Origin of the sequence: Cupriavidus sp. H39 (assembly GCF_050271075.1) — a bacterium.
Classification (GTDB): Bacteria; Pseudomonadota; Gammaproteobacteria; order Burkholderiales; family Burkholderiaceae; genus Cupriavidus; species Cupriavidus necator_B.
On sequence record NZ_CP189848.1, the window covers coordinates 395647 to 450190 of the forward strand.

Below are 54544 nucleotides of genomic sequence, written 5' to 3' on the forward strand. Positions count from 1 at the left end.
GCGGATCTGGTGGCTGACCGCGCCGTGCGTGACGAACAGCTCCGTCGCGGCGCGCGAAAAGCTCTCGTGCCGCGCCGCGGCTTCGAACGCGCGCAGCGCGGTCAGCGCCGGCAGGCGCGGCAACTCGCGGTGCCAGCCACGCGGCAGGTCTTTTTCCCAGGCGCTTTTCCAGGCCATGGCCGCCTCCAGGCAATCGGGGTTATGTGAGATTGGCTAACAAGAACAAAGAAAATATATCGTTTTGATAGTGGCCAGGCAATCACTAATATTCCATCACCGGCCCCCGCAGTTGCCCCCTTCTTTACCACGATATTCGCAGGATTTAACTGGCCTGGTCCCCTTGCCGGGCCAGTTCCGGCGACCCGCGGCGAATCCGTACTGTGTCTGGCGTATCCCCGCCAGGGCCGGCTGAACGGAGAACCACCATGAAAACCGTGCTCACAACGACCGAGTTCACCCTGAATCCTGGCGAAGTCACCACGCTGTCGGTGCATGCGCCCCAGCGCCTGCACATTGCAGAGGCCCGTGGCACCGATGTGTGGCTGACTCGCGAGAATGATTCGGAGGACTACTGGCTGCGTTGTGGCGGCAGCCTGTTGCTGCGCAGCGGCGACGAGGTGGTGCTCAGCATAGATCCGCGTGCCTTGCATCCGGTGCGGCTGGCGCTGATTGCCGAGGCGCGCCGCCCGGCGCTGGCGCTGGCCGACCTGCCCCACCTGGTGTATCGCAGCCTGCGCCGGCTGGTTCGAGGCACCGAGTGGACGCCGAACCAGGAGCGGGTCACCGCCTCCTGAAGTTGGAGAGGGCGGAGCAACGTCCGCGTCGCATCGGGGCCGGGGCCATCTGCGCCTGGTCTGGTCGCGTGACGCAGCGGACGATTCCGCTCCCTGAACGGGGCAGGCAGGGCCGGCGCAAGCCGGCCCTTTTCGTTACACTCTCGCCATGCATCCGATTCAAGTCATCGAACGCGGCCGCGAGGACTATCAGCCGTGTTTCGACGCGATGCGCGCCTTCACCGCCGCGCGCACCTCTGATACGCCCGACCAGGTCTGGCTGGTCGAGCATCCGCCGGTCTACACGCTGGGCCAGGCGGGCGACCCCGCGCACCTGCTGGCGCCGGACGAGCGCATTCCGGTGGTGCAGATCGATCGTGGCGGGCAGATCACTTACCACGGGCCGGGACAGGTCGTGGCTTATCTGCTGCTTGACCTGCGCCGCCGCCGCCTGATGGTGCGCGAGCTGGTGCACGGCATCGAGCAGGCCGTGCTGGACACGCTCGCGGCGTATAATCTCGCAGCCGAACGCAAGCCCGGCGCCCCCGGCATCTACCTGTCCGGCGGGCCCCGCCAGGGCGCCAAGATTGCCGCGCTCGGCCTCAAGATCCGCAACGGCTGCAGCTACCACGGCGTCAGCCTCAACGTGCAGATGGACCTGTCGCCGTTCCTGCGCATCAATCCCTGCGGCTATGCCGGACTGGAAACGGTCGACATGGCCACCGCGGGAGCCACCTGTCCGGTGGCGGATGCCGATGGCGCGCCGGTGCCCGTGACCGCGGCAAGACAACCCGAAATCGCACAGCGCCTGGCGGCTGCATTGTGCGAGGTGCTGGCAGCGCACGAAGCTCGCGTGCTGGCAGCTGAAGAACCTGCCGCCCCGGCCCTGGCCTCCTAGTCAAAAGCGAAATGCACGCCGAGCGCGTGCGGAGAAATGTATGAGCGACGCCCTGATCGCCACTTCCAGCGAAGCCCCGCAGTCCCCCGCGGAGCAGTACGACCCGACCCGCAAGCAGAAGTCGGCCGACAAGACCGCACGCATCCCCATCAAGATCGTGCCGGCCGAAAAGCTCAAGAAGCCGGACTGGATCCGCGTGAAGGCCGCCACCGGCAATTCGCGTTTCTATGAGATCAAGGACATCCTGCGCGCCAACAACCTGGTGACGGTGTGCGAGGAAGCGAGTTGCCCGAATATCGGCGAATGCTTCGGCAAGGGCACCGCCACCTTCATGATCATGGGCGACAAGTGCACGCGCCGCTGCCCGTTCTGCGACGTCGGCCACGGCCGACCCGATCCGCTCGACGTGAACGAGCCCGGCAACCTGGCGCGCACCATCGCCCAGCTCAAGCTGAACTACGTGGTCATCACCAGCGTCGACCGCGACGACCTGCGCGATGGCGGCGCCCAGCACTATGTCGACTGCATCTCGCAGACGCGCGAGCTGTCGCCCGGCACCCGCATCGAAGTGCTGGTGCCCGACTTCCGCGGCCGCCTGGACAAGGCGCTGGACATCCTGCAGGCCTGCCCGCCGGATGTGATGAACCACAACATGGAAACCGTGCCGCGCCTGTACAAGCAGGCCCGCCCGGGCGCTGACTACGCGCACTCGCTCAAGCTGCTGCAGGAGTTCAAGCGCCGCAATCCCAATGTGCCGACCAAGTCCGGCCTGATGGTCGGCCTGGGCGAGACCGACGAGGAAATCCTGGAAGTCATGCGCGACATGCGCGCCCACGACATCGACATGCTGACCATCGGCCAGTACCTGGCGCCGTCGAACCATCACCTGCCGGTGCTGCGCTACGTGCATCCGGACACGTTCAAGATGTTCGAGGAGGAGGCTTACAAGATGGGCTTCACCCACGCCGCCGTGGGGGCGATGGTGCGCAGCTCTTACCATGCCGACCAGCAGGCGCATCAGGCGGGGTTTGCCTGAGAGAGCTGGTCAGTTGGATGGAATAGAAAACGGCCGGGAATTTTCCCGGCCGTTTTGCTTTGGTGCCCCCGGCCCATCCTAGGGTCAACCCCGACTGTCCCGTCGCCGGCAATGTCGATATGATGAATTCATCGATAAATTATCGATGAAATACAAAGACGTCACATTCCGGCTTGTCTGCCTACACTGGTTAGCAAGTGCGCTAACGGGAATCTCATGAACTGCACCGTCCACCGACTCGCCGAGCAGGCGCTGCTGTACAGCGTCGCGCCGCCTGCATCGCTGGCCGTCCAGCGCCGGATCTGGGCCATGGCCGCGCGGGCGGCCGACTGGCGCGGCGTGGTGGACGTGGTGCCAGGCATGAACAACCTCACCGTCATCTTCGACGGCAGCGCCGACGTGGACGCGCTGGAGCGCAACCTGAAGCTGGCGTGGGCCTCGGGGGAGGCGCGCAATGCGACCGGCAAGCTGGTCGAGATCCCGGTGCGCTACGGCGGCGAGCATGGGCCCGACCTGGGCGACGTCGCCGCGCATACCGGCCTGTCGCCGCAGGAAGTGGTGCGCCGCCATGCCGCGGGCGAGTACGTGGTCTACTTCCTCGGCTTCCAGCCGGGCTTCGCCTATATGGGCGGGCTGGCGCCGGAACTGGCGACGCCGCGCCGGCGCGAGCCGCGGCTGGCGGTGCCGGCCGGGTCGGTGGGCATCGGCGGCGAGCAGACCGGGATCTATCCGGCGGTGTTGCCGGGCGGCTGGCAGCTGATCGGGCGCACCGACGCCGAACTCTTCGTGGCGGACCGCGATCCGCCGTCCCTGTTTGCGCCCGGCGATACCGTGCGCTTTGTCGCCGAGGAAATCATCGCGTGATCGAGATCATTCGTCCCGGCGCGCTCGCCTCGGTGCAGGACCTGGGCCGTACCGGCTTCCGCCGTTTTGGCGTGGGCCGCTGCGGGGCCATGGACATGCTGGCGGTGGAAGTCGGCAACCGCCTGCTCGGCAACGCGCCGGAGTGCGCCGCCATTGAATTCACGCTGGGCCGCGCCGCGGTGCGCTTCCATGCCGATATGCGGGTAGCGCTCGCAGGCGCCGAATGCGGCGCCAACCTCGACGGCGTGCCGGTGTGGTCGTGGCACGCGTTCGACGCGCACAAGGGCGAGACCCTGACGCTGCCGTCGACCCGGGGTGGCACGCGCGTGTACCTGTGCGTGGCGGGCGGCATTGCGGTCGATCCGGTGATGGGCTCGCGCAGCACCGACCTGAAGTCCGGTTTCGGCGGGCTGGGCGGCCGCGCGCTGCAGGAGGGCGACCGCCTGCCCGCGGGACGCCCGGGGCTGGAAGCCGAGACCGACTGGATCGGCGTGCAGGCGCCGGCGTGGGCGCTGCCGGCCGCAGTCGAAGGCAAGGCCACGACGATCCGCATGCTGCCCGGTCCGGAATACGATGACTTTGACGCGGCCTCGCAGGCCGCGCTGTGGCAGGCGGACTGGACCGTCACGCCCAACAGCAACCGCATGGGCCTGCGCCTGAACGGGCCGGCGCTGGCGCGGCGCGCCGGGCGCAGCGCCGACCTGCTGTCGCACGGCGTGGTGCCGGGCGTGATGCAGGTGCCGCCGGCCGGGCAGCCGATCGCGCTGATGGCCGATGCGCAGACCACCGGCGGCTATCCCAAGATCGGCGTGGTGATCGGCGCCGACCTGTGGCGCCTGGCGCAGGTGCCGCTGGGCGCGCCGGTGCGCTTCGCCCAGGTCACGCTGGCGCAGGCCGAGGCGGCGCAGGCCGAGCTGGCACGCTACCTGCGCCAGATCGAGCAGGCGCTGCGGTGGCAGGGCGATGGCATGCCGATTGCCGCGCGCCGGCGCACACGCACGCGGGTGGCCGCATAAGGGCGCAAGGCGCCGCACTGGAGAAGGGCAATGCAGATCGATTTGAACGCGGATCTTGGCGAAGGCTGTGGCAATGACGAGGCGCTGCTGGCGCTGATCAGCTCGGCCAATATCGCCTGCGGCTGGCACGCGGGCGACGCCGCCACCATGGTGCAGACGGTGAAGTGGGCGCTCGAGCGCGGCGTGGCGATCGGGGCGCACCCGAGCTACCCCGACCGCGAGAACTTCGGCCGCACCGAGATGCAGCGCGACCCCGAGCACGTCTACGCCGACGTGCTGTACCAGATCGGCGCGCTCGCCGCGATCGTGCGCGCGCAGGGCGGCCAGCTGCACCACGTCAAGCCGCATGGCGCGCTGTACAACCAGGCCGTGCGCGATCCGGTGCTGGCGCGCGCGATTGTGCGCGCGGTGCGCGACTTCGACGCCGACCTGGTGTTCTTCGGCCTGGCCGGCAGCCAGATGATTGACGTGGCGAAGGAGGCCGGCCTGCGCGTCAAGCAGGAGGTCTTTGCCGACCGCGGCTACAACCCCGACGGCACGCTGGTCAGGCGCGGCACGCCGGGCGCGCTGCACGAGGACGAGGAAGTCGCCCTGGGCCAGACCCTGACCATGGTGCGCGAGCGGCGCGTGCGCGCCATCGACGGCACCTGGGTACCGATTCAGGCCGAAACCGTGTGTCTGCACGGCGACGGCGCCCACGCGCTGGCCTTTGCGCGCCGCATCCGGGAACGGCTGGGCGCAGAGGGCATCGCGATCCGCGCCGGCGACTGAGCGCGTTCACCCGCCTTCACGCCGGCATTTCTCTCACGCGGCCCGCCCCGTCACGCGTCACGGCGGCTGCTGTCCGCGCGCCTTCGTTATCTTCGTTTGGTGTTTCCATGGAACAGGCAGTCAATCTCTGGCCCCTTGTCGGGGTCGGCGTCATCATCGTCGGCTTCGTGCTGCGCTTCAATCCCATGCTGGTGGTGGTGCTCGCCGCGCTGGCAACGGGGCTGGCCGCGCCCATGCCGCTGATGCAGATCTTCGCGGCGATCGGCACCGCTTTCGTCAAGGCGCGCAACCTGCCGCTGATCATCCTGCTGCCGCTGGCCGTGATCGGCCTGCTGGAGCGGCACGGGCTGCGCGAGCATGCGCAGGCGTGGATCGCGCGCATCGCCTCGGCCACGGTCGGGCGCCTGCTGATCGTCTACCTCGGCGTGCGCGAGCTGACCGCGGCGATCGGGCTGACCAGCCTCGGCGGCCACCCGCAGATGGTGCGTCCGCTGCTGGCGCCGATGGCCGAGGGCGCGGCCGAAAACCGCTTCGGCCACCTGCCCGAGCCGGTGCGCCAGCGCGTACTGGCCTTCTGCGCCGCCACCGACAACGTGGGCCTGTTTTTCGGCGAGGATATCTTCGTGGCATTCGGCGCGATCGCGCTGATGCATACCTTCCTGCTGTCGTCGAACATCGATGTGGAGCCGCTGCATATCGCCGTGTGGGGCATTCCCACCGCGATCTGCGCGTTCCTGATCCATGCGGTGCGCCTCAAGCGCCTGGATGGCTGGCTCGAGCGCGAGCTGGGCGGCAAGGCGGTGCCGGCCATGCCTGCCAAGAGCGCGGAATAAGGAGCGCGCCATGATTATCTCCATCGAATACCTCTACTGGCTCGCCGGCCTGGTGCTGGCCATTACCGCGCTGATGACCTTCGCCGACCGCGCGCATCCGCGCCGTCTCAGCACCGGCCTGTTCTGGCTGCTGTACGCGATCGTGTTCCTGATTGGCGACCGGCTGCCGCCGGCCGCGGTCGGCATCGGCGCGGTGGTGATGGCGCTGATCGCCGGCTTCGGCGGCGTCGGCCACGGCAAGCATGAGAGCCTGCCCGAGGCAGAACGCCGCGCCAGCGCGAGCCGCCTCGGCAACAAGCTGTTCATCCCGGCGCTGCTGATCCCGCTGGTGACCGTGATCGGCACCATGCTGTTCAAGGACGTCAAGATCGCCGGCGTGCCGCTGCTCGATCCGAAGAACGTGACCTTCGTCTCGCTGGGCATCGGCTGCCTGGTCTCGCTGGCGGTGGTGTGCTGGCTCACGCGCGACACCGTGGCGCAGGGCCTGCGCGAATCGCGCCGGCTGACCGAATCGCTGGGCTGGGCGCTGGTGCTGCCGCAGATGCTGGCGATGCTGGGGCTGGTGTTTGCCGACGCCGGCGTGGGCAAGGCCGTGGCGCACCTGACCACCGCCTATATCAACCTGGACTACAAGCTGGTGGCGGTGGCGGTCTATTGCGTGGGCATGGCGCTGTTCACCGTGATCATGGGCAATGGCTTCGCGGCCTTCCCGGTGATGACCGGCGGCGTAGGCGTGCCCATCCTGGTCGGCATGTTCGGCGGCAATCCGGCGGTGATGGCGGCGATCGGCATGTTCTCGGGCTATTGCGGTACGCTGATGACGCCGATGGCGGCCAACTTCAATATCGTGCCGGCGGCGCTGTTGGAGCTCGACGACAAGAACGCCGTGATCCGCGCGCAGGTGCCGACCGCGCTGGCGATCCTGGCGGCCAATATCGCGCTGCTGTATTTCCTGATGTAACCGAGGGAGCCCCGCCATGCCTACCGTGCTGCTGACCGGCTTCGAGCCGTTCGAGGACGAACCGATCAATCCATCCTGGGAAGCCGTGCGCGCGCTCGACGGCGAACGCGTCGGCGACGCGGTGATCGTCGCGCGCCAGCTGCCTTGCGTGTTCGGCGCGGCGATCGACGCGATCGGTGAACTGGTCGACACGCTGCGGCCGGTGCTGGTGATCGCGGTGGGCCAGGCCGGCGGGCGCGCCGAGATGTCGGTGGAGCGCGTGGCGATCAATGTCGACGACGCGCGCATCGCCGACAACGCCGGCGCCCAGCCGATCGACACCGCCATCGCCGCGGATGGCCCGGCGGCCTACTTTGCCACGCTGCCGATCAAGGCGATGGTGCGCGACATGCGCGCGGCGGGCGTGCCGGCGTCGGTGTCGCAGACCGCCGGCACCTTCGTCTGCAACCATGTCTTCTACGGGCTGATGCACCGGTTGGCGCGGGCGCAGGACGGCGCGGTGCGCGGCGGCTTTATCCACATTCCGTACCTGCCCGAGCAGGCGGCGCGCCATCCGGGCCAGCCCAGCCTGGCGCACGAAACGCTGGTGAGGGGCCTGCGCACCGCGGTGGCCACGGCGCTGTCGACCCGCGCCGATGTGCGCGAGCAGGGCGGGCAGCTGCACTAGGCCTGACGCCGCCGGGCCTGTTCCCGCCTCTTGCTTATTCCTGCATGTTGGCCGCGGCCGCCTCACGGCGTGCCGCGGCTTTTTTCATCGCATGGCGGCGCAGGCTGACCTGTTCGAAGCGCCAGATCACATAGCAGAACGCCAGGAACGGCCACAGCCAGCCCAGCCACTGCGCCAGGCTGTTGAAGTGGATGAAGCGGCCCATGCGCCAGCCCTGTTCCGAGATCCACGCGTACGGGTTGGACGGCAGCACGTTGGTCAGCGCCACCAGCACGATCAGCGCCGCCATGGCAAGGATCGCGCGCAGCCAGCGCGGCAGGTACAGCAGCAGCGCCAGCACCAGCGAGCTGGTTAGCAGCGCAAAGCGGCCGCCTTCGGACAGCCAGACGAAGGCGCTTTCGGTGGGAAACTGCAGCTCGGCCGCGGTCGCCTTGAGCAGCAGCGCCGCCGCCAGCAGCCCCGCCAGGATGCGCAGCATCGGCGCGCTGCGGCGCATCGCGATCGAGGCGAACAGGCCGGTGCCGATCCAGCTGCTGGCGGTCACCAGCGATTCCAGCAATTGCTGGCTCTGCATGTCCTCGGGCCGCAGGCCGATATGGTCCTGCCACGCCTCCAGCTGCGGGAACACCATCTGCAGCACCTGCATTGGCCAGGATTCCGGGTCGGTCAGCCATTCGCGCACGATGCCGCCCATGCCGAACAGGTGCTCTTGCGGAAACACCTGCGCGAACGGCCACAGCAGCAGCAGGATGATGGCAAAGCTGGCATGCGGCTCGAACCACGCGTGGCGCAGCCGCGTCAGGCGGCCGTCGTCGATCAGCGCGCGCGTGAACGGCGCCACCACCGCGCCACCGAGCAACGCGCCCAGCGCATTGGTGATCAGGTCGATGTTGGACGAGATGCGGCTGGGCAGCCAGGTCTGGAACGCTTCCATGCACGCCGACAGCAAGGCGCCGGCCACCATCGCCACCAGCGTGGCGCGCGCGCCCGACACGCGCGGATGCAGCGACAGCACCACCAGCGCGCCGAACGGAAAATATCCCAGCACGTTGGTGAGCAGGTCGAAGTCGGTGATGTAGCGCGGCTTGGGCGCGCTGACAAAGGCAAAGGGCGAGACGCCGTTGTCGATCCAGCCCGAAAACGGGTACAGGCTCGCATACACCACCAGCAGCGTGAAGCAGAGCAGCCCGACGCGCGCCAGCGGCGAGTGCTGCGGGCCCGGGGTGGCGGACGTTGGCTGAGCCGCCGGCGGCGGCGCCGAGAGCGGCGGGGGAGCCGGCTCCATGGCAAGTCTCCTGTGGCTTTACTTTAGCTGCAGCGTGCCGATCCAGTCGAGCAGCGCGGCAATCGCGGCATCGCTGGCGTCGGCCAGCGCCTTGACGCCGCCGGCGCCGTCGGCGCTGGGCGCGGGCCGGCGCACCTCGAAGGTCTGCTGGCCGAGCATGGCGTGCCGGTACACCGTGGCGCGCAGCCGCACCACGCCCGCGCTGGTGGTGGCGCTGTCGAATACCTGGTCGAACTCGAGCAGGTCCACCTTCAGCGCCGGCACGCTGCCGTCGCCGGACCAGCCCAGCGTGCCGCGCGCGGCCACGGCCTCGCGCAGGCGCTCGTCGAACAAGCGCGTGGGCGACATCACCCAGCGCTGCGTGGCGTAGGGCTGCAGGCGCTGCGCCTGGGCGTATTGCAGCCGGTAGAACAAGGCGTTGCCTTCCAGCCAGTTGGGCCCGTCGGTCTGTGCCACGCGCAGTTTGGGCAGCGGTGCGGGCGCGGGGTTCCCGTTGCCGTTGCCGGAGCTGGCGGACCCAGCCGGCCCGAGGTCATAGGTGATGGTGGGATCGCCGCGCGTCAGCGCGCAGCCCGACAGCGCCACCGCGGCGGCGGCGAGCAGCAGGGCCGCGCGCAGGCGGACGCGCGCGGAGCGCAGGAAGCGTGGCATCTCGGTCGCAGGGTTCACGGCGGATTCTCGCGGTTGGCGTTTGGCGTTATCGACGGGCAGGGCGGTGGTGCATGCCGGCTGCGCTACGGTGCGGCGCTGAAGCCGGGCTCGCCCGGACCTGGCGACGGCGCGGGCGCGCCGAACAGCACGCTGCTCGGGCTCTCGTTGAACTGGCCGGCGGCGCGCTCGAAACTGCGCGCGGTCTGGCGCGCGTCGCGGGCGAGGCCGTTGAGCTGCGGCAGGGTCTCTTCGCTGAAGGTGCCCGCCGCCGACTGCACCGACGCGGACGCGGCCTGCATGTCGCGCCCGACGCTGTCGACGGTGCGCATCACGGTGCCGTTGGGGTTGGCCAGCTCCTGGGTCAGGCGCCGGGTCGACTCCAGCGTCGCGTTCAGGTTCTCGGCCACCCGGGGCAGGCGCTGCGCCGCGGGCGCCAGCGAATCCGACAGGCGCGAATAGTCGTCGGCAGTCTTGTGCACCGAGCGGATCGCCGCCATCAGCTCGTCCCGGTTGGCGCCCCGGAACATGTCGTTGAGCGAGCCCATCAGGGTCTCGGCCTGGGTCAGCAGCGAATCGCCGCGCTTTTCCAGCTCCTCGAAGAAGCCGGGTCGCATGGCGATGCGGGCCACCGCCCGGGGCGAGGTGGGCAGCGGCGGCGAGCCGGCGGCGCCGTCGCGCGCGGCGGAGTCGTCAAGCTGCACGTAGGCGATCCCGGTCACGCCTTGGAAGCCCAGCGTGGCGTAGGTGGTGCGCGTGATCGGCGTGTTCTGGTCGACGCTGACGCGCACGATGATCTGGCCCGGCACCTGCGGATCGAACTTGATCGACTCGACCTTGCCCACCGCCAGCCCGCGGTACTTGACGTCGGCCTGCGGGCCCAGGCCGTTGACGGTGGAGCGGGTGATCAGGTCATACGGCACCCGCACCGCGTGGTCGCTGCTGAACCAGAAGATCGCGAACAGCACCAGCACGGCCAGGCCGATAGTGAACACGCCGGCGAGGAATGCGTGTGACTTGTTTTCCATCATGCTTCTCCAGGGGGCGGCGCCGGCGGCTGCCCGGGCTGCGGCAGCGCCTGCAGGGCGCGCTGGGCGCGCTCGCCCAGGAAATACTCGCGGATGAAGGGGTGGTCCACCTTCACCACCTCCGCAATCGGCGCGGCCGCGATCAATTTGTGGTCGGCCAGCACCGCGACGCGGTCGGACAGCGCCACCAGGGTGTCGAGGTCATGCGTAATCATGACCACGGTCAGGCCCAGTTCGCGGCGCAGCTCGCGGATCAGCGCCACGTAATCGTCGGACGCCATCGGGTCCAGCCCGGCAGTGGGTTCGTCCAGGAACAGCAGCTCGGGTTCCAGCGACAGCGCGCGCGCCAGCGCCACGCGCTTGATCATGCCGCCGGACAGGTCCGACGGCATCTTGTCGGCATCGCGCGCCGACAGTCCCACCAGCTGCAGCTTGAGCAGCGCCGCCTGGCAGATCAGGTTGTCGGGCAGCGCGCGCAGCTCGCGCAAGGGCAGCGCGATATTGTCGAGCACCGACAGCGCCGAGAACAGCGCGCCGCGCTGGAACTGCAGCCCCCAGCGGCTGCGCAGCGCCTGCAGCTGCGCCGGGCGCAGCCGCGTGGGGTCTTCGCCGAACACCTTGATGCTGCCCGAGGTCGGGCGCTCCAGCCCCACGATCTGGCGCAGCAGCACGGTCTTGCCGCTGCCCGAGCCGCCGACGATCGACAGCACCTCGCCGCGGTAGACGTCCAGGTCGACATGGTCATGCACCACCGCCTTGCCGAAGCGCTTGACCAGGTCGCGCACCTCGATCACCGGGGTGCGGTCCGGCGTGCCTCGCGGGGCAGCGTTTGCTTGCGCCGCGCTCACAGGCCCACGTCCTTGAACAGGACGGCAAAGATGGCGTCGGCCAGGATCACGATGGTGATCGCGGTCACCACCGAGGCAGTGGTGCCTGCGCCCAGGCTCTGGGTGTTGGGCTTGATGCGCAGCCCGAAGTGGCACGCGGTCAGCGCGATCAGGATGCCGAACACCACGCCCTTGCCCAGCCCCAGCCACAGGTTGGCCACCGGCACCGCGTCGGGCAGTTCGCGCAGGAAGAAGGCGGCACTGATGCCCAGCTGCATGCGCGCGGCCAGCATGCCGCCAGCCAGCGCCATCACGTCGGTCCACGCCACCAGCAACGGCATGGCGATGGCCAGTGCGATCACGCGCGGCATGATCAGCCGGAAGCCGTGCGAGATGCCCATCACGCGCATCGCGTCGAGCTCTTCGGTCACCCGCATCACGCCGATCTGCGCGGTAATGGCCGAGCCCGAACGCCCCGCGATCAGGATCGCGGCGAGCACCGGCCCCAGTTCGCGGATCACCGCCATGCCCAGGATATTGACGATGAAGGTGCTGGCGCCGAAGGTGCGCAGCTGATTGGCCGACAGGTACGACAGCACGATGCCGATCAGGAAGCCGACCAGCGCGGTGATGCCCAGGGCCTTGTAGCCCACGTTGTAGATATTGGCCGAGATCTCGCGCCACGGCCCGCGCTGCGGCATGCGCGCGAAGCGCAGCAGGTCGAACGCCAGCTGGCCCAGCATGGTGATGCCGATGCCCACCTGCACGCCGAACGAGAGCACGTTGGCGCCGAACAGCGTGACCGGGTTGAAGCGGTCCACCATGTGCTTCTTCCAGCCCTCGTCCTGCACCGCGGCGATGCGCTCGAACACGCGGCGCTGGCCCTCGCTGGCCTCGAGCCGCTGCGGCAGCGCGCCGTTCCAGGCCTGCCACAGCAGCTGCCCGCCGATATGGTCGAGCCGCTCGACGCCGGCCAGCGACCATTGCGCGCCGTCCGGCGCCTGCGCCAGCTCATGCAGCTGCGTGCGCAGTTGCCGCGCCTGGCGGCACCCGGCCAGGGCGAGCGCGGTCCAGTCGCCACGCAGCTGTACGCTGACGGTTCCGTCCCCGCGCGTGATCTGGAAGTCTGGCGTCGTCTGGCGTTCCAAGGGCAAGCGATGTGATGGCCGAGTCTCGATTCTAAGCCACGCGCCCCGCTGGCGCGACCGCGGCGTGCCCGAGGCCATGCCCGGGCGCGCGGCACGGCTACAATGCGGCATCTGCCGCAGGTCCGGGATCCCAACCCCGATCCTGCCCGTGCTGACCGCGATCGCCCGCGATCCCCCGCCCATCCCAGTCCTTTGCCGCGCATGTCCGCCGTTCCTCCGCCTCCGCCCGATTCCTCCCCTGTCGCGCCGTGGCGCATCGATGCCGCGGCGTTGCGCGCCATGCTGCCGCCCGCGCTGCGCGACTGGACCCTGGAGCTGGTCGAAGAAACCGGCTCCACCAATGCCGACCTCACCGCGCTGTGCCGCCAGGCGCCGTGGTCCGACGCCGGCATGCTGCGCCTGGCCTATCGCCAGACCGCCGGGCGCGGGCGCCAGGGCCGGCCGTGGCAGGGGCAGGCCGGCATGACGTTCTCGGTGGCGCTGCCGCTGCCGCTGGCGCCGGCGCAGCTGAGCGGCCTGAGCCTGGCGGTGGGCCTGGCGCTGGCCGAGGCCCTGGGCGACGTCGCGCCGGCGCTGGGCGCGCGGGTTGGCCTGAAATGGCCCAATGACCTGCAGATCGATGGCCGCAAGCTGGCCGGCATCCTGATCGAGTCGGTGCCGGCGGGGCCGCGGCGAGTCTGGGCGGTGATCGGCATCGGCCTGAACCTGGTGCGCGATGCGCAGATGGAAGCGGCGCTGGGCCGCGAACTGGCGGGTGTGGCCGAGGCCATGCCCGGCTTCGATGCCGGACGCGATGCGCCGCGCTTGCTGGCCGCGCTGCTGGCGCGGCTGGCGGCGATGCGCGCGGACTTCCTCGCGCATGGCTTCGGCCCGATGGCGCGGCGCTGGTCCGCCGCCGATGCCTACCGTGACCAGCCGGTGCGGCTGCTGCACGACGGCCAGGTGATCGCCGAAGGCATGGCGCGCGGCGTCGACGAGGCCGGCCACCTGCTGCTGGAAACGCCCGCCGGACTGGAGCGCATCGCCAGCGGCGAACTGTCGCTGCGTCCTGCCCCGGGCGACGGAGAGACCGCATGAACGCGCCGTGGCTGCTGATCGATATCGGCAATACCCGGCTCAAGTGGGCGTGGTGCGAGGCCGGCGCGGCGCTGCCCGCCACGGGTGCCCTGCCCACGCCGTGGCAGCACGGCGGCGCGGTGGCGCATGCCGATGACGGCGCGCTCGGGACCTTGGCCGCCGACCTGCGCGCACTGCGCGCCAGCGGGCCGATGCCGTCGGTGTGGATCAGCAACGTGGCCGGGCCGGTGATTGCCGCCGCCGTCGATGCCGCGCTGGCCGACGCCTTCGGCGGCTGCGCGCCGGTGCAGTGGGTGCGCAGCGCCGCCGCGCAGGGCGACCTTGCCAACGGCTATCGCGAACCCACGCAGCTGGGCGTGGACCGCTGGGTCGGCGCCGTTGGCGCGCACCGCTGGCTGCCGCAGGACACGCTGCTGGTGGTGACCGCCGGCACCGCCACCACGCTGGATATCGTCACCGTGGCGGCGGATGGCGGCGCGCGCTTCGAAGGCGGCCTGATCCTGCCGGGCCTGGCGCTGATGCTGGGCACGCTGGCTCGCAATACGGCGCAGCTGCCGGCGCTGGAGGTCGGCGACGCTGGCAGCGTGGCCGGCGCGCAGCGGCGCTGGGCCGACAACACCCACGACGCCATTGCCGCCGGCTGCCTGGCCGCGCAGGCTGGCGCCATCGAGCGCACCTGGCGCGCGCTGGGCGAGCGCGGCGACGGTTCGCGCCCGCCGCGCTGCCTGCTGTCGGGCGGGGCGCGCGGTGCGCTGGCGGGGGCGCTCGCGGTGCCGTTCGAGATGCACGATAATCTGGTGCTGCTCGGCCTGCATGCGATGGCAGCGGCCGGCGCGTAGCCGCAGCAAGTTGCCTATACCATCGTTCCGGCCCCCACCTATGACCCATCCCGGCCTGTCACGCTCCCTGCGCATCGCGTTGCTGTTGCTGCTGTCCGCCAACGCCTTGCTGCTGGCCGCGGTGCTCGGCGCGTTCGGCGCGGAGCCGCTGTCGGGGTGGTTTGAATCGCCACGCGAGCCGCACCGGCTGGAGCAGCAGGTGCGGGGCGAACGGATGCGGCTGCAACCCCAGCCGGCCACGCCAGCGTCGGCGCCGGCCGCGTAGCACAAGCGTGGCGGCTCAGCCGCCCTCGCGTACCCTGGTCAGCAGCTTGGTGGTCGAGCGGTCGTGCAGGAAGGGAATGGCATAGGCCTGGCCGCCCCAGCTGCGCACCAGCCGGGTTTCTTCCAGCGTGTCGATATCGTAGTCGCCGCCCTTGACGTAGATGTCGGGGCGCACCAGGCGGATCAGCTCGACGGGTGTCTGTTCGCGGAACATGGCCACCAGGTCGACCGAGGCGAGCGCGGCCAGCAGCGCCATGCGGTCCGATTCATGGTTGAGCGGGCGGTCGTCGCCCTTGCCCAGCATCTTCACCGAAGCATCGCTGTTGACCCCGACCACCAGGCTGGCGCCGAGCGCGCGCGCCTGCGCCAGGTAGGTGGCATGGCCGCGATGCAGGATGTCGAAGACGCCGTTGGTAAACACCAGCGGGCGCGGCAGCGCGGCGATGCGCGCGGCCAGCGCGGCGGGATCATCGGCGGGAGTCAGCTTGGATTCGAAGGCGGGTACGGACATGGATCAGGGCATCGGATAGTGGAAGACCGGATCCGTGTCGGAGCCGGCGCGCTTGCCCGAATGGTACCTGTTCTTGCAGCCCGTCCCGGGCCGCCCATGGTTTACGTCGTCGCGTCACGGCGCGGGGATGGCATGGCGGCGATGTAGTAACCGGCTACTACCTGCGCGGCGCATGGCGCGCTTATCATCCGCGGCACCGTAATTTCCGGCTACAGGAAAACGGCGTTGCACCCTACCCGCCAGCGCCGGGCCAGATCCAGCGCGCCGCAGCGGGCCGCATTTGTCGGGAATGCGTGAAGGCAAAAAAAATGCCCCGCTTCGGCGGGGCGTTTTTTTGTGCGTCCGGGCTGGCCGCTCAGGCTTGCGCCGGGCTGGCGCCGCCGGCGCCTTGCAGGCTGGCGTTCAGCTCCTTGCGGTAGCGGTTCAGGTCCTGCACGGTTTCAAAGGTACGTTCGAACAGCAGCGACATGTTGTGCAGGATCCGTTCGATGACCTTCTTCTCCCAGCCTTCGTCGAAGCGGATCTGTTCGTCCAGCCAGTGCTCGAGCCAGTCCGGGTCCGGCAGGCGCGACTGCACCGTGTCGTTGGGGAACAGCGCCTTGTTGACGTGCAGGTTGGTCGGGTGCAGCGGCTTCTCGGTGCGGCGCGCCGATGCCATCAGCACGCCGATCTTGGCGAAGGCCGCGCGCGCGCTGTCGCCGAACTGCGCCAGGTACTTCTTCATGTAGCGCAGGTAGGCGCCGCCGTGGCGGGCTTCGTCCTGCGACAGGGTGCGGTAGATATGCTTGATCACCGGTTCGGTGTGCCATTCGGCGGCACGGCGGTACCAGTGGTTCAGGCGGATCTCGCCGCAGAAATGGAGCATCAGCGTTTCCAGCGGCGGCGCCGGGTCGAACTCGAAGCGCACCGCGTGCAGTTCTTCCTCGGTCGGCACCAGGTCCGGGCGGAAGCGGCGCAGGTATTCCATCAGCACCAGCGAGTGCTTCTGTTCCTCGAAGAACCAGATGCTCATGAACGCCGAAAAGTCAGAGTCGTGGCGGTTGTCACGCAGGAACATTTCGGTCGCGGGCAGGGCGGACCATTCCGTGATCGCATTCATGCGAATGGTCTTGGCCTGGTCGTCCGTCAGCATGCTGGCGTCGAAGGTGTCCCAGGGGATGTCCTTGTCCATGTGCCAGCGGACGGCTTCCAACGATTTGAACAGTTCGGGGTAGAGCATGGTAAGCCTTTGAAATTACGGGCAGATTCTACCAGATGCGAATTATTCTCTTCTTCCTTTTTTAGGCGGGATCGGGGCAAATGCAACGCCTTGGGCGGAGTTTGCCCCGGCCTTTTTCATTTTCCGGGCGATCAGCGCCGCGGTGGCGCGGCAAAGTGACAGCCCGGGCGTTCACGGCGACCGTCATGTGATGGCAGCGGCTCAGGGTGAGAGCGCCTGCTCGGCCGCCTGGTTCCCCGCGCCGGGCGCGGCGGGCGCCGTGCCAGGCACGATGCCGTAGAGGAAGGCAGCCAGTTCGTCGGCCTGGGCCGCGGCGTCGCGCTCGCCCAGCGCGATCAGCGCCTGGGTGAAGGCCGGTTCGAACAGCAGGTAGCTGGCGAACGCCGCGCCGCGCACCTCGGTGCCGCCCAGCGGTGCCAGCAGCGCGCGCACGGTGCGGGGCAACTGCTTCTGGTGCTCGGCGGCGATGGCTTCGATCGGCTCGCTGGGCGCCACCGTCATCACCTGCACCGGGCGCCAGCCTTCGCGGTCGCCGGCCACCTCGGGCATGCGCGCCAGCAGCCGGTTGATATGCTGCAGCCGCTCCAGGTCTGCGTTCAGGCCGTCCAGGAAGATGCTGGCCAGCGCCTGGCCGCCAACCTGTGCCAGCGACGGATAGCCGCCCCCCGGCATGGTGTCGAACCAGCCCGAGCGCTGGCGCGAGGCCGCGCCGATCGCCAGGATGCGCGACGCGCCCAGGTGGATCGCCGGCGACAGCGGCGACATCTGGCGCATGGTGCCGTCGCCGAACCATTCGTGGTGGCCGTCCAGCTCCAGCGGCATGGCGGGGAACAGGAACGGGATCGACGACGACGCCAGCAGGTGGTCCACCGTGATCTGCGCCGGCACCGCGATGCGCTGGCTGCGGTGCCACGGATGGATGCGGTGGTGCGACTGGTAAAAGGTCACATGGCGCCCGGTGCTGTACGACAGCGCCGTGACCGCGAATGCCTGCAGCGCGCCGCTGTCAAGGCTGGCCTGCACCCGCGCGGGCTCGAACAGCTCGCCCAGCATGCTGCCCAGCGGCGTGTTGTCGAACAAGGCGCGCGGCGCCCGCCGCTGCGTGGCCCAGCCCAGCGCCAGCGCCGACAGCCAGCGCGCCCCCGACACGCCCACGCGCAGCACATCGGTGCGGTAGACCTCGTCGGCATGGATGCTGTGCCAGAGCGCGCCCAGGCTCTGCGCGGCGGCCTGGAAGTCGCCGGCATGGATGGCCAGCCCGGCGCCGTTGATGGCCCCGGCCGAAGTGCCGGCGATGATGCCGAACGGCAGCGCCGCCTGTGCCTTGCCGTGGCGCGCGGCAATTTGCGCCACGCCGTTGAGCACGCCGGCCTGGTACGCCGCGCGCGCGCCGCCGCCCATCATGATCAGGGCGGTGGCGGCGGGGTTGGGACCGGACGCGGGCGCCGCAGCGGGCAGCGGCAGGGAATCTCGGTGCATGGGGTTGGGGAAAGTGCGCGCCAGGCAGCAGGGGATCAGTTGGTGACGTTGCCGCCGGCGCCGTTGCTGCTGCCGCTACCGCCATTGCCTCCCTCGCCCGCATCGCGGGCCGGCTTGGCCTTGGCCGTTTTTTTGGCGGCCGCCTTCTTCGCCGGCGCCTTCTTCGCGGCAGGCCTGGTGGTACCGGCCGCTGCCGTCTTGCCGGCCGCCGCCGGCTTCGGTTTCTCTGCGGTCGCCGGCGTGGCGCCGGCTGGCGTGGCAGCGCCGGCGGCGCCAAAGCCGCCCATGCCGAACGGCGCCATGCTGGCTGCCGCGGCGCTGCTGGCAATCTGGTTGAACTGCTGTTGCAGCATGTCCCACCACAGCCCCGCGTTGGGCGGCGTGGCGGCATCGGGGTCGCTGGCGGCAGCCTGCGCGCGCTCGGTGGCAGGCGGCTCGGCTTGCGCACCGCTGCCGGTATCGGCGCCGGTGCGTTGCGGCGGCTCGGTGCTGGGCGCGTTGGCCGCGCGGGCAACGTTTTCCATCGCCGACTGCATCGCCTCGGGCGACAGGGCATTGCCGAAGGTCTGCAGCGCCACCAGCGTGGCGCGTTGCACCTCCAGCCCCTGGATGGTGGTGCGCAGCAGGTTGGTGTTGAGCTGCAGCCAGCTCTCGACGGCCTTCAGGTCGGCGATGCGCTTGTCGAGGTCATCGAGGTCCATCGGCGGCGTCATGGCCTGCAGGCCAGGCATCAGGCCGGCGGACACGCCCGCGCCGCCGCCCCACAGCCGGCGCATGAAATCAAAGCCGTTGGTGAAATCGGGAATCTGTCCGAACATGGTCGCGCGCTCCGTGTGCGGCGCAGCCCGTGCCCGGACCTCCGGGAGCGCGGCTGCGTCGTCGTTACCTGAACTGTGGCGGCCGCTTCTGCCGCAGGCTCGCCATGCCTTCGTGCACGTCGGGGCCGGCAAAGCCCATGAATTCGAGCGCCAGCGAGGTATCGAACGCAGGGCCGGCCATGCGCAGCCAGTTGTTGAGGGCGTATTTGGTCCAGCGGATCGCCGTCTGCGATCCCGCCGCCAGCCGGTTGGCCACCTCGAACGCGCGCGCCACCAGTTCGTCCTCTTCCACCGCCAGCGAAACCAGGCCGATCCGCTCGGCCTCTTCGCCGCTGACCGACTCGCACAGCATCAGATAGTACTTGGCCTTGGCCATTCCGCACAGCAGCGGCCACACGATCGCGGCATGGTCGCCCGCCGCCACGCCCAGCCGGGTATGGCCGTCGACGATGCGCGCGGTCTTCGCGGCGATCGAGATATCGGCCAGCAGCCCGGCCACCAGCCCGGCGCCGACCGCCGGGCCATGCATGGCCGACACCACCGGCTTGTCGCAGTTGATGACGTTGTAGACCAGGTCGCGTGCCTCGTGCCAGACCCGGGTGCGGGTGTCGAAGTCGTTGGCCATGTCCTCGACCAGCGCCAGGTCGCCGCCGGCGGAGAAGCCCTTGCCTTCGCCGCGGATCAGCGCCACGCGCACCTCGGGGTCGGCGGACACGTCGCGCCAGATTTCGGCCAGTTCGCGGTGCATGCTGGCGTCCGCCGTGGCCAGCTTCTGGTTGGCCGACTGGGCCGCGCCCATGACGATTTCCAGGATGGGGCCGTGGCGGCGCAGTGTCAGCGCGTGATAGCGCGCGTAGCGCGGGGACAGGGCAGCGTTGTCAGCGGAGGAAGTGGTCATGGTGGGGCCTGTGAAGAGGACGCCAGTGCGGGCGCCGGGTGCATGGTTAATTTGCCAACCGATCGGTCGGTTAATTATATGCAGATCCGGCGCGCCGCCGCATCGCGCGGCCCCGGGCCTTGCTCAGGCAGGCGCCACCAGCTGGTCGATCGCGCCGAAGACCGAATGGCCCTGCGCGTCGAACATCTCGATCTTGACCGCGTCGCCGAACTTCATGAACTCGGTCACCGGCTTGCCTTCGTCGATGGTCTCGAGCATGCGCTTCTCGGCGATGCAGCAGTAGCCCTTCTTGCGGTCGACGTTGGAGATCGTGCCCGAGCCGACGATGCTGCCGGCGCGCACGTTGCGGGTCTTGCAGATATGGGCGATCAGCTGGCCGAAGTCGAACACCATGTCGGTGCCGCAATCGGGCTGGCCCACCTTCTTGCTGTTCCAGTGCACGGTCATCGGCAGGTGGACCTTGCGCTCGCGCCAGGCCTCGCCCAGCTCGTCGGGGGTCACCGCCACCGGCGAGAACGCCGTCGCCGGCTTGCTCTGGAAGAAGCCGAAGCCCTTGCCCAGTTCGGCCGGGATCAAGTTGCGCAGCGAGACATCGTTGGCCAGCAGCACCAGCCGGATGGCCTCGCCGGCCTGTTCGGGCGTGGCGCCCATCTTCACGTCGCCGGTGATCACCGCCACCTCGGCCTCGAAGTCGATGCCGAAGGCCTCGCTGGCGCAGACGATGTCGTCGTGCGGGCCCAGGAAGTCGTCGGAGCCGCCCTGGTACATCAGCGGGTCGGTCCAGAACTCGGGCGGCATCTCGGCGCCGCGCGCCTTGCGCACCAGCTCGACGTGGTTGACATAGGCCGAGCCGTCGGCCCACTGGTAGGCGCGCGGCAGCGGCGCCATGCAGTCTTTCGGCGCGAACGGGAACGGATGCCGCGCGCGGCCGCCGTTGAGCGCGTCGTACAGGTCCTGCAGCTGCGGCGCGTAGAACTGCCAGTCGTCGAGCACGGTCTGCAGCTTGCCAGCGATGTCGGTGGCGGTGTGCGCGGTCTTCAGGTCGCGCGACACGACCACCAGCTGGCCGTCGCGCGAACCGTCCTTCAGGGTTGCGAGTTTCATGGATCGGGTACGGAAGTTCAGGGGCGCCTGCCGGGGCGGGCGCAATGGCCGCTAGTCTACCGTGATGCCCTTGGCCTTGATCAGCTTGCCCCAGCGTTCGGCCTCGGCGCGCGCGTAGCTGGCGAACTCGTCCGGCGTGCTGTAGACCGCCTCCACGCCAACGCCTTCCAGCTTCTTCTGCACCTCGGGCGTCTTCAGCGCCTTGACCAGCTCGGCATTCAGCCGCGTGACCACTGCCTTCGGCGTCCCCGCCGGCGCCACCATGCCTTGCCAGGCGTAGGCCTCGAAGCCCGCCACGCCGCCCTCGGCCACGGTCGGCACGCTCGGCAGCACGGTGAGGCGCTTGGGCGTGGCCACGCCCAGCGCGCGCAGCTTGCCTGCCTGCACGTTCTGCTGGCCCGAGGCCAAGTCCAGGAACATCAGGTCGACCTGGCCGGCCAGCAGGTCCTGCACCGCGGGCGCGGCGCCCTTGTAGGGCACGTGCGTCATCTTGACCCGGGTCTGGTCCATGAACAGTTCCATCGCCAGGTGGTGCGGGCTGCCGGCGCCGGGCGAGGCAAAGTTGACCTTCCCCGGGTTCTTCTGCGCGTATTCGATCACTTCCTTGAGCGTGCGCGCGGGGAAGTTGGGCGTGGCCACCAGCACCAGCGGAAAGCGCGCCAGCTGGCCGATGTAGACGAAGTCCTTGTCGGCGTTGTACGGCAGCTTCTTGTACAGCGACGGATTGGCGGCCAGCGTGGCGGTATCGGCGGTCAGCACGGTGTAGCCGTCGGGCTTGGCATGCGCCACGGCATCGGCGCCGACGATGGTGGCGGCGCCGGGCCGGTTGTCGATCACGACCTGCTTGCCCAACCCTGGCGTGATCGCCTGGGCCACGGTGCGCGCCACCACGTCGGTGCCGCCGCCGGCGGGGTAGGGCACCACCCAGCGGATCGGCTGCGACGGCCAGTCATCGGCGCGCGCGGGGGCGCTGGCGGTGACCAGGAGGGCGAACAGCGGGGCGAACAGGGCAGTGGCCGTCAGGGCGGCGAGAACCGGGCGGAAGTAGCCATGGGGGCGCATCGTTTGTCTCCGTGATAAAAAGGGCCCGGCTCGGGCGGGGCTTGCACGCAAGCGTTGCGCCGGCCAGGTCTGTTGCGAAGAAAGTCTACCGATCGCTTAAAAATTGGTAAATCGATTTCGCTATAGTAAATTTACCTACGATTTTTCCGCCCCCGCTAACCATCCGCATGTCAGAGATCGAAGAAGAAGACGCCAAGCTGCGTTCGGGCATCCAGTCCATCGAGGTGGGTTTCAGGCTGCTGCAGGCGCTGGCGGCATCGCCGCGCGCGATGATGTTGCGCGACCTCGCCGCCGCCGCGGACATGAACCCGGCCAAGGCGCACCGCTACCTGGTCAGCTTCATGCGGCTGGGCGTGGTGGCGCAGGATCCGGTGGGCGGGCGCTATGACCTGGGACCGTTCGCGCTGCAGCTGGGGCTGGCCGGGCTGAACCGCCTGGATCCGGTCAAGAAGGCGCGCCCGATCCTGTCGCAACTGCGGGACGAGCTTGACCTGACCGCCGGCATCGCTGTGTGGGGCAACCACGGTCCCACCGTGGTGCATTGGGAGGAGTCCAGCCACCCGGTCACGGTCAGCCTGCGCCTGGGCGATGTCATGCCGATGCTGAACTCGGCCACCGGCCGGCTCTACGGTGCCTACCTGCCGCGCAAGCAGACGCTGCCGCTGATCGAGCGCGAACTGGGCGCGCGCGGCCAAGACGGCGTGCCCGACATGCCGCGCACGCTGGCCGACTACGACGCGATCTGCGCCGAGGTGCGCGCGCACGGTGCCGCGCGCACGCTCGGCGGCGTGCTGCCCGGCATCAATGCGTTCTCGATGCCGGTGTTCGACGCCAACGGCCATCTCGCCATGGGGCTGATCGTGCTGGGCGCGCAAAGCATATTCGATGCAGAATGGGGCGGTACGATGGATTGCCGTGTACGCGCCATCGCCCAACAGCTCTCATCGGAACTCGGCTACCTTGGTGCCGCCACCCCGGCCGGACAAACCGGCCACTCCTAGTTCCCACGCCCGCCCGGGTGCGGATCCCCGCGTCTGGCGCCGGCGCCGCTGGGTCTTCGTGATTGCGCTGGTGCTGCTGGTCCACCTGCTGGCGGTGGTGGGCCTGGTGCGCATGCCAGGGCCGCTGATCCCGGTCGATGTCAGCAACACCCCCACGCTGGAAGCCGTGCTGCTGTCGCCGCCGGCGCCGCCGGCCCCGCCCAAGCCGCGGCCGGTCGCGCGGCCGGCGCGGCCCCAGCCTCAGCCCAGGCCGGCGGCCCCCGTCCCCCAACCCGAGCCGCAGGAAACGCCCCCCGCGCCGGCGCTCGCCACCAGCCCGCAAGGCCCGTCAGAGACGGTCGCCGGCGGCGGCGGCGAGGGCAGCGCGGCCAGGCCCGCCGCGGCTGCGCCCGCGCCGTCCGGCGGCCCGCAGGGCGGCGTCGATGGCCTGCGCTACAACCCGCCGCCGTCGGCAACCATGCATTACGCCAGTTTCGTCAACGGCGTGCAGAACCCCGACGGCCTGATCCGCTGGGAGCAGGACGGCGGCCGCTACCGCCTTGCCGTCGAAACCCGCGTGCTGTGGTTCCGCTTTGCCTTCCAGAGCAGCGGTGCGATGGCCGAGCAGGGCCTGCTGCCCGAGCGCTATGAAGAACGCCGCCGCAACAAGGTCGAGGCCACGCGCATCGACGCCGCAGCGGGCACCGTGGCCTTCGCCTCGGGCGCGCAGGCGCCTTTCCCGGCCGGCGCCCAGGACCGCTTCAGCGTCTTCCTGCAACTGGTGGGCCTGGTCCGCGGCAACCCGCAGCGCTATGCCTCGCCCGGTGTGACGGAAACGTTCCAGGTTGCCGACACCCGGGATGTGGAACCGATGCAAGTGCAGTATGTTGGAGAGGACGAGATCGACACCGGCCAGGGCGTGGTGCGGGCCAAGCACTTTGTCCGGCTGCCGCGCCGCGCCAACGACCGGCGCCGCGTCGAGGTCTGGCTGGCCCAGTCGCTCGGCTGGATGCCGGTGCGGTTGCGCCAGACCGAACCCGACGGCACCCAGATCGACCTGGTGTACCGCGGCAAGGAAGGACCGTAGCGCTGCCGGCTTTGCACCTTCCCATGCATGCTTGACCCACAAGGAGTCCCAGCCATGACCGTTGCCACGCCACCCTCCGAAGCCCGCCGCATCCACGCCGATGGTGCCGATTTGCACGTGCGTGTGGACGGCGCCGACGGGCCATGGGTGATCCTGACCCACGCCCTGGCCGCCGACCATACCTTGTGGGACACCACCGCCCGCCACCTGGCCGGGCGCTACCGCGTGGTGCGCCCGGACCTGCGCGGCCACGGCGCCAGCGATGCCCCGCTCGGCCCTTACACCATGACGCGGCTGGCCGACGACGTGGTCGCCGTGATGGACGCGCTGCAGATCCCGCAGGCGCATTTCTGCGGCATTTCGGTGGGCGGGATGATCGGGCAGAGCATGGGATTGCGCCATCCGGAGCGGCTGCTGTCGCTGACGCTGGTAGCCACCAACAGCCAGACGCCGATGGAAGCCCACCCGATGTGGCACAACCGCATCGGCCAGGCCGAGGCGCACGGCATGGCGGGCCTGGCCGATGCCACCCTCGGCCGCTGGCTGACGCCGGGCTTCCACGCGTCGCATCCGGACGAAGTGTTGCGCATCCGCAACATGCTGGTGGCGACGCCGGTACGTGGATACGTGGGTGTGGCCGAGGCCATCATGGCTTTTGACCTTGCGGGCGCGCTTTCCCGCATTCATTGTCCTACGCTGGTAGTAGCGGGCGAGCAGGACCAGGGTGCTACCGTGGCAATGGCGCAGAGCATTGCCGCGGCGATTGCGGGGTCCCGGCTCGAGGTAGTGCCGCAAGCGGCGCACCTGGTGCACGTGGAGCAGCCGGAACGCTTTCATGCCGCGCTGGACGCCTTCCTGGGGAGCGCCGCATGCGGGGGCCAGTGCGACGTTCCGTGACAAGCAACACACTGATGTTCCCGGCTCAAGAAACTTGTTGCATTGGCCGATGCCCAATTCATGTAAGGCAGAAAATCGTGGCAACGTGGTGACAGGCACGCAATAACTTGATTTCCCGCCGGTCACCCCAAGTTTGGAGGTAAAGCCGCGGCGCCCCCTCATGGCATTAACTGAGGCAAGAACCACAAGGGCGAGCCGCCCATCCATGACGCCCAGGAGGTGTGCCATGCAAATGATCTACAACAGCGACAACTACTGCATCGTCGAGTTCGGTGCGGATGTCGAGCAAGCGCCGCTTGAGTTCGGGGGCTACGAAATCGTCGACAAGAACCTGAAGCGCGAGATTTTCCTCGGCGGCCACCTGGCCGAGAGCTTCCGCGCGGACGTGAAGCGGTTGATCGAAAGCGAGCCGTCGGTGGAGGAAGTCGATGACTTCCTCGGCAAGTTCGATAACGTAATGACGCATCCGCTGGTGATGCACTGAGGGACTACGCCGGGCCGGTGCACTGAGCCGCTGCGCCGCCCGCCTTCGCGACGAGGATCACGCCCGCTTCGGCGGGCGTTTGCTATTTAGGCCGGGTCACGGCCTCAGTATTGTTCCCACGGCAGCCCGTCATGGCGCCAGCCGTTGAGCGTATTGCGGTGGCGCTGCGCATCGAGGTCGCCCTCGAAGCCATGCAGCACGTACTGGACGTTCGAGAACCCCGCGCCTTCCAGCGCGCGGGCCGCCGCGGACGAGCGGTTGCCGCTGCGGCAGATCAGCAGCACTGGCCGTGCCGAGGCCTGCCCGGCGAGCTTCTTCACCATCTGCACGAAATGCGGGTTGACCTCCCAGTCGGGGCCGTCGTTCCACGGCACGTTGTGCGCGCCCTTCGGATGGCCGACGAACAGGTATTCCATCTCGCTGCGGCAGTCGATGAACAGGGTCTCGGGCGATTGCGCCAGCAAATCGTGGGCATCGGTGGGGGAAAGGTGTTGCATGGTCGGAGGGGAATGCGGCACGGCGAACGGTGACGTTTACGTCTCTCAGTGTAGGCGCCGGAGCGGGCGGCAGGCAACCGAAGGCGGCCGCAAGGCCTTGATACACCTGATAAAATCGCACCTCTTTGGCCGCCATCGGCCACCGCGGCCTACCGTCGAAGCTCCGCCGGCCCCGCCTTTCCAGAGTTCCCCGCCATGAGTGCCCCTGAATCCACCGCGGCCGCGCCGCGCCCCTATACCCGGGCAGCCGTCCTGCCCCGGCTGCTGCAAGAACGCATCCTGATCCTCGATGGCGCCATGGGCACCATGATCCAGCGCTACAAGCTGTCCGAGGCGGACTACCGCGGCACGCGCTTCACGGAACACAAGGTGGACGTCAAGGGCAACAACGAGCTGCTGGTGCTGACACGCCCGCAAGTCATCAGCGAGATCCACGAGCAATACCTGGCCGCCGGCGCCGACCTGATCGAGACCAATACCTTCGGCGCCACGCGCGTGGCGCAGGAAGACTACAAGATGGCCGAGCTGGCGTACGAGATGAATGTCGAGGCCGCGCGCCTGGCACGCGCCGCCTGCGACAAGTACAGCACGCCCGACAAGCTGCGCTTTGTCGCCGGCGCCTTTGGGCCCACCCCCAAGACCGCCAGCATCTCGCCCGACGTGAACGACCCGGGCGCGCGCAACGTGACCTTCGAAGAGCTGCGCGAGTCTTACTACGAGCAGGGCAAGGCTTTGCTCGAAGGCGGTGCCGACGTGTTCCTGGTCGAGACCATCTTCGACACGCTCAATGCCAAGGCCGCGCTGTTCGCCATCGACCAGCTGTTCGAGGACACCGGCGAGCGCGTGCCGGTGATGATTTCGGGCACCGTCACCGATGCCTCGGGCCGCATCCTGTCCGGCCAGACCGTCGAGGCGTTCTGGAACAGCCTGCGCCACGCGCGGCCGGTCACGTTCGGGCTGAACTGCGCGCTCGGCGCGACGCTGATGCGCCCGTATATCGCCGAGCTGGCCAGGATCTGCGACGCCGCGGTGTCGTGCTACCCGAACGCGGGTTTGCCGAACCCGATGAGCGACACGGGCTTCGATGAAACCCCGGAGGTCACCTCGTCGCTGGTGGAAGAGTTCGCCGCCTCCGGGCTGGTGAACCTGGTGGGCGGCTGCTGCGGCACCACCCCCGAGCACATCGCCGCCATCGCCCAGCGCGTGGCCGACAAGAAACCCCGCACCTGGCCCGGCCAGTACCGCGACGCCGCCTGAGCCCGAGAGCCCCAGAACATGAGCGACAACAAACTGCCCCCGCGCCCGATGCGCCTGTCCGGCCTCGAGCCCTTCACCATCGACGACGACACGCTGTTCGTCAACGTCGGCGAACGCACCAACGTGACCGGCTCCAAGGCCTTCGCGCGCATGATCCTGAATGGCCAGTTCGACGAGGCGCTGGCGGTGGCGCGCCAGCAGGTCGAGAACGGCGCGCAGATCATCGACATCAACATGGACGAGGCCATGCTGGACTCGAAGGCCGCCATGGTTCGCTTCCTGAACCTGATCGCCTCCGAGCCCGACATCGCGCGCGTGCCGATCATGCTGGACTCGTCCAAGTGGGAAGTGATCGAGGCGGGCCTGCAGTGCGTGCAGGGCAAGCCGGTGGTGAACTCGATCTCGCTGAAGGAAGGCGAGGAACAGTTCCGCCACCATGCCGAGCTGATCCGCCGCTACGGCGCGGCCAGCGTGGTGATGGCCTTCGACGAGAAGGGCCAGGCCGATACCTTCGCGCGCAAGACCGAGATCTGCAAGCGCAGCTACGACATCCTGGTGAACGAAGTCGGCTTCCCGCCGGAAGACATCATCTTCGACCCGAACATCTTCGCGGTCGCGACCGGCATCGAAGAGCACAACAACTACGCGGTCGACTTCATCGAGGCGACGCGCTGGATCAAGCAGAACCTGCCGTACGCCAAGGTCAGCGGCGGCGTGTCCAACGTGTCGTTCTCGTTCCGCGGCAACGACGTGGTGCGCGAGGCGATCCACACCGTGTTCCTGTACCACGCCATCGGCGCGGGCATGGACATGGGCATCGTCAACGCCGGCCAGCTCGGCGTGTACGACCAGCTCGATCCCGAGCTGCGCGAGCGCGTGGAAGACGTGGTGCTCAACCGCCGCGAAGACTCCACCGATCGCCTGCTGGAGATTGCCGACCGCTTCAAGGGTGGCGGCGCGAAGAAGGAAGAGAACCTGGCCTGGCGCGGCACGCCCGAGCAGCCGGTGCCGGTGGGCGAGCGCCTCGCGCACGCGCTGGTGCACGGCATCACCACCTTTATCGTCGAGGACACCGAGGAAGTCCGCCAGCAGGTCGCCGCGCGTGGCGGCCGCCCGATCGAGGTGATCGAAGGCCCGCTGATGGACGGCATGAACATCGTCGGCGACCTGTTCGGCGCCGGCAAGATGTTCCTGCCGCAGGTGGTCAAGAGCGCGCGCGTGATGAAGCAGGCGGTTGCGCACCTGCTGCCCTTCATCGAGGAAGAGAAGCGCCTGCTGGCCGAGGCCGGCGGCGAGGTCAAGGCGCGCGGCAAGATCGTGATCGCCACGGTCAAGGGCGACGTGCACGACATCGGCAAGAACATCGTGTCGGTGGTGCTCCAGTGCAATAACTTCGAAGTGGTCAACATGGGCGTGATGGTGCCGTGCAACGAGATCCTGGCCAAGGCCAAGGTCGAGGGCGCGGACATCGTCGGCCTGTCCGGGCTGATCACGCCTTCGCTCGAAGAAATGGCCTACGTCGCGTCGGAGATGCAGCGCGACGACTACTTCCGCGTGAAGAAGATCCCGCTGCTGATCGGCGGCGCCACCACCTCGCGCGTGCATACCGCGGTGAAGATCGCACCGAACTACGAAGGCCCGGTGGTCTACGTGCCGGACGCCTCGCGCTCGGTCAGCGTGGCCTCGAGCCTGCTGTCCGACGAAGGCGCGGCGCGCTACCTGGACGAGCTCAAGTCCGACTACGACCGCATCCGCACCCAGCACGCCAACAAGAAGGCCACGCCGATGGTGACGCTGGCGCAGGCGCGCGCCAACAAGACGCCGATCGACTGGAGCACGTATGTGCCGCCGAGGCCCAAGTTCATCGGCCGGCGCGTGTTCCGCAACTATGACCTGGCCGAGCTGGCCCACTACATCGACTGGGGCCCGTTCTTCCAGACCTGGGACCTCGCCGGCAAATTCCCCGACATCCTCAACGACGAGATCGTCGGCGAGTCGGCGCGCAAGGTGTTCTCGGATGGCAAGGCGATGCTGTCGCGCCTGATCCAGGGCCGCTGGCTCACCGCCAACGGCGTGATCGCGCTGCTGCCGGCCAACACCGTCAACGACGACGATATCGAGATCTACACCGACGAGAGCCGCAGCAAGGTGGCGCTGACCTGGCACAACCTGCGCCAGCAGAGCGAGCGCCCGGTGGTGGACGGCGTGCGCCGCCCCAACCGCTGCCTGGCCGACTTCGTCGCGCCGAAGGACAGCGGCATTGCCGACTACGTCGGCATCTTCGCCGTGACCGCGGGCCTGGGCGTCGACAAGAAGGAGGCCCAGTTCGAGGCCGACCACGACGACTACAGCGCGATCATGCTGAAGGCGCTGGCCGACCGCCTGGCCGAGGGCTTCGCCGAATGCCTGCATGAGCGCGTGCGCAAGGACCTGTGGGGCTATGACGCGGCCGAGACGCTGAGCAACGACGAACTGATCGCCGAGAAATACCGTGGCATCCGTCCCGCGCCCGGCTATCCGGCCTGCCCGGAGCACACCGTCAAGGGTCCGATGTTCGAATACCTCGACGCAGCCGAGATCGGCATGGGCATTACCGAGTCGCTGGCGATGACGCCGGCGGCCTCGGTCAGCGGCTTCTACCTCGCGCATCCGGCGTCGACCTACTTCACCATCGGCAAGATCGGCCAGGACCAGCTCGATGACATGGCGGCACGCCGCCACGAAGATCGCGCCGCGGTAGCGCGAGCGCTCGCGCCCAACCTGTAACCGGGTGCGACGCCAGCGCGGCAGCGGCGGTGGCGGCACCCCGCTGCCAGCCCGTTGATGCGTCAGGGAAAAGCGTCGCGCACCGCCCGCAAGCCGTGGCTCAAGCGGCGAGGGCGGCGCCTCACAACTCCTTACAGAGCCTTTCAACTGCTCACAGACCGGCGCAGTGCGGCTCCCTAGACTGAGGGCTCGATACACGCAAACACCAGCGTGATCACCGCGGCGAATGTTTCGCCGTGGGGCATCCTGAAAGGAGTCTGTCCATGAAGAAACTGCTGCTCTCCCTGTCCGCCCTGTCGATCGCCGCTGCTTCCTCGCTGGCCATGGCCCAGGGCACCGGCGTTGGCGTTGGCACCAAAGCCGATGTGGGTGCCTCGGTGACCACGCCCTCGCCCGCTGCGGCGGCGCAGGGTGGCCTGAATGCCGTCGGCAGCGCCACGACAGGTGCCGCGGGCGCGGCCGAGAAGGGCCTGTCGACCGCCGGCGCGGCGACCGACAAGGGCCTGTCGGCAGCGGGCACGGCGGCTGACAAGGGCCTGTCGACCGCAGGCGCGGCAGTCGACAAGGGCGCCGGCACTGCTGCCGACGCCACCGGCTCGGCCAAGGCAGACGCCGGCAGCAAGGCCAGGCACGGCAAGCACGCCGCCAAGTCGACCAAGAAATCGAAGGCCGACGCCAGCGTGGACGTGAGCGCGGGGGCCGAAGCCGGCGCCAAGGCCCAGTAAGCACCGGGCAGTCGCTTGCAGTACTAGCCACAGCCACTGCGGGTGGCGGCCGCGCCGGGCTCCCTCCAGGGACGTTCATGGGCCTGACGCGCCGCAGCAAAGCGGGACGGATCTGATCCGTCCCGCTTTGCTTTTGTGGGTCGCAATCCGCGCCGAAGCGGGCCCGCCGCCACGCCGCATTGTCAGCCTGACACCGACAGCCCGCGCCCGCGCCCGGCACTACAATGACAACATCGCAAGCGGTTCCGCCTGCACCCGCCGTGCACCGGGCCGAAGTGCCGGTCCGTTAAACCCGTGGAGCCCCACATGATCCGCGTCCTGATCGCCGACGACCACGAGATTGTGCGTGCCGGGCTGCGTCAGTTTATTTCCGAAGAACCCGATATCCAGGTGACCGGCGAGGCCGGCAGTGGCGATGAAGTCATGGCGCAGCTGCGCGATGCCGACTTCGACGTGCTGGTGCTGGACATCTCCATGCCGGACCGCAACGGCATCGACGTGCTCAAGCTGATCCGGCAGCGCAAGCCCGATTTGCCGGTACTGATCCTGTCGACGTATCCGGAAGACCAGTACGCTATCAACCTGATCCGTGCTGGCGCGTCCGGCTACCTGACCAAGGAAAGCGCCCCCGACGACCTCGTCAAGGCGATCCGCACGGTGGCACAGGGCCGCCGCTACGTGAGCGCAACCGTGGCCGACCTGCTGATCGGCGGGCTCGACAAGCCGACCGAGCAGCCGGTGCACCAGATGCTGTCCGAGCGCGAATTCCAGATCTTCTGCAAGCTGTCGCGCGGGCAGTCGGTGTCGGTGATCGCCGACGAGCTGTTCCTCAGCGTCAAGACCGTCAGCACTTACCGTTCGCGCATCCTGGAGAAAATGGGCATGAAGACCAACGCCGACCTGACTTACTACGCGATCAAGAACGGCCTGGTGGAATAGCAGTTCAATTGCGGCCCCCGCGGGCCGCCCCGGAAGGGACCGCAATACACAATATGTCGGAGCAGGATTCGAACACTTCCTACCGGGCGCTCAACGTGCTGCTGATTGAAGATTCGGCGGTCCTGCGTGGCATGCTGCTCGAATACCTGAAGGATTTCCCGTTCGTCGAGAACGTTGACTGGGCCGACACCGAAGCCATGGCGTTGCGCCTGCTTGGCGCCGGCAAGTACGACGTGGCGATCGTCGACCTGCAGCTGCGCCAGGGCAATGGCATCAATGTGCTGCGCGCCATGCAGCGCGACGACAACGGCACGGTCCGCATCGTCTATACCAACCATGCCCAGCTCGAGATGTACCGGCGCCAGTGCGCCGAGGCGGGCGCCGACTACTTCTTCGACAAATCCCTGGAGCTGGAGCAGGTGTTTCGCGTGATCGAGGAACACGCCGGGCCCCAGCCATGACGACAGCGCGACGCTGACGCGTCCGCGCCGATTCCGTGGCCCCATCAGGCGCGTGCCGGCTCCGGGCTCTCGGGGCTCTCGGGGCTCTCGGGGCTCTCCGGGCTCTCCGGCTCTTCCGCCGGCGCCAGCACTGACGCCGTCAGCGGTACCTCGATCCGGATCCGCACCCCGGCATCCGGCGACGAATCGATCTGCATGCTGCCGCCGAGCGCGGTGACACGCTGCTCCATCCCCAGCAGGCCGTGGTGGCCGGCGGTGCTGCCGGGGTCGAAGTCCGGCGGCAGGCCCTTGCCGTCGTCGCGCACGGTCAGCGTCAACAGTTCACCCTGGCACGCCAGCGACACGTCGACGTGCCTGGCCTCCGAGTACTTGCTGGCATTGGTCAGCGATTCCTGCACGATCCGGTACAGCGCGATCGCGGCTTCGTCGCGCAGCGCCGGCAGGTCTTCGGGCACGCTGACCTGGGTGCCCCAGTTGTTGCGCGCGCCGACTTCCTCGACAAGCTGGCACACCGCCGCGCGCAGCCCCAGGTTGAGCAGCACGGTGGGACGCAGGTCTTCGATCAGGCGGCGCTTGATCTGGATGCCCTGGTCCACGTGCAGCATCACGCGCGTCAGGCGCTCGGCCGCCAGGGGCTGGTCCGCCTGGACCTTGCGCCGCACCCAATGCAGGTCCAGCTTGATCGCGGTCAGGATCGCGCCCAGTTCGTCATGCAGTTCGCGCGCGAGCCGCGTCTTCTCGTCTTCGGTCACGCGCTGCAGGTGGGCCGCCAGGGCCGACAGCTGGCGCGTGCGCGCGCGCACCTTGCGGTCCAGCCGCACGCTTTCCTCTTCCAGCTGCGAGCGCACCGCCTCGGCCATCGACAGCCGCTTGGCGTGGCCGATGCCGACGGCCATCAGCAGGATGATGTTGATGGCGGTGAGCAGGCCGATGCCGTAACGCGACAGCTGCACGTCGTTCTCGGCGCCTTCGAGCCGGTGCGAGACCGCGCCGGCCTCGCGCGCCTGCAGCTGGTCGAGCCCGCGGCGCGCGTTGTCCATGGTCTGCTTGCCGTAGTCGGTGCGGATCAGGTCCAGCGCCACTTCCAGGTCGCGCTTGCCATACACCAGGGTCAGCGCCATTTCGTTTAGCTTGCTGTTGACCAGCTTGGAGGTGTCGCCGAACTGCTTCAGGCCCTCGGGGTCATTGGCGTAGCCGGCGCGGATCTGCGCCATCAGTTCGGCAATGCGGGGCAGCGCCTTGTAGTAGGGCTCCAGGTAGCTTTCCTTGCCAGTCAGCAGGAAGCCGCGCTGGCCGGCCTCCGCATTAACCAGCTCGCCGTTGAGCGCGGCCAGCTCGGTCTGCAGGCGCTGCGAGCGGATCACGTCGGTATAGCTTTCGCGCAGGCGGATATTGCCGGTCTCCGACGCCACCAGCACTGCCAGGGTCAGCAGGATGCCGCCCGCGAGCAACAGCGTGTGAGGTAGAAATGACTGCTTGAACATGGGGCAATTCCTATCGTGAAGGCGCGCTCGCCCGCCGCGGCGCCAGGGAGCGCCCATGGAATCACATCGATCGCCATGGGTCAACCCGAAGCCGGCAATCGGGTCCCCTTGGCGCCCGTACAGCTTCCGGCGCGCGCGCAATGCGCGCGCCGGCGTGGCGCCGGACCGGTGTTGTAGGACTCGGCTGACAGCGGAATCGGCTGCCTGTCGGTATTGGCACGAAGCGTGGCTTTCTACGATGAGGCTATGAGCTTGCACCCGTTGGCGCAAGCCCTCACATGGGCCCAGCCAGTGCGCCTGGCCTGGTCCGAAATCTTCGGGAGCCTAGCCATGCTGCAATATGCACTCGTATTTTTCGTCATCGCCCTGATCGCCGCGATCTTCGGCTTCGGCGGGATTGCCGCCGGTGCCGTCGAAATCGCCAAGATCCTGTTCTTTATCTTCCTGGTCGTGGCGCTGGTCGCCGCGGTGATGGGCCTCGTCCGCAGGGGACGATGAATCCGGCGCAAGCCGTCTTCACCCCCTCGCCGACCGAACCTGAGGAGACCGTATGCTGACGCAGAACCCGAAAGTCCGGAAGGAACTGAACCACCTGTCCGACAGTGCCGACAGTGCGATTCGCCATATCAAGCACGCTGCGCGCGACACGCGCGAGGCGACGGCGCCGCTGTCGAGCGAAGTCAAATCGCTGATTTCGCAGCTCGAGCACACCATCCAGGTGCTGGCGCGCGAGGGCTCTGCCGAGAGCCTGCAAGCCGGCCAGCGCCTGCGTGAACGCGCCAGCGACATGGCGCACCGCCTGCGCGCCCAGACCACTGACGGCATGATGCGCGCGCGCGAGCGCGTGGATGGCGCGGTGGTGCAGGCCCAGCACCGCGTGGCCGAGTCCCCGTTGAAGGCGGTCGCGCTCGCCGCGGCGGTCGGCGCGGTGATTGGGCTGCTGCTGGCTAGTGGCCGGCACAATGCCGATGAGGAATAGCAGCGCGGGCTAGAACCCAGGCCCTGCTACGCACCGCCTGGCTTGCCAGGCGGCTGCACCAGAATTCCCCCCTTTCCGGAACCCTCGTCCGGAAGCCCGGCCCCGGTTGCGGTGCCGGGTGTTTTTTATCCGCCAGCGCTCGACCGGCGCGCCGCCTCGCGCGGCGCCCGGCCGGGACGGCTTACACCCCCCACAGCACATTGGCCCCTTCGCGCTGCGAAGCGCGCAGCATGTCGAGGAACGGATAGGCCCGCTGGCCCAGATGCAGCGGTTCTTCCTCTTGCTCGTCGGCGTCGGGGCGGGCCTCGACGGCGGCGTCGGCCGGATGCGCGCGGCGCGCATCGGCCACGGCCGCTTCGAGCCTGTGGATCGCGTGCGGCAGTTCTTCGACGGTGATCACCCCCCGTTCCCCGAGATGCTTGCCGATGATGCCCAGCAGCGTCACGGCCAGATCCTTCATCATGATCAGGTCCTGCGCGGCATGGGATTTGAAGGTGATCAGCATGATGGTTTTTCCTTTCACGGAGATGCGGTGGGCGGCGTCCCCGGGGCGGGATGCCGCGCCGGTGCGGGCACGGTGTGGGGCGGCTGCCGGGCCGGATTGTGGTCCGTGGCCGTCCCTGGGCATGATGTCAGCATAGCACCTGATAAAATTGCGCGTTCCCGATTCCCATGCCTGTCACGCGGCGCGGCGTTGATCCGCCGTCACTTGCCGTATTCCAGGCACCCGGCGCGGCCCGCAGGGACCGCGCCTGAATACCAGCCCACAGGGCTTCCGACATCCATGCTGCCTGTTCAGACCTCCAATCTTGCCGCCGCGTTCACCGATGCCGTGCGCGCGCTCGCCCCGGCCGATGCCGCCTTGCCCGCCGTCACCTTCGAGCGGCCCAAGGCGGCCGCCCATGGCGACCTGGCCTGCAATGTCGCCATGCAGGCCGCGCGCGCGCTCAAGAGCAATCCGCGCGAGCTGGCGCAGCGCATTGTCGCCGCGGTCGAGGCCGATGCGCGCGCGCAAGGCCTGGTCGCGGCCATGGAGATCGCCGGCCCCGGCTTTATCAACCTGCGCCTGACCCCGGCCGCCAAGGCCGACGTGCTGCGCGCGGTGCTGGCCGAGGGCGACCACTACGGCGCGCGTGAGCGCGGCGTGCACGGCCAGGTGCTGGTGGAATTCGTCTCGGCCAACCCGACCGGTCCGCTGCACGTCGGCCACGGCCGCCAGGCGGCGCTGGGCGACGCGCTCGCCAACCTGCTGTCGTGGCAGGGCTGGCACGTGCACCGCGAGTTCTACTACAACGACGCCGGCGTGCAGATCCAGACCCTGGCACTGTCGGTGCAGGCGCGCGCGCGCGGCCTGAAGCCGGGCGATGCCAGCTGGCCCGAGGCCGCCTACAACGGCGACTACATCGCCGATATCGCCGCCGACTTCCTCGCCGGCAAGACCGTCAGCGCTTCGGACGGCGAGCCGGTAACCGCGTCGGGCAACGTCGAAGACATCGACTCGATCCGCAAGTTCGCCGTGACCTACCTGCGCAACGAGCAGGACATCGACCTGCAGGCCTTCGGCGTCAAGTTCGACCGCTATTACCTGGAGTCGTCGCTGTACAGCGACGGCCGCGTCGACGCCGCGGTGCAGTCGCTGATCGGGAAGGGCAAGACCTACGAGAGCGAGGGCGCGCTGTGGCTGCGCACCACCGACGACGGCGACGACAAGGACCGCGTGATGAAGAAGAGCGACGGCACCTATACGTACTTCGTGCCGGACGTGGCCTACCACACCACCAAGTGGGAGCGCGGCTTCACCAAGGTCATCAACGTGCAGGGCAGCGACCACCACGGCACCATCGCGCGCGTGCGCGCCGGCCTGCAGGGCCTGGACATGGGCATCCCGCAAGGCTACCCCGACTACGTGCTGCACAAGATGGTGACCGTGATGAAGAACGGCGAGGAGGTCAAGATCTCCAAGCGCGCCGGCTCCTATGTCACCGTGCGCGACCTGATCGAATGGTCCAACGGCGGCGATGAAACCATCCGAGCCTGCCTGGACGCCGGCGTCGCCGACTGGCCCGCGCACTTCACCCGCGGCCGCGACGCGGTGCGCTTCTTCCTGCTGTCGCGCAAGGCCGATACGGAATTCGTGTTCGACGTCGACCTGGCACTGAAGCAGAACGACGAGAACCCGGTGTACTACGTCCAGTACGCCCATGCCCGCATCTGCTCGATCTTCGAGTCGTGGGGCGGCGCGGACTGGGAAGCCCGGCTGGCCGAGCTGGCCGGCGCCGACCTGTCGGCCGTGACCGGCGCCGAAGCCAGCGCGCAGGCGCAGGCGCTGGGGCGCCGCCTGGCCGAGTTCCCGGACATGCTGTCGGCCGCCGCGGCCGAACTGGCGCCGCACGCGGTGGCGTTCTACCTGCGCGACCTGGCCGGCGACTTCCACGCCTTCTACAATGCCGACCGCGTGCTGGTCGACGACGAAGCCGTCAAGCGCGCGCGCCTGGCGTTGCTGGCGGCCACGCGCCAGGTGCTGCGCAACGGCCTGGCGGTGATCGGGGTGTCCGCCCCGTGTCGCATGTAAGCAGGCTGCCGGCGCCCAGTCCGGGCCGCCGGGCGACGCACGGGGCCAGCTGGCCCCGGGGACGGTCCGGTGCGGCCGGCGGCGGCACTGGCTCTATAATCCCGGCAACACCGAAGAGGACTTCATGCAACAGCAACGCAAGCGCGCTTCGCGCAATGTTCGCCGCAGCCAGCAACGCGGCGGTACGTTCCTGGGCCTGGTGCTCGGGCTGATCGTCGGGCTGGCCATCGCCGTGGTGGTCGCCCTGTACATCACCAAGTCGCCGACCCCGTTCCAGCAGAAGAACGCCCCGCGTCCCAGCGAGCCCGGCAACGTCACCAGCCAGCTGCCGGCCCCGGCGCAGCGCGCCGACGAGGGGCCGAGCGATCCGAACAAGCCGCTGTGGAGCAAGACCCCGGCCAAGCCGGTAGGCCCGGCGCCGGAGCCGGAGTCCCGGCAGAACGGCCAGCCGCCGGTGGCGGCCACCCGCCCGGCGGAGAAGCCGCTGGACCGTCCGGTGGAAAAGCCCGTGGAAAAGCCGGCTGACAAGCCGCTCGCCAGCAAGCCGGCCGAAAAGCCGGTGTCCGACCCGATTGCCGAGATCGCCCAGGCCGACGCCAACAAGGTGGGCTACCTGCTGCAGGTGGGCGCGTTCCGCTCGTCGGACGACGCCGACCGCCAGAAGGCTAACCTGGCGATGCAGGGCTTCGAGGCCCGCATCACCGAGCGTGATGTCAACGGGGTCAAGATGTACCGGGTGCGCCTGGGGCCGTTCAACCGCATCGAAGACATGAACAAGGCACGCGACCGGCTGCAGTCGTCCGGCTTCGAGGCCTCGGTGATCCGCTTTACCAAGCAGTAGGCGAGCCGCTTAATTTCCGGTGACCGCCGCAACACCGCAGCAACACGTTCCCGCCAGACGCGGCGGGCACCTTGATGAACCGGGTGCCGCCGCCGCTGTCATACGCTCATCGTCCAAACCGCAAGGCCGTTCCAAGATGAAAAAACTCGCCGCACTGTTCGCCATGTTTGCCGCCGTGGGCGGCCTGCTGATGTCCGCCCCGTCCCAGGCGGCACCCACCGAAGGCAAGGAGTACCAGGTCCTGAAGACGCCCCAGCCGGTCGCGGCGGGCAAGATCGAGGTAACCGAGTTCTTCTGGTATGGCTGCCCGCACTGCTACGACTTCGAGCCGGACCTGGAGGCCTGGGTCAAGAAGCAGGGCGGCAATGTGGTGTTCAAGCGCGTGCCGGTCGCCTTCCGCGACGACCTGCTGCCGCACACCAAGATCTTCTACGCGCTGGAAGCCATCGGCAAGCTTGACGCCATGCACACCAAGGTCTTCAACGCGATCCACGTCGACCGCAAGCGCCTGACCGACCCCAACGAGATCGCCGATTTCATGGCCAAGAACGGCGTCGACCGCAAGGCCTTCCTGGACGCGTACAACTCGTTCACGGTGACGACCAATTCGCAGCGCGCCAACAAGATCGCCGACGCCTACAAGGTCGACGGCGTGCCGACCGTGGTGGTGCAGGGCAAGTACGTGACCTCGCCGTCGATTGCCGGTAACAAGCAGGGCGCGGTGCAGACCATGGATTACCTGGTGGAGCAGATCAAGGCGAAGAAGCTTTGATTGGCTGAGGGTTTGCTCCCCTCTCCCGCTTGCGGGAGAGGGAGTCCCCAGGCGGGGATATCAAAGACCTGTAGTTCGCCAAACGGCTGGTATCCTGTACCAGCCGTTTTTCATTTCCCACTGCCTTCGCCTTCATGCGCCCCCTCAAAGTCTTCCTCACCGGTGCCTCCAGCGGCCTGGGCCAGGCGCTCGCGCGCGAATATGCCGCGCAGGGCGCCATCCTCGGCCTGGTGGCGCGGCGCGAGGGCGCGCTGCGCGAGTTCGTGGCAACGTTGCCCAACCCGGGCGCGGTGCGGCTCTATGGCGCCGATGTGCGCGATGCCGAGGCGATGGCGCGCGCAGCGGAGGACTTTCTCGGCCATTTCGGCTGCCCCGATGTGGTGATCGCCAATGCCGGCGTCTCGGTCGGCACGGTGGCCAGCGAGCGCGAGGACCTGGACGCGTTCCGCCAGGTCATGGACACCAACTGGTTCGGCGTGCTGACCACCTTCCAGCCCTTCCTGCATGCGATGCAGGCGCGCGAACCCGGCCATTTCGGCCGGCGCGGCACGCTGGTGGGGATTGCCAGCGTCGCCGGCGTGCGCGGGCTGCCGGGCGCGGGGGCCTACAGCGCCTCCAAGTCGGCGGTGATCAAGCTGCTGGAAAGCCTGCGGCTGGAGCAGCGCCGGCACGGCATCCGCGTGGTCACGATCACGCCGGGCTATATCCGCACGCCGATGACCGCGCACAACCCGTACCGCATGCCGTTCCTGACCGATGCCGACGTCTTCGCGCGCAAGGCCGTGCGCGTGATCGCGGCGGGCCGGCGCTTCCGCGTGATCCCATGGCCGATGGGCGTGGTGGCGGCGCTGCTGCACGTGATGCCGCGCTGGCTGTACGACGCGCTTGCCGCGGGCGCGCCGCGCAAGCCGCGCCGGGCCGACCCGCGCAGTGCAGAGCCGCCCCTGGAGCCCTGACCATGTGGCGCGACGCCATCGGCCAGCAGCATGCCGCCGCCACCGGCGTGGTGCGGATCGCCTCGCTGGTGCCGTCGGTGACCGAGTTGCTGTTCGCGCTCGGGATGGCGCGGCAGATGGTGGCGCGCACCGGCTTCTGCATCCACCCGGAACCGGCCGTGCGCGCGCTGCCCAAGGTGGGCGGCACCAAGGACGTGAACGTGGCGCGCCTGCGCCAGCTGGCGCCCACGCACGTGGTGGTCAATATCGACGAGAACCGGCGCGAGACGGTGGACGAGATCCGCAGCTTCGTGCCCAACGTGATCGTCACCCATCCGTGCGCGCCGGAGGACAATTTCGGGCTGTACCGGCTGCTGGGCGGCATCTTCGGCTGCCATGCCGAGGCCGAGGCGCTGTGCACGGCGCTGCAGCTGCAGCTCGATGCGATCCGCGTGCGGCCATGGCCGGCGCGCCGCGTGCTGTACGCGATCTGGCAGGACCCGTGGATGACGGTGTCGCGCGACACCTATATCAGCCGCATGCTGGCGCTGGCCAACTGGCAGACCTGGCCTGGCGGCAACGACCTGCAGGCCTGCGCGGGAGGCGACTGCAGCCGGCCCAATGCGCCCGGCGAGCGCTATCCCAGCTTCCGCTGGAGCGACGCGCTGGTGCGCGAGCTCGACCTGGTGCTGCTGTCGACCGAGCCCTACCGCTTTACCGAAGACCACGCCGATGCGCTCGAGCGCCAGCTCGGCAAGCCGGTGCTGCTGGTCGACGGCGAGATGCTGTCCTGGTACGGCAGCCGGGCCGTCGACGGGGTGCGCTACCTGGCGGCGCTGGCGGCCGCCAACTGAGGCAGGTCAGGCGGCGCGGAAGCGGATCACGCCGTCGTCGCCGGTTTCGCGCACCAGCTCGCCGCGGTGCCACAGGCAGTGCAGGTGGGCCAGCGATTCGCCCATGGCGAAGGTCATCTGGTGGATGTCGAACTGGCGCTTGAAGATCACGCTGACGATGTCGTGGGCGCTGCAGGCCTTCTCGCGGCACGCTTCGAGCGTTTCGGCGAGGCGGTCGGCATGGTGCTCGCGCAGCTGCGTGATGCGGGTATGCAGGTTGCGGAAGGGGCGGCCGTGCGACGGCAGGATCAGCACGTCCTGCGGCAGCGGCTCGTACTTGCCGAGCGAATCCAGGTAGAGCTGCAGCGAATTGCCCTCGGGCTCCATGTCGAACACGCTGACATTGGTCGAGATGCGCGGCAGCACCATGTCGCCGGAGATCAGCACGTTGGTGGCCGCGTTATACAGCGCCACATGCTCGGGCGAATGGCCGAAGCCGGTGATCACGCGCCAGCCCGAGGTGGCGGGCTCGGTGCCGATGCGCACCGTCTCGCCCTCCATCAGGCGGCGGTACTGCGCCGGCAGTTCCGGCACCAGCGACGGGTAGTAGGTCTTGCGCGCGCGCAGCTTCTCCTGGCTGTCGGCATCGGTCAGGCCATGCAGCGCGAAATGCGCGGCGGCGGCGTCGCCGCCCGCGCTGGAGCCGGCACCGGTGCCGCTGCCCATCACGCGCGCGCTCATGTAGTCGCCCAGGCTCATCCACAGCCGCACGCCGAAGCGCCGGCACAGCCAGTGCGCCAGCCCGACGTGGTCCGGATGGCTGTGCGTGACCAGCACGCGCACCACCGGCAAGCCTTCCAGCTCATTGGCGAAGACCGTTTCCCAGTGGCCCTTGATGACATCGTTGGTGATGCCGCAGTCGATGATGGTCCAGCCCTCGCGTCCGTCCAGGCGGTCGCGCAGCAGCCACAGGTTGATATGGTCGAGCGCGAACGGCAGCGGCATGCGCAGCCAGTAGACGCCGGGGGCGACTTCCTGCTTGGCGCCGGGCGCGGGCATGGTGTCGCCGAACGGGTATTGGAGCTGGTGTTCGAGTGCGTTCATGAGGAGTCTCGTGGTCGAAGCCTGGCGGCGGGGCGCGGGCTTTCTCGTTCTGCCGGCACGTCCCCGAGCATGCGCAGGGGCGTGCAAGCACTGGTTGCCAGCCGATCTGGTTGACGCTAACGTAAACGTCAACCATACGGGTTCGTTTCCATCTTAAGCGAAAACTTGACTTCGCAACGAACGACCGTTCACTTTCTTTGGGCAAGCCATGTCAGCAACGCCAGCGGCGGCTTCCGCCACCTACACCATTACCGATCTCGCGCGCGAATTCGACGTCACGCCGCGCGCCATCCGCTTCTATGAGGACCAGGGCCTGCTGTCGCCGGAGCGCGAGGGGCCGGGCGGGCGCAAGCGCGTCTACAACGGCCGCGAGCGGACCCGGCTGAAGCTGACCCTCCGTGGCAAAAGGTTGGGGCTTACTCTCAATGAGATCCGCGAGATTCTTGACCTTTATGAATCTCCGCGCGATACCGCCCCGCAACTGGACCGCTTCCTGCACGCGCTCGCGGCACACCGCCACACGCTCGAGCGCCAGATGGAAGACCTGCAGGCGCAACTGGCCGAGATCGACCAGCATGAGCGCCAGTGCAGGGCGCTGCTGGCGGCGCAGTCCGGCGACAAGCCCGCGGCCGTGTCAGGCGAGGATGGACCGGACCGGAGCCATGCCGCCTGAGCGCCACTTCCACGCGCCTCCGTGCGATCGGGCATTGACGTTTACGTAAACGTAAATAGAATAGCCGGACAGCGTGCACGCCGTGCGCTGTCCGTTCAACCAGGCCCCACACCGGAACCCTGTCATGACTGCCTCCATCGCCCGTGCCATGCCCGCCGAACCGGAGCCGCTGTCCGCCGCGCGGGCCGACGCCATTGCCACCAGTTTCTCGCGCCAGGGGCTGATGCGGACCTTTGGGGCCTCGCTCGCGCGCGTGCAGCGCGGCGAGGTGGAGCTGGCGATGCCGTGGTCCGAGGGCGTGACCCAGCAGCACGGCTTTTTCCACGGCGGCGTGGTCGGCGCGCTGGCCGACAGCGCCTGCGGCTATGCCGCGCTGACGCTGGTGGGCGACGATGAGGCTGGCCTGACCGCCGAATACAAGATCAACCTGCTGTCCCCGGCCCAGGGCGAACGCCTGGTGGCGGTGGGGCGGGTGCTCAAGCCCGGGCGCACGCTGATCGTGGCGCAGGGCGATGTCTACGTCGAGCAGGACCGCCGCCGCAAACAGGTGGCGACCATGCTGATGACGCTGTGCGTGGTCAAGACACTGGGCCACGTCTGAACCGATGGATCCGGCAACCCCGGGACAACACGACACACACCGATTCCTACAGGAGACCACCATGACTGAACTGCCAGGCCTGAAATTCGATCTGGGCGAAGACATCGAGATGCTGCGCAGCGCCGTGCGCGACTGGGCCCAGGCCGAACTGGCCCCGCGCGCGGGCGAGATCGATCGCACCGACCAGTTCCCGATGGACGCCTGGAAGAAGATGGGCGACCTCGGCGTGCTCGGCATCACCGTGGCCGAGGAATACGGCGGCGCCAACATGGGGTACCTGGCCCACATGATCGCGATGGAGGAAATCAGCCGCGCCTCGGCCTCGGTCGGGCTGTCGTACGGTGCGCATTCCAACCTGTGCGTGAACCAGATCCACCGCAACGGCACGCCGGCGCAAAAGGCAAAGTACCTGCCCAAGCTGGTCTCGGGCGAGTGGATCGGCGCGCTGGCGATGAGCGAGCCCAACGCCGGCTCGGACGTGGTCAGCATGAAGCTGCGTGCCGAGCGCAAGGGCGACCGCTACGTGCTCAACGGCACCAAGATGTGGATTACCAACGGCCCGGACTGCGACGTGCTGGTGGTCTACGCCAAGACCGAGCCCGAGCTGGGCGCGCGCGGCATGACCGCGTTTATCGTCGAGAAGGGCATGAAGGGCTTCTCGGTGGCGCAGAAGCTCGACAAGCTCGGCATGCGCGGCTCGCACACCGGCGAACTGGTGTTCGAGGACGTGGAAGTCCCCGCCGAGAACATCCTCGGCGCCGAGAACGGCGGCGCCAGGGTGCTGATGAGCGGCCTGGACTATGAACGCGCGGTGCTGTCGGGCGGCCCGGTCGGCATCATGCAGGCCTGCATGGACGTGGTCACGCCGTATATCCACGACCGCAAGCAGTTCGGCCAGAGCATCGGCGAATTCCAGCTGATCCAGGGCAAGGTGGCCGACATGTACACCACGCTGCAGGCGGCGCGCAGCTACCTGTACACGGTCGGCAAGAACCTCGACGCGCTCGGCAGCGACCACGTGCGCCAGGTGCGCAAGGACTGCGCCGCGGTGATCCTGTACACGGCCGAAAAGGCCACGTGGATGGCAGGCGAGACCGTGCAGATCCTGGGCGGCAACGGCTATATCAACGAATACCCGGCCGGCCGGCTGTGGCGCGATGCCAAGCTGTACGAGATCGGCGCCGGCACCTCGGAGATCCGCCGCATGCTGATCGGCCGCGAACTGTTCGCGGAAACCATGTAAGCGGCAGCGCCGGCGACCAGGCGGGGCGCCGAAATCACCCGGAGCCCCCGCCCGAACCCCATTACAATCTCAATACCCGTTACAACACCCTCACGCTGTACTGCCTCCGGCCCCCGTCGACCCATGTCCCACTTCCCCAAACTGCTCTCCTCGCAGATTGCCTACGATGTGGCGAGAACCATGCTCGACGGGTTCGACAAGCACTACCGCCTGTTCCGCGAGGTCAGCCACCAGGCCAAGCTGAAGTTCGAGGCCGGGGACTGGCACGGGCTGCAGCAGATTCAGCGCGACCGCATCGCCTTCTATAACGAGCGCGTGCGCGAGTCGAGCGTGATCCTGGAAGACGAGTACGACGCCGAGAACATCGACGACGAGATCTGGCAGCAGATCAAGCTGCACTACATCGGGCTGCTGACCAACCACCACCAGCCCGAGCTGGCCGAGACCTTCTTCAACTCGGTGTGCACGCGCATCCTGCACCGCTCGTATTTCAACAACGATTTCATCTTCGTGCGCCCGGCGATCTCGACCGAGTACATCGAGAACGAAGAATCGCCCACGCGCCCGACCTTCCGCGCGTACTACCCGGGCAGCCGCGAAGGCATGGCCGCGTGCTTCGAGCGCATCGTCCACAACTTCCAGCTCGAGCGCCCGTTCGAGGACCTGCAGCGCGACATCGGCTACGTGGTGCGCGCCGTCAGCGAGCATTTCGGCGACCTGCGCATCGCGCCGAATTTCCAGGTCCATACGCTGTCGTCGCTGTTCTTCCGCAACAAGGCCGCCTTCATCATCGGCCGCATCGTCAACGGCGACCGCACCTTCCCGCTGGCGATCCCGATCCTGCATGGCCCGGGCGGCAAGCTGATGCTCGACACGGTGCTGCTGAAGAAGGAACAGCTGCTGATCCTGTTCTCGTTCACGCACTCCTACTTCATGGTCGACATGGAGATTCCGTCGGCCTACGTGACCTTCCTGCGCGACATCATGCCGCGCAAGCCGCGCGCCGAGATCTATACCTCGCTGGGTTTGCAGAAGCAGGGCAAGAACCTGTTCTACCGCGATTTCCTGCACCACCTGCAGCATTCGTCGGACCGCTTCATCATCGCGCCTGGCATCCGCGGGCTGGTGATGCTGGTGTTCACGCTGCCGTCGTACCCGTACGTGTTCAAGGTGATCCGCGATTTTATTCCGGCACCCAAGGAAACCACGCGCGAGCTGGTCAAGTCGAAGTACCAGCTGGTCAAGCAACACGACCGCGTCGGCCGCATGGCCGATACGCTGGAATACTCCGACGTGGCCTTCCCGCTGTCGCGCTTCGACGAGGCGCTGGTGCGCGAGTTCGAGCAGAACGCGCCCTCGATGATCGAATACCAGCGTGCCAAGGACGGCGGCGAAGAGATCGTGGTGCGCCATGTCTATATCGAGCGCCGCATGACGCCGCTGAACATCTACCTGCAAGAGGGTTCCGACGAGCAGGTCGAGCATGGCGTGCTGGAGTATGGCAATGCCATCAAGGAACTGATGGCCGCGAACATCTTCCCGGGCGACATGCTGTACAAGAACTTCGGCGTCACGCGCCACGGCCGCGTGGTGTTCTACGACTACGACGAGATCGAGTACCTGACCGATTGCAACATCCGCCACGTGCCGCAGCCGCGCAACGAGGAAGAGGAGATGTCGGGCGAGGTCTGGTACACCGTGCGTCCGCACGACATCTTTCCCGAGACCTTCCGCACCTTCCTGCTCGGCGACCCGCGCGTACGCGCGGCGTTCCTGCGCCACCATGCGGATTTTTTTGACCCTGCCATGTGGCAGAGCCACAAGGACCGGCTGCTGGCCGGACATGTCCATGACTTCTTTGCCTATCACGCTTCAGACCGATTCATCCACCGTTACGGCGCTGCACCCGCGCTGTCCGACGCACTGCCGGCCGCTGGCCCTGCAAGGAGAGTCGCATGAATGACGCCATCGCCCAGCTGTTCCGCAACAACCGCGACTGGGTCGACCGCGTCAACGCGGAAGACCCCGCCTTCTTCACCCGCCTGGCCAACCAGCAGGCGCCGGAGTACCTGTGGATCGGCTGCTCCGATTCGCGCGTGCCGGCCAATCAGATTCTGGGCCTGGCCCCGGGCGAGGTCTTTGTCCACCGCAACATCGCCAACGTGATCGCGCACAGCGACCTGAACGCGCTGTCGGTGATCCAGTTCGCGGTGGAAGTGCTCAAGGTGCGCCATATCACCGTGGTGGGCCACTACGGCTGCGGCGGCGTCAAGGTTGCGCTCAAGCGCGAGCGCATCGGCCTGGCCGACAACTGGCTGCGCCATGTGCGCGACGTGGCCGACAAGCATGAGTCCTACCTCGGCACCATCCTGCGCGAGGAAGACGCCCACACCCGGCTGTGCGAGCTCAACGTGATAGAGCAGGTCAACAACGTCTGCCAGACCACCGTGATCCAGGACGCCTGGGACCGCGGCCAGGCCATCACCGTGCACGGCTGGATCTACGGCGTGTCCGACGGCCTGCTGCGCGACCTCGGCATGGCTGCCAGCAACAACGACGAGCTGCACGAGCAGCTGGCCGCGGCTTACCGCCAGTACGGCGATCCGCCGCAGGCGTCGATCCGCTGACGCCTTTATCCGATACCACTTACGCCTACCTACCGATCCAGGAGACCCGACATGGAAGAGATCGTCATCGTTTCAGCCGCCCGCACGCCGATGGCTGCGTTCCAAAGCGAATTCGCCAGCGTCACCGCGCCGCAACTGGGCGCCACCGCCATCCGCGCCGCGGTCGAGCGCGCCGGCCTGAAGCCGGAACAGGTGGAGGAAGTGGTGTTCGGCTGCGTGCTGCCCGCCGGCCAGGGCCAGGCGCCGGCACGCCAGGCCGCACTCGGCGCAGGCTTGCCGCTGGCCACGGGCTGCACCACCGTCAACAAGATGTGCGGCTCGGGCATGCGCGCGGCGATGACCGTCTATGACGGCCTGATCGCCGGCTCGTTCGACATCGCGATCGCCGGCGGCATGGAAAGCATGACCAACGCGCCGTACCTGATCCCGAAGGGCCGCGGCGGCTACCGCATCGGCCACGGCATGATCTACGACCACATGATGCTGGACGGCCTCGAAGACGCGTACGACAAGGGCCGCGCCATGGGCACCTTCGGCGAGGACTGTGCCGCCAAGTACGGTTTCACGCGCCAGCAGCAGGACGAGTTCGCGATGGAAAGCGTGCGCCGCGCGCAGCAGGCCACCGAGAATGGCGATTTCCGCTGGGAGATCGCGCCGGTAACGGTATCGGGCAAGGGTGGCGACACGGTGATCGACACCGACGAAGGCCCGCGCCGCATCAAGCTCGACAAGATCCCGTCCCTCAAGCCCGCCTTTGCCAAGGACGGCACCATCACCGCGGCCTCGTCGTCGTCGATCAACGACGGCGCCGCGGCGCTGGTAATGATGCGCGCCTCGACCGCGCAGCAGCTGGGCCTGCAGCCGATCGCCCGCATGCTGGGCCACACCACGCATGCGCAGGCGCCGGGCTGGTTCACCACCGCGCCAGTCGAGGCCATCGCCAAGCTGTACCGCAAGCTGGACTGGACCACCGACAGCGTCGACCTGTTCGAGATCAACGAGGCCTTTGCCGTGGTGCCGATGGCGGCGATGCACGATCTCAAGATCCCGCGCGACAAGGTCAATATCCACGGCGGCGCCTGCGCGCTGGGGCACCCGATCGGCGCCTCGGGCGCGCGCATCATGACCACGCTGATCGGCGCGCTGCGCAAGACCGGCGGCAAGCGCGGCGTGGCCAGCCTGTGCATAGGTGGCGGTGAGGCGACGGCGGTGGGTATCGAGATCGTCTGACCCCACCGAGCATGTTCCTCCCCTCTCCCGCTAGCGGGAGAGGGGCCGGGGGAGCAACCACGAACAATCGATCAACCACCGCCTCAGGAGCCACCCTTGCCAACCGCCCTCATCCTCGGTGCCTCGCGCGGCATCGGCCTTGAATTCGTGCGCCAGTACCGTGCCGACGGCTGGCGCGTCATCGCGGCGGCGCGCACGCCCGAAGGCGTGGGCGCGCTGCAGGCGCTCGGTGCCGAAGCGCACCAGGCCGACCTGGCCGATGCCGGCGCGGTGGCCGGCCTGGGCTGGAAGCTCGACGGCGAGGCGCTCGACGTGGCGGTCTACAACGCCGGCGTGATGGGCCCGCGCAGCGAAAGCGCGCAGCCGGTCACGCCGCCGGAGTTCGACCGCGTCATGCATGTCAACGTGCTGGGGCCGATGATGGCGCTGCCGCTGCTGCTGCCCTATGTCGAGGCCGGGCAGTCCGGCCACGGCGGCGTGCTGGCGGTGCTGTCGTCGCGCATGGGCAGCATCGGCGCGATGGAGCACAGCACCAGCTGGCTGTACCGCGTCAGCAAGGCGGGCGCTAACGCCGCGCTGCGCGCGGTGTCGCTGGATGCGCGCCATGCCACCTGCGTCGCGCTGCATCCCGGCTGGGTCAAGACCGACATGGGCGGCCAGGAAGCCGACCTGACCGTGCAGCAGAGCGTCAAGGGCATGCGCCAGGTGCTGGCCAGCGTCAAGCGGCGCGACAACGGCACCTTCCACAACTACGACGGCACGCCCATCCCCTGGTAAGGGCGCCCCGCACACTGGATCACCGAACCGACATGCTGCTGACCCCCGAACAGGAAATGATCCGCGACGCCGTGCGCCAGTTCGCGCAGGAAGTGATCGCGCCGCAGGCCGCGCAGTGGGACCGCGACAAGACCTTCCCCAAGGCCGTGCACCGCGAGCTGGCCGCGCTGGGTGCGTATGGCGTGGCGGTGCCGGAGGAATACGGCGGCGCCGGGCTCGACTACCTGTCACTGGCGCTGATCCTCGAAGAGATCGCGGCGGGCGACGGCGGCACTTCCACCGTCATCAGCGTCAACAACTGCCCCGTGTGCAGCATGCTGATGTCGTTCGCCAGCGAGGCGCAGAAGCAGCAGTGGCTGGTGCCGCTGGCGCGCGGCGAGATGCTGGGCGCGTTCTGCCTGACCGAGCCGCACGTGGGCTCGGACGCGTCGGCGCTGCGCACCAGCGCGGTCCGCGACGGCGACCACTACGTGCTCAACGGCGTCAAGCAGTTCATCACCAGCGGGCAGAACGCCGACGTGGCGATCGTGCTGGCGGTGACCGACAAGGCCGCCGGCAAGCGCGGCATCAGCGCCTTCATCGTCCCGACCTCGACCCCGGGCTACGTGGTGGCGCGGCTTGAAGACAAGCTCGGCCAGCATTCGTCGGACACCGCGCAGATCCTGTTCGAAGACTGCCGGGTGCCGGCAGCCAACCTGCTCGGCGACGAGGGTGGCGGCTACAAGATGGCGCTGTCGGGGCTGGAGGGCGGGCGCATCGGCATCGCCTCGCAGAGCATCGGCATGGCGCGCGCCGCGTTCGAGGCGGCGCTGGCGTATGCCAAGGAACGCGAGAGTTTCGGTCAGCCCCTGTTCCAGCACCAGGCGGTGCAGTTCCGGCTGGCCGAGATGGCCACGCGCATCGACGTGGCGCGCCAGATGGTGTGGCACGCCGCCACGCTGCGCGATGCCGGCCGCCCGTGCCTGAAGGAAGCGGCGATGGCCAAGCTCTTCGCCAGCGAGATGGCCGAGCGGGTCTGCTCGGACGCGATCCAGGTATTCGGCGGCTACGGCTATGTCAGCGACTTCCCGGTGGAGCGCATCTACCGCGACGTGCGCGTGTGCCAGATCTACGAGGGCACCAGCGACATCCAGAAGATCCTGATCGCGCGCGCGCTGGCCTAGGCCCGGCATTTGCGCGTACGATGAGCAGGCGTGCCGCGCATACGCCACGCCTTCCCGCCACCGGACCTGCCACCACAAGAAGAAGGCCCCGACATGACCGCAGCGATCGACTTCTACTTTGATTTCTCTTCGCCGTACGGCTACTTTGCCAGCACCCGCATCGACGACCTGGCGCAGAAGTACGGGCGCAACGTTGCCTGGCATCCGATCCTGCTTGGCGTGGTATTCAAGACCACCGGCGCGTCGCCGCTGCCGCAGCTGCCGCTCAAGGGCGACTACGCCTGGCGCGACTTCGAACGCACCGCGCGCTTCCACGGCATCGACTACAAGCGGCCCACGCATTTCCCGCTGCCGACCACGCATGCCGCGCGCGCCATGCTGTGGCTGCAGAACCATCACGGCGACGACCTGGCCGCGGCTTTCGCCCGGTCGGTGTACCGTGCGCTGTTCGTCGACGACATCAATATCGCCGAGCCGGCCGAGATCATGAAGCTGGCCGAGCCGCTGGGCGTGGACGTGCAGGCGCTGGATGCCGGCGCCACCAGCTACCAGATCAAGGACCAGCTCAAGGCCGAGATCGAGGTGGCGATGGCCAAGGGCGTGTTCGGCTCGCCCTTCGTCATTATCGACGGCGAGCCGTTCTGGGGCTTCGACCGCTTCGACCAGGTCGAGGCCCACCTGAAGAGCCGCCGCCAGACCGAGCTACGGGCCGTGCCCAACCCCGATACCAAGGAAAAGAAACCCGCATGACTGCAGTAAACCGTGGCCATTCCGGCCGATTCGATTGTGTGATCTTCGATTGCGACGGCGTGCTCGTCGACAGCGAGCCGATCGTCAATCGCGTGCTCAACCAGATGCTGAACGAGCTCGGCATCGAGATCTCGCTGGAAGACTCCACGCGGCTGTTCCTGGGCCGCGCGGTGCGCGAGGAGCTGGACATGATCGAACGCATGCGCGGCGCGCCGCTGCCGGAGAACTGGCTGTCGACCTGGCTGGCCCGCCGCAACGCGGTGCTGGAACAAGAGGTCGCGGCGGTGGCGCATGTGCGCGAGGCCATCGGCGCGGTCGCCGCCACCGGCATGCCGGTGTGCGTGGCCTCGGGCGCGGACCGCGTCAAGGTCAAGCTGCAGCTGACCAAGACCGGGCTGGTCGAGCTGTTCCAGCAGGATGAGCGCGAGCATATCTTCTCGGCGACCGAGGTGGCGCGCAGCAAGCCCGCGCCGGACGTGTACCTGCTGGCCGCGCGCACCATGGGCGTTGAACCCGCGCGCTGTGCCGTGGTGGAAGACAGCCCGACCGGCGTGACCGCGGGCGTGGCCGCCGGCATGACGGTGTTCGGCTACGCCGCGCGCAATGATGCGGCGCAGCTGCGCGAGGCCGGCGCACGCATCATCTTCACCGATATGCGCGAGCTGCCGGAGCTGGTGGCATGACGGCCAACGCGGCACGCCGCCTGCCCAAGGCCGGACCGGTGCCGTGCCCGTGCGGCAACGCGGACTACGCCGCCTGCTGTGGCCGCTTTCACCGCGGCGAGGCGCTGCCGCCCAATGCCGAGGCGCTGATGCGCTCGCGCTACAGCGCCTATGTGCTGAACGACATGGACTGGCTGCGGCAAACCTGGCATGCATCGACCTGCCCGGCCGACCTGGTGCCGGACACGGCGGTGCGCTGGCTGGGGCTGACGGTCAAGGCCCATGCGCAGCAGGACGACACGCATGCCGAAGTGGAATTCGTGGCGCGCTACAAGGTGGGCGGGCGCGCGTGGAGGCTGCATGAGCGCAGCCGCTTTGTGCGCGAGGCGCGCGCACCGGGCGAAGCGCCGCGCTGGCTTTATCTGGATGGCGACATCATCGGAGAGACCCCATGAGCATCGACAAGCGCGCCGCGCCTGAGTACCTGCTGTATTGCTTTGCCCAGTCCGGCAATGCCTACAAGGTGGCGCTGCTGCTGGAGACCGTTGGCGTGCAGCGGGGCCAGCAGTCACAACAGTCGCAGCAGCCACATCAGCCACTATGGCAGCCGCGCTTTGTCGATTTCTTCAACGGCGAGACCCGTACCCCGGAATACCGCGCCATCAACGTGATGGGCGAGGTGCCGGTGCTGGAGTTCGGCGACCAGCGGCTGTCGCAGTCGGGCGCCATCCTCGAGACGCTGGCCACGCGCCTGGATGCGTTCGGCGCGCGCAATGAAGCCGAGCGCGCCGAGGTGCTGCGCTGGCTGCTGTTCGACAACCACAAGTTCACCTCGTACACCGCCACCTACCGTTTCATGCGCACCTTTGCCAGCGCCCCCGACCCCGCCGTGCTGGAATTCTTCCGCGCGCGCTGCGAAGGCGCATGGAACGTGCTCAACGCGCACCTGGCCGGGCGCGACTTCGTGCTGGGCGAGCGCACCACCATCGCCGACTTCTCGCTGGCGGGCTACGTCTTCTTCGATGACGAGATCGGCGTGCACTGGCGCAAGGAATATCCGCATATCCACGCCTGGACCGAGCGCCTGCGCGCATTGCCGGGATGGAAGCATCCCTATGACCTGATGCCCGGGCATCCGTTGCCCAAGGCCGCCGGCTGAGCCCTGCCGCGGCGGCACGGCATCAGGCGGCACGCAACCCTATCTGCCAGCAAGAGACTCCGAGATGCCCACGCTCGAAACCAAACTCAACGCCCGCTCCGAATCCTTCAAGGCCAATGTCGAGGCCATGCGCGCGCTGGTGGCCGACCTGAAAGCAAAGATCGCGAAGCTGGCCGAAGGCGGCGGCGCCGATGCGCGCGCCAAGCACCTGTCGCGCGGCAAGCTGCTGCCGCGCGAGCGCGTGCAGCAGCTGCTCGACCCGGGCACGCCGTTTCTCGAGTTGTCGCAGCTGGCCGCGTACGACATGTACGACGATGCCGCACCCGGCGCCGGCATCATCACCGGCATCGGCCGCGTGGCCGGGCAGGAATGCGTGATCGTCTGCAACGACGCCACCGTCAAGGGCGGCACGTATTACCCGATGACGGTCAAGAAGCATGTGCGCGCGCAGGAGATCGCCGAGGAGAACCACCTGCCGTGCATCTACCTGGTCGACTCCGGCGGCGCCAACCTGCCCAACCAGGACGAGGTGTTTCCTGACCGTGACCACTTCGGCCGCATCTTCTACAACCAGGCCAACCTGTCCAAGCGCGGCATCCCGCAGATCGCGGTGGTAATGGGCTCGTGCACCGCGGGCGGCGCCTACGTGCCGGCGATGAGCGATGAATCGATCATCGTCAAGAACCAGGGCACCATCTTCCTGGGCGGCCCGCCGCTGGTGAAGGCGGCTACCGGCGAGGAAGTCAGCGCCGAAGACCTCGGCGGCGCCGACGTGCATACGCGCCTGTCGGGCGTGGCCGACTACTTCGCGCAGAACGACCACCACGCGCTGAGCCTGGCGCGCAATATCGTGCAGCACCTGAACCGCCGCAAGCCGGACCAGATCCGCCTGCACGAGCCGGTGGAGCCGCTGTATCCGGTGGAAGAGCTGTACGGCGTGATCCCGACCGACACGCGCAAGCCGTACGACGTGCGCGAGGTGATCGCGCGCCTGGTCGACGGCTCCGAGTTCGACGAATTCAAGGCGCGCTACGGCACCACGCTGGTATGCGGCTTCGCCCGCATCTGGGGCTATCCGGTGGGCATCGTCGCCAACAACGGCATCCTGTTCTCGGAGTCGGCGCTCAAGGGCGCGCACTTTATCGAGCTGTGCTGCCAGCGCAAGATCCCGCTGGTGTTCCTGCAGAACATCACCGGCTTCATGGTGGGGCGCAAGTATGAGAACGAAGGCATCGCGCGCAACGGCGCCAAGATGGTGACCGCGGTGGCGACTGCGCAGGTGCCCAAATTTACGGTGATCATTGGCGGCTCGTTCGGCGCGGGCAACTACGGCATGTGCGGGCGCGCATATTCGCCGCGCTTCTTGTGGATGTGGCCGAACGCGCGCATCTCGGTAATGGGCGGCGAGCAGGCCGCGAGCGTGCTGGCGACGGTGCGCCGTGACGGCATCGAAGCCAAGGGCGGCCAGTGGAGCGCGCAGGAAGAAGACGCCTTCAAGCAACCGATCCGCGACCAGTACGAACACCAGGGCCACCCGTACTACGCCAGCGCGCGGGTGTGGGACGACGGCGTGATCGATCCCGCGCAGACGCGCACGGTGCTGGGGCTGGGGCTGTCGGCCAGCCTCAATGCGCCGATCGACGAGATGAAGTTCGGCGTGTTCCGCATGTAGTCCCGGGCACGCCATCACCACCTTGCACGCCATGCGCAGCGCCACCCGCCTGCTTCGCCGCCTCGCCCTGGTCACGCTGTTTGCCGTGCTGGCGCCGCTGTGCGGGCACGCGCAGACGTCGAACGGCAACGGCCAGTCGGCGGCGCGCGTGCGCTTCCAGGAGCAGGTGGTGATGCTGCCCAAGGCCGCGATCCCGTCGCGCATCGACCTGGAGGCCACGGTGTTCAAGCCGGCCGGGGACGGGCCGTTCCCGCTGGTGGTGATCAACCACGGCAAGGCGCCGGGCCGGCCCGGCATGCAGGGGCGCGCGCGCTTTCCGGCGCAGAGCGTGGAATTCCTGCGCCGCGG

Annotated in this window: 59 protein-coding genes (2 of these 59 running past the window's edge); 42 read left to right on the top strand and 17 right to left on the bottom strand. The window is 68.3% G+C overall.

Annotated elements, in window-relative coordinates:
- Positions 1-177, bottom strand: the beginning of a protein-coding gene (locus tag ACOCMH_RS17230; RefSeq protein ID WP_427312231.1) for a transcriptional regulator GcvA. It extends 780 nt beyond the left edge of the window; 177 of the gene's 957 nt are visible here — the first part of the coding sequence; the start codon lies at positions 175-177; the stop codon falls past the left edge of the window.
- 248 nt (positions 178-425) lie between these two features.
- On the opposite strand from ACOCMH_RS17230, the gene ACOCMH_RS17235 reads away from it, so the two are divergent.
- The 9 genes from ACOCMH_RS17235 (at position 426) to pcp (ending at position 7819) form a co-directional block, all read left to right on the top strand.
- On the top strand, positions 426-794 hold the full coding sequence (locus ACOCMH_RS17235; RefSeq protein WP_427312232.1) for a DUF2917 domain-containing protein: 369 nt from the start codon (positions 426-428) through the stop codon (positions 792-794).
- A 148-nt stretch (positions 795-942) separates the two neighbouring features.
- Entirely contained in the window at positions 943-1671 is a 729-nt protein-coding gene (gene lipB / locus ACOCMH_RS17240) for a lipoyl(octanoyl) transferase LipB (RefSeq protein WP_427312233.1), read from the top strand.
- 40 nt (positions 1672-1711) lie between these two features.
- Positions 1712-2707 (top strand): lipoyl synthase, encoded by a 996-nt coding sequence (gene lipA, locus ACOCMH_RS17245; RefSeq protein ID WP_171516603.1) that lies wholly within the window; start codon positions 1712-1714, stop codon positions 2705-2707.
- 216 nt (positions 2708-2923) lie between these two features.
- Positions 2924-3571 carry a 5-oxoprolinase subunit PxpB gene (gene pxpB / locus ACOCMH_RS17250; RefSeq protein WP_427312234.1) on the top strand — a complete coding sequence of 216 codons (648 nt, stop codon included), beginning with the start codon at positions 2924-2926 and terminating at the stop codon, positions 3569-3571.
- Entirely contained in the window at positions 3568-4587 is a 1020-nt protein-coding gene (locus ACOCMH_RS17255) for a biotin-dependent carboxyltransferase family protein (protein WP_427312235.1), read from the top strand. The genes pxpB and ACOCMH_RS17255 overlap by 4 nt, the downstream gene beginning before the upstream one ends.
- A gap of 30 nt (positions 4588-4617) precedes the next feature.
- On the top strand, positions 4618-5358 hold the full coding sequence (pxpA, locus tag ACOCMH_RS17260; protein ID WP_427312236.1) for a 5-oxoprolinase subunit PxpA: 741 nt from the start codon (positions 4618-4620) through the stop codon (positions 5356-5358).
- A 107-nt stretch (positions 5359-5465) separates the two neighbouring features.
- Positions 5466-6191, top strand: coding sequence for a DUF969 domain-containing protein (locus tag ACOCMH_RS17265; RefSeq protein WP_427312237.1), 726 nt, complete (start codon positions 5466-5468; stop codon positions 6189-6191).
- A 10-nt stretch (positions 6192-6201) separates the two neighbouring features.
- Entirely contained in the window at positions 6202-7152 is a 951-nt protein-coding gene (locus ACOCMH_RS17270; RefSeq protein ID WP_427312238.1) for a DUF979 domain-containing protein, read from the top strand.
- Between the two features lie 16 nt (positions 7153-7168).
- Complete coding sequence (pcp, locus tag ACOCMH_RS17275) at positions 7169-7819, top strand: pyroglutamyl-peptidase I (protein WP_427312239.1); 651 nt, start codon at positions 7169-7171, stop codon at positions 7817-7819.
- A 34-nt stretch (positions 7820-7853) separates the two neighbouring features.
- Here the strand turns inward: pcp and ACOCMH_RS17280 are convergent, their stop codons facing one another.
- From ACOCMH_RS17280 to ACOCMH_RS17300, 5 genes are all read right to left on the bottom strand, one after another.
- Complete coding sequence (locus ACOCMH_RS17280) at positions 7854-9104, bottom strand: VanZ family protein (RefSeq protein ID WP_427312240.1); 1251 nt, start codon at positions 9102-9104, stop codon at positions 7854-7856.
- Between the two features lie 18 nt (positions 9105-9122).
- Positions 9123-9773, bottom strand: a complete 651-nt coding sequence (locus ACOCMH_RS17285; protein WP_427312241.1) for an ABC-type transport auxiliary lipoprotein family protein — start codon at positions 9771-9773, stop codon at positions 9123-9125.
- A 65-nt stretch (positions 9774-9838) separates the two neighbouring features.
- Positions 9839-10783 carry an MlaD family protein gene (locus tag ACOCMH_RS17290; protein ID WP_427312242.1) on the bottom strand — a complete coding sequence of 315 codons (945 nt, stop codon included), beginning with the start codon at positions 10781-10783 and terminating at the stop codon, positions 9839-9841.
- Positions 10780-11628 (bottom strand): ABC transporter ATP-binding protein, encoded by an 849-nt coding sequence (locus ACOCMH_RS17295; RefSeq protein WP_427312243.1) that lies wholly within the window; start codon positions 11626-11628, stop codon positions 10780-10782. The genes ACOCMH_RS17290 and ACOCMH_RS17295 overlap by 4 nt, the downstream gene beginning before the upstream one ends.
- On the bottom strand, positions 11625-12761 hold the full coding sequence (locus ACOCMH_RS17300; protein WP_427312244.1) for an MlaE family ABC transporter permease: 1137 nt from the start codon (positions 12759-12761) through the stop codon (positions 11625-11627). The genes ACOCMH_RS17295 and ACOCMH_RS17300 overlap by 4 nt, the downstream gene beginning before the upstream one ends.
- A 195-nt stretch (positions 12762-12956) precedes the next feature.
- Here ACOCMH_RS17300 and ACOCMH_RS17305 point away from each other — a divergent pair, with 195 nt between their 5' ends.
- The 3 genes from ACOCMH_RS17305 to ACOCMH_RS17315 are packed head-to-tail and all read left to right on the top strand — an operon-like array spanning position 12957 to position 14936.
- Positions 12957-13832 (top strand): biotin--[acetyl-CoA-carboxylase] ligase, encoded by an 876-nt coding sequence (locus ACOCMH_RS17305; protein WP_427312245.1) that lies wholly within the window; start codon positions 12957-12959, stop codon positions 13830-13832.
- Positions 13829-14671, top strand: a complete 843-nt coding sequence (locus ACOCMH_RS17310) for a type III pantothenate kinase (RefSeq protein ID WP_427312246.1) — start codon at positions 13829-13831, stop codon at positions 14669-14671. Before ACOCMH_RS17305 ends, ACOCMH_RS17310 begins: the two co-directional genes overlap by 4 nt.
- 40 nt (positions 14672-14711) lie before the next feature.
- Positions 14712-14936, top strand: a complete 225-nt coding sequence (locus ACOCMH_RS17315; RefSeq protein ID WP_427312247.1) for a hypothetical protein — start codon at positions 14712-14714, stop codon at positions 14934-14936.
- 15 nt (positions 14937-14951) lie between these two features.
- Here ACOCMH_RS17315 and rfaE2 read toward each other — a convergent pair whose 3' ends face one another.
- The 7 genes from rfaE2 to ACOCMH_RS17350 all read right to left on the bottom strand — a co-directional run bounded on the left by rfaE2 (position 14952) and on the right by ACOCMH_RS17350 (position 22026).
- Positions 14952-15446: a D-glycero-beta-D-manno-heptose 1-phosphate adenylyltransferase gene (gene rfaE2, locus ACOCMH_RS17320; RefSeq protein WP_427312248.1), complete on the bottom strand. Its 495-nt coding sequence runs from the start codon at positions 15444-15446 to the stop codon at positions 14952-14954.
- Positions 15447-15801: 355 nt separating this feature from the next.
- Positions 15802-16665 (bottom strand): ferritin-like domain-containing protein, encoded by an 864-nt coding sequence (locus tag ACOCMH_RS17325; protein ID WP_427312249.1) that lies wholly within the window; start codon positions 16663-16665, stop codon positions 15802-15804.
- Positions 16666-16866: 201 nt separating this feature from the next.
- Positions 16867-18144, bottom strand: coding sequence for a patatin-like phospholipase family protein (locus ACOCMH_RS17330; RefSeq protein ID WP_427312250.1), 1278 nt, complete (start codon positions 18142-18144; stop codon positions 16867-16869).
- Between the two features lie 35 nt (positions 18145-18179).
- Complete coding sequence (locus ACOCMH_RS17335) at positions 18180-18962, bottom strand: PhaM family polyhydroxyalkanoate granule multifunctional regulatory protein (protein ID WP_427312251.1); 783 nt, start codon at positions 18960-18962, stop codon at positions 18180-18182.
- 64 nt (positions 18963-19026) lie between these two features.
- Positions 19027-19860 (bottom strand): enoyl-CoA hydratase/isomerase family protein, encoded by an 834-nt coding sequence (locus tag ACOCMH_RS17340; RefSeq protein WP_171516621.1) that lies wholly within the window; start codon positions 19858-19860, stop codon positions 19027-19029.
- 123 nt (positions 19861-19983) lie between these two features.
- Entirely contained in the window at positions 19984-20964 is a 981-nt protein-coding gene (locus tag ACOCMH_RS17345) for a fumarylacetoacetate hydrolase family protein (RefSeq protein ID WP_427312252.1), read from the bottom strand.
- Positions 20965-21015: 51 nt separating this feature from the next.
- The gene (locus tag ACOCMH_RS17350; protein ID WP_427312253.1) at positions 21016-22026 is read right to left on the bottom strand and encodes a Bug family tripartite tricarboxylate transporter substrate binding protein; all 1011 of its coding nucleotides are present in this window, start codon (positions 22024-22026) and stop codon (positions 21016-21018) included.
- 167 nt (positions 22027-22193) lie between these two features.
- Between ACOCMH_RS17350 and ACOCMH_RS17355 the strand changes: the two genes are divergently transcribed.
- The 4 genes from ACOCMH_RS17355 (at position 22194) to ACOCMH_RS17370 (ending at position 25474) form a co-directional block, all read left to right on the top strand.
- Positions 22194-23027, top strand: coding sequence for an IclR family transcriptional regulator (locus ACOCMH_RS17355; RefSeq protein WP_427312254.1), 834 nt, complete (start codon positions 22194-22196; stop codon positions 23025-23027).
- Positions 23028-23085: 58 nt separating this feature from the next.
- A complete protein-coding gene (locus ACOCMH_RS17360) occupies positions 23086-24093 on the top strand; it encodes a DUF3108 domain-containing protein (RefSeq protein WP_427312255.1) in 1008 nt (335 codons plus the stop codon).
- 54 nt (positions 24094-24147) lie between these two features.
- On the top strand, positions 24148-24990 hold the full coding sequence (gene pcaD, locus ACOCMH_RS17365; protein WP_427312256.1) for a 3-oxoadipate enol-lactonase: 843 nt from the start codon (positions 24148-24150) through the stop codon (positions 24988-24990).
- 226 nt (positions 24991-25216) lie between these two features.
- Positions 25217-25474, top strand: a complete 258-nt coding sequence (locus ACOCMH_RS17370) for a BTH_I0359 family protein (RefSeq protein WP_116322369.1) — start codon at positions 25217-25219, stop codon at positions 25472-25474.
- Positions 25475-25578: 104 nt separating this feature from the next.
- On the opposite strand, the gene ACOCMH_RS17375 is transcribed toward ACOCMH_RS17370, so the two are convergent.
- Positions 25579-25971 (bottom strand): rhodanese-like domain-containing protein, encoded by a 393-nt coding sequence (locus ACOCMH_RS17375; protein WP_427312257.1) that lies wholly within the window; start codon positions 25969-25971, stop codon positions 25579-25581.
- A 195-nt stretch (positions 25972-26166) separates the two neighbouring features.
- Here ACOCMH_RS17375 and ACOCMH_RS17380 point away from each other — a divergent pair, with 195 nt between their 5' ends.
- From ACOCMH_RS17380 to ACOCMH_RS17400, 5 genes are all read left to right on the top strand, one after another.
- The gene (locus ACOCMH_RS17380; RefSeq protein WP_427312258.1) at positions 26167-27228 is read left to right on the top strand and encodes a homocysteine S-methyltransferase family protein; all 1062 of its coding nucleotides are present in this window, start codon (positions 26167-26169) and stop codon (positions 27226-27228) included.
- A gap of 18 nt (positions 27229-27246) precedes the next feature.
- A complete protein-coding gene (gene metH / locus ACOCMH_RS17385; RefSeq protein WP_427312259.1) occupies positions 27247-29994 on the top strand; it encodes a methionine synthase in 2748 nt (915 codons plus the stop codon).
- Between the two features lie 263 nt (positions 29995-30257).
- Positions 30258-30719, top strand: coding sequence for a hypothetical protein (locus ACOCMH_RS17390; RefSeq protein WP_427312260.1), 462 nt, complete (start codon positions 30258-30260; stop codon positions 30717-30719).
- A gap of 306 nt (positions 30720-31025) precedes the next feature.
- The gene (locus ACOCMH_RS17395; protein WP_427312261.1) at positions 31026-31658 is read left to right on the top strand and encodes a response regulator; all 633 of its coding nucleotides are present in this window, start codon (positions 31026-31028) and stop codon (positions 31656-31658) included.
- A gap of 53 nt (positions 31659-31711) precedes the next feature.
- A complete protein-coding gene (locus tag ACOCMH_RS17400) occupies positions 31712-32119 on the top strand; it encodes a response regulator (protein WP_171516631.1) in 408 nt (135 codons plus the stop codon).
- Between the two features lie 44 nt (positions 32120-32163).
- Here ACOCMH_RS17400 and ACOCMH_RS17405 read toward each other — a convergent pair whose 3' ends face one another.
- Positions 32164-33603 (bottom strand): CHASE3 domain-containing protein, encoded by a 1440-nt coding sequence (locus ACOCMH_RS17405; protein ID WP_427312262.1) that lies wholly within the window; start codon positions 33601-33603, stop codon positions 32164-32166.
- Positions 33604-33933: 330 nt separating this feature from the next.
- Between ACOCMH_RS17405 and ACOCMH_RS17410 the strand changes: the two genes are divergently transcribed.
- Positions 33934-34101: a DUF1328 domain-containing protein gene (locus tag ACOCMH_RS17410; RefSeq protein WP_010812883.1), complete on the top strand. Its 168-nt coding sequence runs from the start codon at positions 33934-33936 to the stop codon at positions 34099-34101.
- A gap of 52 nt (positions 34102-34153) precedes the next feature.
- Entirely contained in the window at positions 34154-34582 is a 429-nt protein-coding gene (locus ACOCMH_RS17415) for a DUF883 family protein (RefSeq protein ID WP_427312263.1), read from the top strand.
- A gap of 181 nt (positions 34583-34763) precedes the next feature.
- Here ACOCMH_RS17415 and ACOCMH_RS17420 read toward each other — a convergent pair whose 3' ends face one another.
- Positions 34764-35087, bottom strand: a complete 324-nt coding sequence (locus tag ACOCMH_RS17420) for a DUF1840 domain-containing protein (protein WP_171516634.1) — start codon at positions 35085-35087, stop codon at positions 34764-34766.
- 279 nt (positions 35088-35366) lie between these two features.
- Here ACOCMH_RS17420 and argS point away from each other — a divergent pair, with 279 nt between their 5' ends.
- The 5 genes from argS to ACOCMH_RS17445 all read left to right on the top strand — a co-directional run bounded on the left by argS (position 35367) and on the right by ACOCMH_RS17445 (position 40556).
- Positions 35367-37154, top strand: a complete 1788-nt coding sequence (gene argS, locus ACOCMH_RS17425; RefSeq protein WP_427312264.1) for an arginine--tRNA ligase — start codon at positions 35367-35369, stop codon at positions 37152-37154.
- 124 nt (positions 37155-37278) lie between these two features.
- On the top strand, positions 37279-37995 hold the full coding sequence (locus tag ACOCMH_RS17430; RefSeq protein ID WP_427312265.1) for an SPOR domain-containing protein: 717 nt from the start codon (positions 37279-37281) through the stop codon (positions 37993-37995).
- Between the two features lie 136 nt (positions 37996-38131).
- Positions 38132-38767 (top strand): thiol:disulfide interchange protein DsbA/DsbL, encoded by a 636-nt coding sequence (locus ACOCMH_RS17435; RefSeq protein WP_427312266.1) that lies wholly within the window; start codon positions 38132-38134, stop codon positions 38765-38767.
- A 134-nt stretch (positions 38768-38901) separates the two neighbouring features.
- A complete protein-coding gene (locus ACOCMH_RS17440; RefSeq protein ID WP_427312267.1) occupies positions 38902-39723 on the top strand; it encodes an SDR family oxidoreductase in 822 nt (273 codons plus the stop codon).
- 2 nt (positions 39724-39725) lie between these two features.
- Entirely contained in the window at positions 39726-40556 is an 831-nt protein-coding gene (locus ACOCMH_RS17445) for a helical backbone metal receptor (RefSeq protein ID WP_427312268.1), read from the top strand.
- 6 nt (positions 40557-40562) lie between these two features.
- Here the strand turns inward: ACOCMH_RS17445 and ACOCMH_RS17450 are convergent, their stop codons facing one another.
- The gene (locus ACOCMH_RS17450; protein WP_427312269.1) at positions 40563-41639 is read right to left on the bottom strand and encodes an MBL fold metallo-hydrolase; all 1077 of its coding nucleotides are present in this window, start codon (positions 41637-41639) and stop codon (positions 40563-40565) included.
- Between the two features lie 208 nt (positions 41640-41847).
- Here ACOCMH_RS17450 and ACOCMH_RS17455 point away from each other — a divergent pair, with 208 nt between their 5' ends.
- The 14 genes from ACOCMH_RS17455 to ACOCMH_RS17520 all read left to right on the top strand — a co-directional run.
- Positions 41848-42312: a MerR family transcriptional regulator gene (locus ACOCMH_RS17455; RefSeq protein WP_427312270.1), complete on the top strand. Its 465-nt coding sequence runs from the start codon at positions 41848-41850 to the stop codon at positions 42310-42312.
- A 124-nt stretch (positions 42313-42436) separates the two neighbouring features.
- The gene (locus tag ACOCMH_RS17460) at positions 42437-42913 is read left to right on the top strand and encodes a PaaI family thioesterase (RefSeq protein WP_427312271.1); all 477 of its coding nucleotides are present in this window, start codon (positions 42437-42439) and stop codon (positions 42911-42913) included.
- Between the two features lie 61 nt (positions 42914-42974).
- Positions 42975-44156 (top strand): isovaleryl-CoA dehydrogenase, encoded by a 1182-nt coding sequence (locus tag ACOCMH_RS17465; protein ID WP_427312272.1) that lies wholly within the window; start codon positions 42975-42977, stop codon positions 44154-44156.
- Between the two features lie 123 nt (positions 44157-44279).
- Positions 44280-46115, top strand: coding sequence for a bifunctional isocitrate dehydrogenase kinase/phosphatase (aceK, locus tag ACOCMH_RS17470; protein ID WP_427312273.1), 1836 nt, complete (start codon positions 44280-44282; stop codon positions 46113-46115).
- Positions 46112-46783 carry a carbonate dehydratase gene (can, locus tag ACOCMH_RS17475; RefSeq protein ID WP_427312274.1) on the top strand — a complete coding sequence of 224 codons (672 nt, stop codon included), beginning with the start codon at positions 46112-46114 and terminating at the stop codon, positions 46781-46783. Before aceK ends, can begins: the two co-directional genes overlap by 4 nt.
- Positions 46784-46834: 51 nt before the next feature.
- Positions 46835-48013, top strand: coding sequence for an acetyl-CoA C-acetyltransferase (locus ACOCMH_RS17480; RefSeq protein WP_427312275.1), 1179 nt, complete (start codon positions 46835-46837; stop codon positions 48011-48013).
- 96 nt (positions 48014-48109) lie between these two features.
- Positions 48110-48790 (top strand): SDR family oxidoreductase, encoded by a 681-nt coding sequence (locus ACOCMH_RS17485; RefSeq protein WP_427312276.1) that lies wholly within the window; start codon positions 48110-48112, stop codon positions 48788-48790.
- A gap of 32 nt (positions 48791-48822) precedes the next feature.
- Positions 48823-49953 (top strand): acyl-CoA dehydrogenase family protein, encoded by a 1131-nt coding sequence (locus ACOCMH_RS17490; RefSeq protein WP_427312277.1) that lies wholly within the window; start codon positions 48823-48825, stop codon positions 49951-49953.
- 93 nt (positions 49954-50046) lie between these two features.
- Positions 50047-50703 carry a 2-hydroxychromene-2-carboxylate isomerase gene (locus tag ACOCMH_RS17495; protein WP_427312278.1) on the top strand — a complete coding sequence of 219 codons (657 nt, stop codon included), beginning with the start codon at positions 50047-50049 and terminating at the stop codon, positions 50701-50703.
- Complete coding sequence (locus ACOCMH_RS17500; protein ID WP_427312279.1) at positions 50700-51386, top strand: HAD family hydrolase; 687 nt, start codon at positions 50700-50702, stop codon at positions 51384-51386. Before ACOCMH_RS17495 ends, ACOCMH_RS17500 begins: the two co-directional genes overlap by 4 nt.
- Positions 51383-51820 carry a YchJ family protein gene (locus ACOCMH_RS17505; RefSeq protein ID WP_427312280.1) on the top strand — a complete coding sequence of 146 codons (438 nt, stop codon included), beginning with the start codon at positions 51383-51385 and terminating at the stop codon, positions 51818-51820. Before ACOCMH_RS17500 ends, ACOCMH_RS17505 begins: the two co-directional genes overlap by 4 nt.
- Positions 51817-52524, top strand: coding sequence for a glutathione S-transferase family protein (locus tag ACOCMH_RS17510; protein ID WP_427312281.1), 708 nt, complete (start codon positions 51817-51819; stop codon positions 52522-52524). The genes ACOCMH_RS17505 and ACOCMH_RS17510 overlap by 4 nt, the downstream gene beginning before the upstream one ends.
- Positions 52525-52588: 64 nt before the next feature.
- On the top strand, positions 52589-54196 hold the full coding sequence (locus ACOCMH_RS17515) for a carboxyl transferase domain-containing protein (RefSeq protein WP_427312282.1): 1608 nt from the start codon (positions 52589-52591) through the stop codon (positions 54194-54196).
- A gap of 31 nt (positions 54197-54227) precedes the next feature.
- A protein-coding gene (locus tag ACOCMH_RS17520; RefSeq protein WP_427312283.1) for a dienelactone hydrolase family protein crosses the window boundary here: on the top strand, positions 54228-54544 show its start. 580 nt of this gene lie beyond the right edge of the window; the window shows 317 of its 897 coding nt (coding positions 1-317); its start codon is at positions 54228-54230; its stop codon lies off the right edge, out of view.

Excerpts from the sequence above, each read along its gene's own strand:
- ACOCMH_RS17235 (WP_427312232.1), top strand. The coding sequence starts at position 426 with ATGAAAACCGTGCTCACAACGACCGAGTTCACCCTGAATCCTGGCGAA.
- lipB (WP_427312233.1), top strand. The coding sequence starts at position 943 with ATGCATCCGATTCAAGTCATCGAACGCGGCCGCGAGGACTATCAGCCG.
- lipA (WP_171516603.1), top strand. The coding sequence starts at position 1,712 with ATGAGCGACGCCCTGATCGCCACTTCCAGCGAAGCCCCGCAGTCCCCC.
- pxpB (WP_427312234.1), top strand. The coding sequence starts at position 2,924 with ATGAACTGCACCGTCCACCGACTCGCCGAGCAGGCGCTGCTGTACAGC.
- pxpA (WP_427312236.1), top strand. The coding sequence starts at position 4,618 with ATGCAGATCGATTTGAACGCGGATCTTGGCGAAGGCTGTGGCAATGAC.
- ACOCMH_RS17265 (WP_427312237.1), top strand. The coding sequence starts at position 5,466 with ATGGAACAGGCAGTCAATCTCTGGCCCCTTGTCGGGGTCGGCGTCATC.
- ACOCMH_RS17270 (WP_427312238.1), top strand. The coding sequence starts at position 6,202 with ATGATTATCTCCATCGAATACCTCTACTGGCTCGCCGGCCTGGTGCTG.
- pcp (WP_427312239.1), top strand. The coding sequence starts at position 7,169 with ATGCCTACCGTGCTGCTGACCGGCTTCGAGCCGTTCGAGGACGAACCG.
- ACOCMH_RS17280 (WP_427312240.1), bottom strand. The coding sequence starts at position 9,104 with ATGGAGCCGGCTCCCCCGCCGCTCTCGGCGCCGCCGCCGGCGGCTCAG.
- ACOCMH_RS17290 (WP_427312242.1), bottom strand. The coding sequence starts at position 10,783 with ATGATGGAAAACAAGTCACACGCATTCCTCGCCGGCGTGTTCACTATC.
- ACOCMH_RS17305 (WP_427312245.1), top strand. The coding sequence starts at position 12,957 with ATGTCCGCCGTTCCTCCGCCTCCGCCCGATTCCTCCCCTGTCGCGCCG.
- ACOCMH_RS17310 (WP_427312246.1), top strand. The coding sequence starts at position 13,829 with ATGAACGCGCCGTGGCTGCTGATCGATATCGGCAATACCCGGCTCAAG.
- ACOCMH_RS17315 (WP_427312247.1), top strand. The coding sequence starts at position 14,712 with ATGACCCATCCCGGCCTGTCACGCTCCCTGCGCATCGCGTTGCTGTTG.
- rfaE2 (WP_427312248.1), bottom strand. The coding sequence starts at position 15,446 with ATGTCCGTACCCGCCTTCGAATCCAAGCTGACTCCCGCCGATGATCCC.
- ACOCMH_RS17325 (WP_427312249.1), bottom strand. The coding sequence starts at position 16,665 with ATGCTCTACCCCGAACTGTTCAAATCGTTGGAAGCCGTCCGCTGGCAC.
- ACOCMH_RS17330 (WP_427312250.1), bottom strand. The coding sequence starts at position 18,144 with ATGCACCGAGATTCCCTGCCGCTGCCCGCTGCGGCGCCCGCGTCCGGT.
- ACOCMH_RS17335 (WP_427312251.1), bottom strand. The coding sequence starts at position 18,962 with ATGTTCGGACAGATTCCCGATTTCACCAACGGCTTTGATTTCATGCGC.
- ACOCMH_RS17340 (WP_171516621.1), bottom strand. The coding sequence starts at position 19,860 with ATGACCACTTCCTCCGCTGACAACGCTGCCCTGTCCCCGCGCTACGCG.
- ACOCMH_RS17345 (WP_427312252.1), bottom strand. The coding sequence starts at position 20,964 with ATGAAACTCGCAACCCTGAAGGACGGTTCGCGCGACGGCCAGCTGGTG.
- ACOCMH_RS17350 (WP_427312253.1), bottom strand. The coding sequence starts at position 22,026 with ATGCGCCCCCATGGCTACTTCCGCCCGGTTCTCGCCGCCCTGACGGCC.
- ACOCMH_RS17355 (WP_427312254.1), top strand. The coding sequence starts at position 22,194 with ATGTCAGAGATCGAAGAAGAAGACGCCAAGCTGCGTTCGGGCATCCAG.
- pcaD (WP_427312256.1), top strand. The coding sequence starts at position 24,148 with ATGACCGTTGCCACGCCACCCTCCGAAGCCCGCCGCATCCACGCCGAT.
- ACOCMH_RS17370 (WP_116322369.1), top strand. The coding sequence starts at position 25,217 with ATGCAAATGATCTACAACAGCGACAACTACTGCATCGTCGAGTTCGGT.
- ACOCMH_RS17375 (WP_427312257.1), bottom strand. The coding sequence starts at position 25,971 with ATGCAACACCTTTCCCCCACCGATGCCCACGATTTGCTGGCGCAATCG.
- ACOCMH_RS17380 (WP_427312258.1), top strand. The coding sequence starts at position 26,167 with ATGAGTGCCCCTGAATCCACCGCGGCCGCGCCGCGCCCCTATACCCGG.
- metH (WP_427312259.1), top strand. The coding sequence starts at position 27,247 with ATGAGCGACAACAAACTGCCCCCGCGCCCGATGCGCCTGTCCGGCCTC.
- ACOCMH_RS17390 (WP_427312260.1), top strand. The coding sequence starts at position 30,258 with ATGAAGAAACTGCTGCTCTCCCTGTCCGCCCTGTCGATCGCCGCTGCT.
- ACOCMH_RS17395 (WP_427312261.1), top strand. The coding sequence starts at position 31,026 with ATGATCCGCGTCCTGATCGCCGACGACCACGAGATTGTGCGTGCCGGG.
- ACOCMH_RS17400 (WP_171516631.1), top strand. The coding sequence starts at position 31,712 with ATGTCGGAGCAGGATTCGAACACTTCCTACCGGGCGCTCAACGTGCTG.
- ACOCMH_RS17405 (WP_427312262.1), bottom strand. The coding sequence starts at position 33,603 with ATGTTCAAGCAGTCATTTCTACCTCACACGCTGTTGCTCGCGGGCGGC.
- ACOCMH_RS17410 (WP_010812883.1), top strand. The coding sequence starts at position 33,934 with ATGCTGCAATATGCACTCGTATTTTTCGTCATCGCCCTGATCGCCGCG.
- ACOCMH_RS17415 (WP_427312263.1), top strand. The coding sequence starts at position 34,154 with ATGCTGACGCAGAACCCGAAAGTCCGGAAGGAACTGAACCACCTGTCC.
- ACOCMH_RS17420 (WP_171516634.1), bottom strand. The coding sequence starts at position 35,087 with ATGCTGATCACCTTCAAATCCCATGCCGCGCAGGACCTGATCATGATG.
- argS (WP_427312264.1), top strand. The coding sequence starts at position 35,367 with ATGCTGCCTGTTCAGACCTCCAATCTTGCCGCCGCGTTCACCGATGCC.
- ACOCMH_RS17430 (WP_427312265.1), top strand. The coding sequence starts at position 37,279 with ATGCAACAGCAACGCAAGCGCGCTTCGCGCAATGTTCGCCGCAGCCAG.
- ACOCMH_RS17435 (WP_427312266.1), top strand. The coding sequence starts at position 38,132 with ATGAAAAAACTCGCCGCACTGTTCGCCATGTTTGCCGCCGTGGGCGGC.
- ACOCMH_RS17440 (WP_427312267.1), top strand. The coding sequence starts at position 38,902 with ATGCGCCCCCTCAAAGTCTTCCTCACCGGTGCCTCCAGCGGCCTGGGC.
- ACOCMH_RS17445 (WP_427312268.1), top strand. The coding sequence starts at position 39,726 with ATGTGGCGCGACGCCATCGGCCAGCAGCATGCCGCCGCCACCGGCGTG.
- ACOCMH_RS17450 (WP_427312269.1), bottom strand. The coding sequence starts at position 41,639 with ATGAACGCACTCGAACACCAGCTCCAATACCCGTTCGGCGACACCATG.
- ACOCMH_RS17455 (WP_427312270.1), top strand. The coding sequence starts at position 41,848 with ATGTCAGCAACGCCAGCGGCGGCTTCCGCCACCTACACCATTACCGAT.
- ACOCMH_RS17460 (WP_427312271.1), top strand. The coding sequence starts at position 42,437 with ATGACTGCCTCCATCGCCCGTGCCATGCCCGCCGAACCGGAGCCGCTG.
- ACOCMH_RS17465 (WP_427312272.1), top strand. The coding sequence starts at position 42,975 with ATGACTGAACTGCCAGGCCTGAAATTCGATCTGGGCGAAGACATCGAG.
- aceK (WP_427312273.1), top strand. The coding sequence starts at position 44,280 with ATGTCCCACTTCCCCAAACTGCTCTCCTCGCAGATTGCCTACGATGTG.
- can (WP_427312274.1), top strand. The coding sequence starts at position 46,112 with ATGAATGACGCCATCGCCCAGCTGTTCCGCAACAACCGCGACTGGGTC.
- ACOCMH_RS17480 (WP_427312275.1), top strand. The coding sequence starts at position 46,835 with ATGGAAGAGATCGTCATCGTTTCAGCCGCCCGCACGCCGATGGCTGCG.
- ACOCMH_RS17490 (WP_427312277.1), top strand. The coding sequence starts at position 48,823 with ATGCTGCTGACCCCCGAACAGGAAATGATCCGCGACGCCGTGCGCCAG.
- ACOCMH_RS17495 (WP_427312278.1), top strand. The coding sequence starts at position 50,047 with ATGACCGCAGCGATCGACTTCTACTTTGATTTCTCTTCGCCGTACGGC.
- ACOCMH_RS17500 (WP_427312279.1), top strand. The coding sequence starts at position 50,700 with ATGACTGCAGTAAACCGTGGCCATTCCGGCCGATTCGATTGTGTGATC.
- ACOCMH_RS17505 (WP_427312280.1), top strand. The coding sequence starts at position 51,383 with ATGACGGCCAACGCGGCACGCCGCCTGCCCAAGGCCGGACCGGTGCCG.
- ACOCMH_RS17510 (WP_427312281.1), top strand. The coding sequence starts at position 51,817 with ATGAGCATCGACAAGCGCGCCGCGCCTGAGTACCTGCTGTATTGCTTT.
- ACOCMH_RS17515 (WP_427312282.1), top strand. The coding sequence starts at position 52,589 with ATGCCCACGCTCGAAACCAAACTCAACGCCCGCTCCGAATCCTTCAAG.